Here is a 55,289-nt window from a genome sequence, read left to right as displayed (position 1 = left end):
TGTACATCGTGTAGAACGTCGCGACCGCGCTGACCTCGGCCTCGCTCAGGTCGAGCTGTCCGGCGCAGAACCGGATGCCGTCCTGGGAGACGTAGCCCTCGACCGACTGCACGAGGTGCAGCATCGGGAGCAGCGCACTGCGGGCCTGCGGGTAGCGGGCGATGATCGCCTGCGCCCTGTCCACAGTGGACTGGTCGAACGTCGTGGTCTCTGGGGCCTGAGTCATCGGTCGCAACCACCCATCACCGGGTCGATCGAGGCGACGGACGCGATCACGTCGGCGACCATGCCGCCCTCGCACATCGCGGGCATCGACTGGAGGTTCACGAAGCTTGGTTCGCGCAGGTGCACGCGCATCGGCCTGGTGCCGCCGTCGGAGACGACGTGGTAGCCGAGCTCGCCGCGCGGCGACTCGACCGGCACGTAGACCTGGCCCGCCGGAACCTTGAAGCCCTCGGTCACCAGCTTGAAGTGGTGGATCAGGGACTCCATGGACTGGCCCATGATCTTGCGGACGTGCTCGAGCGAGTTGCCCATGCCGTCGCTGCCGATCGTGAGCTGCGCCGGCCACGCGATCTTCGCGTCCTCGACCATGACCGGACCGGTCGGCAGGCTCTTCACGACCTGCTTGATGATCCGCAGCGACTGGTGCATCTCCTCGAGACGCAGCAGGTACCGCGCGAAGCAGTCCGCCGCGTTCGAGGTCGGCACGTCGAACTGGTAGTTCTCGTAGCCGCAGTACGGCTCGATCTTGCGCAGGTCCCAGGCGAGGCCGGCGGAGCGCAGGATCGGGCCGGTGATGCCGAGCGCGAGGCACGCGTCGACGGGCAGGTAACCCACGCCCGCCATGCGGTTGCGCCAGATCGGCTGGCCGGTGAGCAGCTTGTCGTAGTCCGGCAGCCGCTTTTCCATGATCTTGACGAACGAGGTGATCTTCTCGACCGCGTCGTCCGGCAGGTCCTGCGCGAGACCGCCGGGACGGATGAACGCGTGGTTCATCCGCAGGCCGGTGAGGTGCTCCAGCAAGTGCAGAGCCTCTTCGCGCTCACGGAAGCCGGAGGTCATGCCGGTGAGGGCACCGAGCTCCATGCCGCCGGTGGCGAGCGCGACGAGGTGCGAGCTGATGCGGTTGATCTCCATCAGCAGCACGCGGATCGCCTGCGCCTTGTCCGGCACCGTGACGCCGAGCAGCTTCTCGACGCTCATGCAGTACGCGGCCTCGTGGTGCAGCGGCGCGAGGTAGTCGGTGCGCGTGATGAAGGTGACGCCCTGGACCCAGTTCCGGTACTCGAGGTTCTTCTCGATGCCGGTGTGCAGGTAGCCGATGACGCTGCGCGCGTGCGTGACCGTCTCGCCCTCGAGCTCCAGGACCAGGCGGAGCACGCCGTGGGTCGAGGGGTGCTGCGGGCCGAGGTTCATGACGATGCGCTCGTCGTGGACGGCGTCCGCGAGCACCTCGTCCCAGTCGCCGCCGGTCACCGTGTAGACGGTGCCCTCGGTGGTCTTCCGGGAGTCCGCGATCTCGGGGGTCTCCGGGGTCGCCTTGGTCTCGACGCTGTCACGCCCGGTACCGCTCGTGTCGGTGCCCGTGGTGACGTCGGAAAGCCGCTCGGTCATGAGTAGGACCGCCTCTGGTCCGGCGGAGGAATCTCCGCGCCCTTGTACTCCACCGGGATGCCACCCAGCGGGTAGTCCTTGCGCTGGGGGTGTCCGTCCCAGTCGTCCGGCATGAGGATGCGGGTCAGTCCGGGGTGACCGTCGTAGATGATCCCGAACATGTCCCAGGTCTCGCGCTCCTGCCAGTCCGCCGTCGGGTAGACCTCGACGAGGCTCGGCACGTGCGGGTTCTCGACGTCGACCGCGACCTCCAGCCGCACGCGGCGGCGGTACGTCATCGACGTGAGGTGCGTGACCGAGTGCAGGCGCTGCGGCACGTCGGCGCCGTAGTCCACACCGGACACCGAGCTGCAGAGCTCGAAGCGCAGCGCCGGGGTGTCGCGGAAGATCCGCGCGACCTCCAGCAGCGTCTCCGGCTTGAGGTAGAAGGTGATCTCGCCGCGGTCGACCGTCACCTGCTGCACCGTGTCGGCGGGCAGGCCCTTGTCCGCGATCGACGCGAACAGCTCGTCGGCGACCTCGTCGAACCAGCCACCGAACGGGCGCTCGGCGGGCGCGGAGACGTGGGCGGGCAGGCGCAGACCGCCGAAGCCCGACGTGTCACCGGAGCCGGTGACGCCGAAGAGGCCCTGGCGCTCGTGGCCGGCGAACAGCGGCGCCTTCGCCTTCGCGTCTGTCGGGTTGGTCTTCTCGAGGTCCTCTCCCGCGCGGTTGACGCTGGAGTGCTCTCCCCCTGGCTCGGTCACTTCTTCCTCGCAAAACGCTCGGACGACGGGATGAGATCGGTGCGGTAGCCCGAGTCGGCGAGCGCCTTGGCGCGCACGGCGCCCAGCGGCTCGTCCATGATCTTGGCGTGGATCTTGAGGATCGCGTCGATCAGCATCTCCGGCCGCGGCGGGCAGCCCGGCAGGTACATGTCGACGGGCACCACGTGGTCGACGCCCTGCACCACCGCGTAGTTGTTGAACATGCCGCCACTGCTGGCGCACACGCCCATGGCCAGCACCCAGCGCGGCTCGGGCATCTGGTCGTAGATCTGCCGCAGCACCGGCGCCATCTTGTTGGTGACGCGGCCGGCCACGATCATCAGGTCCGCCTGGCGCGGTGAGGCCCGGAAGACCTCCATGCCGAAGCGGGCCAGGTCGTACCGCGGCGCACCCGTCGTCATCATCTCGATGGCGCAGCAGGCCAGGCCGAAGGTGGCAGGCCAGAGCGAGGACTTGCGGGTCCAGTTGACCAGCTTCTCGACGCTGACCAGCAGGATGCCGTTCGGGAGCTTCTCCTCGAGACCCATGACTTCCTCAGTTCCAGTCGAGGCCGCCGCGACGCCACACGTAGACGTACGCGAAGCCGACCGTGGCGACGAACAGGACGATCTCCACCAGCCCGAACAGGCCGAGCTTGTCGGCCGCTACGGCGAACGGGTAGAGGAAGACCATTTCGATGTCGAACAAGATGAACAGCATCGCCGTCAGGTAGTAGGCGACGGGCATGCGCCCACCACCCACGACCGGCTGCGGGCTCGGCTCGATGCCGCACTCGTACGCGTCGAGCTTCGCCTTGTTGTAGCGGCGCGGTCCGATGTAGGGAGCCGCGGTCACCGAGAACAGTGCGAACGCCCCGGCGAGCGCGAACATCAATACGAGGGGGAGGTAAGGGTCAAGCACGCTCCGTCGTCCTTTCCTCGCGGTCGCCCGCACCCTAAGGGTGATGTTCTCCAGCGCGTTTGTTAGGCGAACCTAACAAACGCTTGTGAAACAGTTCACAAGCTTGTTCAGACTGTTGTGAAGTGATTCACAAGGTCGCCCGCCAGTGTAGAACGCCTGTAAATGACCTAGATCACAGGGTCTGACCTGGGGCTTTAACGTGGTGGACACATGCGAAACGGCACCGGCTCGTATTGAGCCGGTGCCGTCACCTAATCGGAGTAATTTACGCGCTGGGAGCGAGCTTCGTGGCGGCCACGATGAGGCGGTCCATTGAGTCGCCGTCCTTGGGGTCGTAGAGGCCCGCGAGGAGCTTGAGCACCAGTTTCATCAGGCGTTTCCGCGGCATTCCGTACTTCGTTGCGGTCCGCATGATCGCCGGGTTTCCGATGAGCTTCGAGAAGACGTTCCCGAGCCGGTAGTAACTGCCGAGCGCCTCTTCGATCCGGACCGGGTAGCCGTGCAGCGCCCGTTCACGGTTGACGCCGGTCCGCGCGAGTGCCTGAACGATCGACTCGGAGGCGATCCTGGCCGACTCCATGGCGTAGCCGATGCCCTCGCCGTTGAAGGGGTTGACCATGCCGCCGGCGTCGCCGACGAGCAGCAGGCCCGCCCGGTAGTGCGGCTTGCGGTTGAGGCCCATGGGGAGCGCGGCGCCGCCGATGCGGCTCGTCGCGTTCTCCTCGCGGAAGCCCCACTCCTCCGGGGTGCCGTCGAGCCAGGAGCGCAGGAGCTGGCGGTAGTCGGTGGTGCCGTAGGCCTTTGACGTGCTGAGAATGCCCAGGCCGACGTTCACGGTGCCGTCACCCATGCCGAAGATCCAGCCGTAGCCGGGGAGCAGCTTGCCGTCCGGCGCCCAGAGTTCGAGATGCGACTCGAGGTAGTCGTCCTTGGTGCGCGGGCTGTTGTAGTAGCGGCGAACCGCGACGCCCATGGGCTTGGCGTCGTCCTTCTGCAGGCCGATGCTCAGGGCCAGGCGCGCTGACACACCGTCACAACCGACGACGATCGGGGCTCGGTAGGTGACCGGGTTCTTTTCCGGTCCCTGCTTGGCTTCGACGCCGACGACCCGGCCGTTCTCGATGATGGCCTTGGTGACCGTGGTGTGCTCGTGCATGCGCGCACCGGCTGCCTTGGCCGCGTTCGCGAGCATCTCGTCGAAGTCCATGCGCGGACGCACGACGCCGTAGTTCGGGAACGTGGCCAGATCCGGCCAGTCCAGCTCCATCGTCACGCCGCCGCCGACCACGCGCAGGCCCTTGTTGTGCAGCCAGCCGTTGCTCTCGCGGGTGTCGATGCCCAGGTCGATGAGTTGCTTGACGCCTCGCGGGGTCAGGCCGTCGCCGCAGACCTTCTCCCTCGGGAAGGTGCTCTTCTCCAGGAGGAGGACGTCGAGGCCTGCCCTGGCCAGGTAGGTCGCCGCGGTCGAGCCCGCCGGTCCCGCCCCCACCACGATGACGTCGGCGTCCTCGTTGATCCCGCGCCTGCTCATCCAGACTCCCTGCGTGTACCGGTCACAGCTTCTGCTGGCGACTCTAACCGGACATTGCTGAGGGTCTTGGGGGCTGGGGGCGTGCGGGGCCTGGTTGCGTTGGCGGGCGGGGGCCGTGCGGGTTCCGTTGCGTGCGGGTCGTCGCGTTCCAGCGGGGTTGGTCGCGTTCCTGACGTTCCGTCGCCTTGCGAGGGTGCTTCCGCGGGTAGTGACGAAGTGCGGGGTTGCGATTGGGGCGCACCGCTACCCGGCGCCCTAGGTTCAGACGGCTCGCTTCGCGTCGCCACGCCAGGCCTCGTACGAGGTTGCCTTGCGTTGGCGGGCACCGGTTGGCACCGCGCGGGGCAGGTTGCGGTGGCTAGGTCCTGTTCCAGCGGAGGGGTCGCCGTGCGTGCGTGAGGTCACCTTGCGGGGGCGGACCTCAGGCCGTCGGCTCGGCTGCCTCGACTGCGTCTTCGGCCTTCGGCTTGGGCTTCGTCGCGCGGTGCAGGGCGACCATGCCGCCGGTCAGGTTGAACCAGGCCACGTCCTCCCAGCCCGCCTGCGAGATGAGCTCGCCGAGCGTGCGCTGGTCCGGCCACGTGGCCATGGATTCGGCCAGGTAGGAGTAGGCGACCGGGTTGCTCGACACGAACTTCGCGATGAGCGGGAGGAGTTTGAGCAGGTAGCGCATGTAGACGAAGCGGAACGGCTTCCAGACCGGGGTGGAGACCTCGCAGATCACCATGCGGCCGCCTGGCTTGGTGACCCTGGCCATCTCCTCGAGGGCTACGACCGTGTCGTTGAAGTTGCGGATGCCGAAGGAGACCGTGACCGCGTCGAACGAGTTGTCCTTGAAGGGCAGGCGGAGGGCGTCCGCGGCCACCTTCGGGACTGGGCGGTGGGCTCCTGAGGCGAGCATGCCCACGGAGAAGTCCGCCGCCACGCACCAGGCGCCTGACGCGGCGTACTCGACGGTCGAGACCGCGGTGCCCGCGGCGAGGTCCAACACCTTCTCGTTCGGGCGGGCGTCGAGGACTCGCCTGCTCCAGTCCCGCCAGCGGCGGTCGAAGCCCAGCGTCATGACCGAGTTCGTGCGGTCGTAGCCCTTGGCCACGCCGTCGAACATCTCGGCTACCTCGCGGGGGTTCTTGTCCAGGCCGGCTCGCGACATGACTAGAGACTAAGTCAGGCTCGCTGAGATCATCGTCAGGGCACCTTCAGGGCCGTCAGCATGCCGTCCACCGCCGCGTGCCACGGGTACTCCTCGGCTCTGGCTCGGGCAGCTTCCCGGGAGCCTGATGTGAGTAGGCGTTGGGCCGCGGAGGCGAAGGCCGGGGCGTCGTCGGAGACCGCGGCGCCGCAGGACGGTTGGACGATCTCCTTCAGAGCGCTGCTCTGGCTGACCACCACCGGGGTGCCGCTGGCCAGGGCTTCCAGTGCGGCCAGTCCGAACGTCTCGTGTGGACCCGGAGCCAGGGACAGGTCTGCTGAAGCCAGCAGGGAGGCCACGTCCAGGCGGGACTTCACGAAGCCGAGGAACGTCACGGGCAGGCCCGCCGCTCGCTTTTCCAGGGACGAGCGTCTCGGGCCTTCGCCGGCGATCACCAGGCGGGTGGAGTGGCCCTGTTCGTGCAGTTCGGCGAGGGTGTCGACCGAGCGTTCGACGTGTTTCTCCGGCGACAACCGTCCACAGTGGATCAGCAGGTTCTCCTTGTCCTGCAGGAGGTCTCGGCGGAGGTCTGCCGAGTGGCGGCTTGGGGTGAACGTCGCCAGGTCCACGCCCAGCGGGACCTGGGTCACGTTCGATGCGCCGATGCGTTCGAACTCCTCGCGGGCGAAACCTGTCGTGCAGACGACGGTGTCGTAGGAGGCGGCCATGCGGCGGTTCGCCCAGTCCGCGCCTCGTTCCGCCGGGGTTGTGGGCAGCACGAACTGGAGGAGGCGGTCCAGGCGTTCGTGGGAGATGACCACGTTCGGGATGTCTCGCTCGCTCGCCCACGCGCCCATGCCGCGCAGGGTCAGGCGGTCGGAGACCTCCAGGCGGTCTGGGCGCAGGTGTTCCATGAGGGTTTTGACGCGCCACGGGTCCACCACGCGGTAGCCGCCGGTGTACGGGATCTTCAGTGCCGGGAGGGTGATTCGGCGGACTCCGCCCGGCAGTTCCTCGTCGGCGTGGTGGGGGCCCGGCACGACGAGCACCACCTCGTGGCCCAGCTGCGCGTAGCCGGTGCCCAGGTGGTGCAGTGCCGTGCGGAGGCCGCCCGACTTGGGGCCGTAGAAGTTGGCGAGCTGCACGATTCTCAAGCGGCCGCCTGGTGAGTCAGTCCGATCACCGCGGCGTAGTGACCCATCAGCTCGTCGCAGATCGCCGGCCAGGTGCGGCTGAGCACCGACTTGCGGGCTGCGAGACCGAAGCGCTTGCGCCGCATCGGGTCGCGGAGCAGGTCCACGTACTGCGCGATGTCTTCTTCGAAGAGGTATCCGGTGCGGCCGTGGCGGACCAGGTCGCGCGGGCCGCCCGCGTTCGGCGCCAGCACCGGCAGGCCGGTCGCGAGGGCTTCCTGCACGGCCTGGCAGAACGTCTCGTGCGGGCCCGTGTGGATGAAGACGTCCAACGACGCGTAGGCCTCGGCCAGTTCGTGGCCGGTGCGGAAGCCCAGGAACTCGGCGTTCGGCATGTCCTTCTCGAGTTGCTCGCGGTCCGGGCCGTCGCCGACGATCCGCAGCTTCACGCCCGGCAGGTCGTGGAGTTCCTTCAGCCTCTGGACCTGCTTCTCCGGTGCCAGGCGGCCGACGTAGCCGATGGTGAGCTCGTCGTTGTGCCTGGGGCGCGGGTGGAAGAGGTCGAGGTCGACGCCGCGGGCCCACCGGTGCACGCGCGGCACGCCGTGCTGTTCCAGCGCTTCGACCGCCGAGCTCGACGGTGCCAGCGTGCGGTCCGCCAGCGTGTGCAGGCGTTTCGTCCACCGCCATGCCGCGCGCTTGGTGAGTCCGAGGCCGTAGTTGCCGGCGAACCCGGCGACGTCGGTCTGGTAGACCGCGACGGTCGGCACGTCGAGCTTGCGCGCGGCTCTGAGGCCGTACGCGCCCAGCACGAACGGCGACGCGAGGTGCACGACGTCGGGCTGGAAGTCGGCGAGCGCGTGCAGCACTCTCGGGCTGGGCACGCCGATGGGCAGACTGGTCACCATGGGCACGTCGACCGCCGACACTCTGACGACGGGCGTGCCGTGGTGCTCTTCCGCGCCGGCACCGGGCGCCACGACGAGCGCCTGATGGCCGTTGCGGCGCAGGTGCTCCAGCACGCGGAGCACGGAGTTGGTGACGCCGTTCACCTGAGGCAGGAAGCTCTCGGTCACGATCGCTACTCGCACAGGGACACCATGAGGTGCCCGCATGAAGTCCGCGTGACCTCAGATTTGACGTGGACGGAACACCTCACGTCGTGGCCAGGTGATCGTCATTTCGTCATCTGTGCTTAGGTTCCCGGACATCCGACGCGGTGAAACTAGGCCAGCATGACCGTCTTGTCGTCCCGTCCCGCCCAGCCGGTCGACCCCGGCCTGGTGTCCATCGCGCTGGAAGTGGCCGGTCGCCTGGCGAACGACGCTTCGGACGTCATCATGGCCACCGCAGGCCGAGGCGTGCGTCCCGACTCCGGCGAGTCACCGTTCGACTGGGTCACCGACACCGACCGCACCCTGGAACGCCACACCCGGCGCGTGCTCACCAAGGAGTTCCCCTCGATCCCGGTGTTCTGCGAGAACTCCGACGACGGGAACGCACCCACCGACTCGGAGTTCCGCTGGGTCGTCGACCCGGTCGACGGCACCGCGAACTACACGGCGGGCATGCCCTGGTGTGCCTACAGCCTGGCGTTGGTGGACCGCTGGGGCCCGGTGGTCGGGGTCGTCGCCGACCCGTACCGCTCGCAGATCTACGCCGCCGCCCGCGGCCGTGGCATGCGTGCGAACGGCACACCGATCCGCCTGACCGAACGCCAAGGCGACTCTCTTGTCGTGTGCACCGAGATGACGCGCACCGGTCCGTGGGCCGGCATGGGCGAGTTCATCTCCACAGCCGCGACAGCGGGCACGGGCGTGCGCGTTCTCGGCTCGAAATGCCTGGCCGTCGCACAAGTGGCGCTGGGACACGTCGCAGCGGCCGTGCTGCACGGCTACCACGAGTGGGACGTCGCCGGTGCGGTGTCATTGGCCGTGGAGTCGGGTGCGGTCGTGCTCGACAGACGCGGCGAGGGCGCCCAACTGCCCGTCGACGGACTACTGGTCGCCGCTCCCGAGGCAGCCGACGAGGTGCTGGGCTGGTGGCAGTCCGCGCTTCAGGTCGACAGCTGAGGAAGCTGCTTCTCGAGCATCTCGAGATGCGTGCGCGCCTCGTCCAGTTCGGGGTGGTCGAACATCTGCAACGCCACCCGCCCGACCTCGTTCTCGAACTGGTGGAAGTCGTGCGAAGCCCTGAGCAACCGCTGGTAGATCGGGTGCTGCCGGTCCACAGAGCCGAGCGCCCGCCCGAGCTGCGCGATGCCCCGCACGTCGTCGAGTTCCCTGGTCAGCTGCTCGCTGATCCGCTCCAGCCAGTCCTTGGCCGCCGACTTCGGCACGGTCTGGACCGCCGCGGCGACCCTGCGCGTGGACGCGGCGCAGCGTTCGACCAGATCGGACCACATGTCGTAGGGCTGCTGCGGGACCGGCGGGTGCATCGGCCTGGGCATCTGTCTGGGCATCTGCCGCGGCTGCTGGACGGAGCGGCGGATGAAGCCGATACCGGTGCCGACGACCGCGCCGGGGATGGCGCCGATCATGAAGGAGACGACCATGACCGCGAGGATCGTGATGATGGTCGAGGACGGCGGTTTGTCGCTGGGGACCGTCATGTCGATGAACGTGACGAGGGCGCCCATCAGCAGGGTGCCGATTGCGGCACCCCAGAGAGCTGAGCGGACGACGATCCCCATGACACTGATCGTGCCATGTTCATCGCCCGTTCGTGGTCCGTCTGAGACCGCAAGCTGCGTTTTGTCCGTGCTACTGTTCTTCTTGTCGGTTCCAATAGGAGCCGGAAGTGGACCCGGTTCACCGTCCGGACGGTCGGTTGCCGGGTTTCGCGCTTTCTGGGCACTGGTCAAGTTTCACCACCGCGTCGAGCATCGGTTGGACGCGCTGCCGCCAGTCACCTCCCGCTCCGAAGCACCACGCGAGCGCGTCGCTCGCCCACAGGACAGGATCCTCGGCCGGCCTCAAGTGCTCGTAGGCGAACGGTTCGTCCACCTTCTCCAGCGTTACCGCGAGCGTCTGCCGATCCCGGACGTCCTGGTGCGCACAGCTCTCGATCGCCAGCCGAGCGACTCCGAGCTCCTGAAGCCAAGTCGCCGCAGCGGACAGGCAAAGCTGGCGAGCACGAATGTCATCCGAATCGCGAACAGTCCACACCGCTGCGCGCAGACCCATCTCACGCAGCCGGGAGACGAGTTCCCGCCTTCGGGAGTCGCTTTCCTTCTTGAAGTGGACGCGACGCTGGCCGGGCCTGACCAACCGGCGTAGCGCGGAACGGACCGCATCCAGTTCACGCGGCCGAACAACGACCGCGACCACGAGATACGTCGCACCTCGACGCGACTCGTCCAAAAATCCATGCCACATGGACCATATGGTCTCAAAGGAGTAACGAGCTGCTCCGTTCAGGCGTCGAAGTCGACCGTTACGCACTCACTGGTCGGCAACGCCTGACAGGTCAGCACGAACCCGGCGGCCACCTCGGACTCGTCGAGCGCGTAGTTGCGGCGCATCTCGACGCTGCCCTCGGTCACCAGCGCCCGGCACGTGCCGCACACCCCGCCCTTGCAGGCGAACGGCAGGTCGGCGCGGACGCGTTGGGCCGCGTCCAGGATCGCCTCGTCTGCCGGTAGCGGCAGCGTGGTCGACTTGCCGTCCAGCACGACCGTGACCGAGGCCGCGGCGTCCACGACGGCTTCCGTGCGGCGTGGTGGGGGCGGTGGCTCGTCCACGTAGAAGAGTTCGTGGTGCATGCGGTCGGGAGCAACGCCGCGATCGCGCAGCACGGCCGTGGCGTCCTGCACCATCTCGTAGGGGCCGCACAGCCACCACTCGTCAATGGCGTCGAACGGGACGACGCTGCCGAACAGGGCCGTCAGCTTCGTGGCGGTCAGGCGGCCGGTGAACAGTTCCACGTCTCGCGGTTCGCGGGACAGGACGTGGATCAGCTGGAACGTGGCCGGGTAGCGGTCCTTCAGGTCGGCCAGCTCGTCGGCGAACATCACCGTGTTCGTGCTGCGGTTGCCGTACATCAGGGTCACTCGGGCGCCGGTGGCCAGGACGGTCGCGGCGATCGACAGGGCCGGGGTGATGCCGGAGCCCGCGACGACCAGGCCGTGGTGGGTGCCGACGCCGGTCGGGGTGAACTTGCCCAGCGGGGGCAGGACCTCGATCACGTCACCTGGGACGAGCCGGTCCACGAGCCACGTCGAGAACTGGCCGCCATCCACTCGGCGCACGCCGATGCGCGGGGCGGCGCCGGTGGGGGCGCAGATCGAGTACGAGCGGCGTTCGTCGCCCTGGCGCAGGGTCAGGTACTGGCCCGCGGCGAAGGCGAACTCGTCCGCGAGGTCCCCTGGCACGTCGAACGTGACGGCCACGGCGTCGTCGCAGAGGCGGTCGACCTGGGCGACCGTGAGCTTGTGGAAGGCGGCCGCCCGCCTTCCGTTCTTGGGCGCCAACTCAGATCTCCTTGACGTGCTCGAACGGTTCGGCGCAGGCGTGGCAGCGGCGCAGGGCCTTGCACGCGGTGGAGCCGAACCGTGAAATCTCCGAGGTGTTCAGCGAGCCGCACTGCGGGCACGCGACCTGCCGTGACGGTGGCACGAGGTTGAGCGGGATCGGGCCCGCCACTGTGGGACCGATTCGGGACGGTGGCGCGATGCCGGCCTGAGAAAGCTTCTCCCGGCCCTCGTCACTGATCCAGTCCGTGGTCCAGGCCGGAGAGAGCGAAAGACGTACCTCGACCTCGGCGTAGCCGGCGCCGACGAGCGATCGACGCAGGTCAGCGCCCATCTCGTCGATCGCGGGACAGCCTGAGTAGGTCGGGGTGATGGTGACGACGACGCGACCGTCCTGTTCGGAGACCTCGCGGAGCACGCCGAGGTCCGCGAGCGTGAGGACCGGGAGTTCCGGGTCCCGCACGGCCGACGCGACCTCCAGTGCCGTCGTCACCAGACCGCTCCCGGCAGCGAACGGTGCAGGTGCTGCATCTCGGCCAGCAGGAAGCCCATGGCCTCGGTGTGCACGCCGTCGCGGCCCGCCATACCCGCGACACGGGCGGCACGGGTGTCCTTGGGACGCGTGAGGCCTGCGGCGCTGAGCACCGCTTCCAGTACACCGTCCACTTCGGACCGCAGCGAGGCCGGGTCGACGGCGACGCCCTGAAGCGCGGCTTCGACCGAGTGCGTCGCGAACAGCTCGTCGACGAACGGCCACACGCGTTCCAGGCCCACCTGCATGCGGCGGTGCGACTCGTCGGTGCCGTCGCCGAGGCGAACGGTCCACTGGGCGGCGTGGTCGCGGTGGTAGGCCAGCTCCTTGAGGCCCTTCTCTGCGATCGCGGCGAGCACCGGGTCGGCCGAGCCTCGCAGGCGGGAGAAGAGCGCGAGACGCCACGACGAGAACACCAGCAGGCGCGCGATGGTCGTCGCGAAGTCGCCGCCGGGACCTGGGCCGCAGTCGATCTCGGCCAGGTGCACGTTGCGGAACTCGCGTTCGTCGCGCAGGTAGGCCAGGGCGTCCTCGTCCCGGCCGAGCACCTCGCCGGCGCGCGTGAGCAGCATGCGGGCCTGGCCGAGCAGGTCCAGCGCGATGTTGGCGAGCGCGATGTCCTCTTCCAGCTCAGGAGCGCGCGAGCACCACTCCGAGAGACGCTGCGAGAAGATCAACGCGTCGTCGCCGAGCATCAGGCAGTAGGCGGCGAGAGCGTCCTTGTCGACCCCGGCGGGGAACTCGCGGTTGACGCCGGACAGGGCCTCCGAGAAGCCCGTTCCGAACGCCCAGTGCGCATCTTCGTGCCCCAGCAAAGACTCGTACGCGTTGTCGAAGCTCATAGGTGCGGCACGTCCTCGGGAATCGCGTAGAACGTCGGGTGCCGGTAGACCTTGTCCCCCGCGGGCGCGAAGAACGGGTCCTTCTCGTCCGGCGAGGACGCGGTGATCTCCGTCGCGGGCACCACCCAGATCGACACACCCTCGTTGCGGCGCGTGTAGACGTCACGGGCGTTGCGCAGCGCCATCTCCGCGTCCGGCGCGTGCAGCGAACCGACGTGCACGTGGTTCAGCCCGCGCTTGCCGCGCACGAACACTTCCCACAGCGGCCAAGACGTGCTCACGCGGCACCTTCCTTACGTGCGTGCTTCTGGGCGTGCGCGGCCGCGGCTTCACGGACCCACGCACCGTCCTCGTGGGCCTTGCGGCGGTGGGCGATGCGCTGCTCGTTGCAGACGCCTCCACCCTTGACGACCTGCCAGAACTCGTCCCAGTCCGGCTGACCGAAGTCGTACTCGCCGCGCTCTTCGTTCCACTTGAGCTCGGGGTCCGGGAAGGTCACGCCGAGCTTCTCGGCCTGCGGCATGCTCATGTTCACGAACTTCTGCCGCAGCTCGTCGTTGGTGTCGCGCTTGATCCGCCACGCCATGGACTGCTCGGTGTTCGTCGACTCGGCGTCCGGCGGGCCGAACATCATCAGCGCGGGCCACCACCAGCGGTTCACCGAGTCCTGCACCATGTCGCGCTGCTGCTGGGTGCCGCTCATCATCGTCATCAGCAGCTCGTAGCCCTGACGCTGGTGGAACGACTCTTCCTTGCAGATGCGGATCATGGCGCGCGCGTACGGCCCGTAGGAAGTGCGGCACAACGGCACCTGGTTGCAGATCGCGGCGCCGTCCACCAGCCAGCCGATCACGCCGACGTCGGCGAACGTGAGCGTCGGGTAGTTGAAGATCGAGGAGTACTTCTGGCGGCCCTCGATGAGCTTGGTCGTCAGGTCCTCGCGGTCGGCGCCGAGCGTCTCCGTCGCCGAGTACAGGTACAGGCCGTGACCCGCCTCGTCCTGCACCTTCGCGAGCAGGATCGCCTTGCGGCGCAGCGAGGGCGCGCGGCTGATCCAGTTGCCCTCCGGCTGCATCCCGATGATCTCGGAGTGCGCGTGCTGGGCGATCTGCCTGATCAGGGTCTTGCGGTAGCCGTCGGGCATCCAGTCGCGCGGTTCGATGCGCGATTCGGACCGCACGGTGCGCTCGAAGCGCAGCTCCAGGTCATCCGCCATGCCCCGATGTTACACCCGGACGCCGAATCTGCGTAGAACTGTCACAACGGCGGCGATGACGATCCAGATGGACACGAGGAAGGTTCCAACGGGAAGCAGGCTCAGCGTCGCGGTCCGGCCGGCGACGCGCGTGAGTTCGGGGTTCGTCTGGTCGTACTCGACCCGCACGTTGTCCCCGACCTTCAGCCCGTCCGGGTACAGCACGCCCTGGGACGGGATGATCACGCGCCCGTCGGGTGTGGCGTAGCGCACAACGGTCCGGTTGAAGGACACGGAGTCGACCTGCGCGACCGCCTGCCCCATCGACCGCTCGATGGCCACGTCATCACGCCAGCACGCGATCGGCAGAAGCACGCAAACGAGCGTGATCACGCCACCGACGACGAACAAAGCCCTGCAAACCGCACGGCGGACGCGTACACCGCGGGGCGACTTGGTCACTGCGTCCTCCACCACAACTGAGAAGTCTAGAGCCGGGCGGATGCCGCGCTTTCAGGTTGAGGTCCATACAGTCAAAGAGTGACCTCAGCACCGACATCGCGAGCACGGCAGCGAATCCGCGTCCGGTCGAAGCGGGACACCGCCGGTGACCTGCTCGGAATGCTGCCCGACCCGGAGCGCGCGCTCGCGTGGGTGCGCGACGGGTCCGGTCTGGTCGGCTGGGGCGAGGCGGCACGGCTGGAGGTCAGCGGCCCGGACAGGTTCGCGCAGGCCGACAAGTGGTGGCAGGAGTTCGTGTCGCACCTCGACGTGGACGACGAACTGGGCGTACCGGGCAGCGGCCCCGTGGCGTTCGTCTCGATGGCCTTCGCCGACTCGCCCGGCGACTCGGTGCTGATCGTGCCCGAGGTGGTCGTCGGCCGCCGCAACGGCGAGCAGTGGGTCACCACGATCGGCGCCTCGGACCCCGCGCCGCTGGTCACGCCGCTGTCGCGACCTTCCACCGTGCGGTACTCCAACGGACAGCTGCCGGTCACGCAGTACCGCGAGGCCGTTCGTGAAGCCGTGCACCGGATGCGCGGCGGCGAGCTGGACAAGGTGGTGCTGGCCCACGACCTGGTAGCTCGCACCGACCGGCGCCTGGACCAGCGGTTCGTGCTGCAGGGCCTGGCCCGCCGCTATCCCGAGTGCTGGGCCTACGCCGTGGACGGCCTGGTCGGCGCCACGCCCGAACTGCTGCTGCGCCGGACCGGATCGGTCGTGGACTCGCGGGTGCTGGCCGGGACCACCTGGCCGCACGACGGGGTGTCGGACGAAGAGCTCGCTTCGGCGTTGATGTCGTCGGAGAAGAACCTCGAGGAACACGACTACGCGATCACCTCTCTCGCGGAGACGTTGCGGCCCTTTTGCACGACCATGTCCGTCGAAGGACCCTCGGTTCTGCGGCTACCCAACGTGTCGCACCTGTCTTCGGACGTCATCGGGACGTTGGAGTCGTCCGTGTCGTTGCTGCACCTCGGCGAGGCCGTGCATCCAACTGCCGCCGTGGGTGGGACGCCTCGGCTGGACGCGACTCAGCTGATCTCGCAGCTGGAGGGGATGGATCGCGGCCGGTACGCCGGGCCCGTGGGGTGGATCGACGGGAACGGGGACGGGGAGCTCGGAATCGCTCTGCGTTGCGCGCAGATCTCGGGGTCGACGGCTCGGTTGTTCGCCGGATGTGGGCTGGTGGCCGACTCGGATCCCGACATCGAGGTGCAGGAGGCGCACGCCAAGATGCGGCCTATGCGTGAGGCCCTTGAAGGGCTTTAGCAACGAAGGCCGCTTTGCCGTTCGTGTACGCCTCACGGTCGTGACCGCTTTGTTGACTTAGTCGGCGTTTCAGGTCTTCGTAGGCTTGCGCTCGTTCTTTGTCGTTTCTCAGCGCGTCTCGAAAGCGGATCTGGTCGGTCCACCTCGGGTGACCTGCCTGGATCAGGTGCAGGTGCGCTTCTCGCCGTTGGTTGGTGGCGTCCGGTTTGACGAAGAAGCGGCGCCACGGGCGGTTGTCGAGTTCCTTGGGCACGTAGGACCAGCCGGCTGCGGCCAGGAGATCGGACGCGTTGGCCGTGACGGTGTCCAGGTCGGTCACCGAGGCCATTCACCGAAGCTATGACTTGGACCTATTCCACGATACGGGCTCGTTCGGGTGAAAACGGTGACCACGCGCCGAACCACTGCTCGGCGCCGTACTCCTCGAACCGGTCCACCTCGATGAACCCCAGCTTCGCCACGAGGCGAAGCGAGGCTCGGTTGGCGAGTTGGGTCGACAGCACCACCGGCTCGCCAGGGTGCGCGGCGGTGAACCAGTCGAGTGCCGCCGCACACGCCTCGGCCGCGTACCCGTGGCCCCACGAGTGCGGCAGGAACATGTAGCCGAGCTCGGCCTCCCCCGCGTCCGGCCAGACTCGGCCCTTGCGACCGGGGTCGCGCCGGTCGAACGTGATCATGCCGATCATCGTGCCGTCGAGTTCGACCACGAAGAAGCCGAAGCGCCGTCCTGGCACCTCGGGCGCGGTGCGTTCCAGCTCGTCGCGCGGTTGGGCGCCGCCGATGTAGGTGCCGACCTCCGGTGAGGCGAACAGGTCGACGAACGCCGGTCGGTCGCGAGCCTCCGACTGGCGGAGCACGAGCCGCTCGGTCTTGATCGGCTCGGGTGGCCAGGCCACGGGTCCAGGTCGGTCACGGTCTGCGGTCAAGGCCCCTCCACATGCTGACGCAGGGGTCCCCCTGAGTTGGGAACCCCTGCGTCATAACGTACTCAGCCGGTCTGACAGTCCGGCATCACTTGTGCGCGAACTACTTGTGCGCGTCCAGCAGTTCGTGGGTCAGCTGGATCTTGGCGCGCGACTTCGGCTCCGCGGCCTTGTCCGAAGCAACGGACAAGGACTTCGAGGCGGCGTCCGCCGGACGTCCGGGCGCCTCGGCCGGCTTGCCCTTCGTGAACAGCCACGTCTGGAACAGCTGGTCGAGCTGCTGGCCGGAGACCCGCTCCGCCAGCGCGATGAACTCCTCGATCGTGGCGTCCGAGTACTTCTTCTCCGCGGTCCAGGTCTTCAGGATCTCGAAGAACTTCTCGTCGCCCACGGCCACGCGCAGGGCGTGCACGGCCAGCGCGCCGCGGTCGTAGACGGCGCCGTCGAACACCGCGCCGGCACCGGGGTCGCCGGGCAGGACGTTCCAGAACTCGCTGTCGGCCGGGTACAGGTCGTAGGTGAAGTCGGCGTTCTCCTGCGCCGTGCCCTCACCGACGTGCTCGGACCAGAGGAACTCCGCGTAGGAGGCGAAGCCCTCGTTCAGCCAGATGTCCCGCCAGTGGTGGACCGAGACCGCATCGCCGAACCACTGGTGGCCCAGTTCGTGCGCGACGACGTAGGTGTTGGCGCCGCGGCGGAAGAAGCCCGTGTCGTAGGTCGGGCGGGTCTGGTTCTCCAGCGCGTAGCCGAGGTTCGGGGTGGCGACGCCGCCCTGCGCCTCGAACGGGTACGGGCCGAAGTTCTCCGACAGGAACTCGATGACCTCTGGCGTGCGCTCGATGCTCGCCTTGGCCGCGTCGGCGTTCTCGCCGAGGCGCTCGGAGTAGGCGTTGACGTACGGCTGGCCGGAGGGCGTGGTGCCCTGGCGGAGCTCGAACTGGCCGATGGTCAGGAACGTCAGGTACGTCGCCTGCGGCTTGGTGCTGCGCCAGTTCCAGCGGGTGTAGCCGTTGATCTGGCGGGTCTGGCCGATGAAGGTGCCGTTCGAGATCGCCTCGACGCCGTTCGGGACGGCGACGTTGACGTCGAAGGTGGCCTTGTCGGTGGGGTGGTCGTTGGACGGGAACCACCAGGAGGCGATCTCCGGCTCACCGATGGCCAGGGCGCCGTCGGGGGTCTTCGTCCACGCCGTGAAGCCGTTGCGGTCCTTCACCGTCGACGGGCTGTCGGCGTAGGTGACGACGATCGTGAGGTCCTGGCCCTTGCGGACGCCGCCGCGCGGGGTGAGCGTGAGCTCGCCCTCGTCGGAGACGAACGAGGCCGGCACGTTGTTCACGCGGACCGACTTCACCTTGAGCAGGAAGTCGAGGTTGAACTGCGTGAGGTCCTGGGTGGCCTTGGCCAGGATCGTCGTGGTGCCCGAGAGCTGGTCGCCCGTCGGGTTGTAGTTGAGCCTGATGTCGTAGTGGGAGACGTCGTACCCGCCGTTGCCGTACGTCGGGAAGTACGGGTCGCCGGCTCCGGGAGCACCCGGAGACGCCGCGAGGGCCGTCCCCGCGAAGAACGTAATCGCGGCCGCGGACGCCACCGCGGCCGTCGTCTTTGATCTGATCGACATGCGGCGGACGCTATCCACACGATCATGGACGAACTACCGACTTACGTATGTTTCCTACCTGGTGAAAACGATTGACACCGTCGACTTGAGACGTTGGTGCAACGCGCGCAGTTCGTCACGTTTTGCCTGCACTTCGACCACTTGGAGGCCCTTCGGTGACGCAATCGCGCTACGGAACTCCTCCTGGCCGTCCACTGTGGAGTGCGGAATTCGGTAGCCCGCGCACAAAGCGGTCAGATCAGTCCCGTGCGGGGTGCCGAAAATCCTTTCGAAACTTCCGCCGTACTCAGGTGCGCCTTGTTCCAGCAATGAAAAGATCCCGCCCCCGTCGTCGTTGAGCACGACGATCGTCAGGTCCGGCACCCGGTCGGCCAGCAGGCCGTTGCTGTCGTGCAGGAACGTCAGGTCGCCCATCAGCGCGAACGCCGGCCCGTCGTGGTTCAGGGCGAGCCCGATGGCCGTGGACACGCTTCCATCGATACCCGCGGCACCCCGGTTGGCGTGCACGGCGATGTCCGAACGCCGTTCGCCCGCGAAGTCGACGTCGCGGATCGGGTTGGACGAGCCCACGAACAGCAGCGAACCCGGCGGCATCGCCTGCGTCAGGTCACGCGCGACGTGCAGACCGGTCGGCCACGGCTCGGCGTCCAGGAGGTCGTCGACGGCCGCGCTGACGTTCTTCACCGTGCTCTGCCACGACTGCGACCACTCGTCGTCGAGCGCGGCGGGCTCCGGCAGCCAGGTCGACGCGCGCGTGGCGGTGAACTGGACGTCCGGCCACTGCGCCTGGTCACCGACGGCGTGCACGATTGGAGTGCTTCCCAGCAGCGCCTGCTGCCCCCTCGAAAGAGTGACGCGACCCACGACGAGCACAGCATCGGGCTTCAGATGCTCCGGCAGGCCCGCGTTGAGCAGCAACGACCCGTGCCGCAGGCCACCGGGCGCGGTCGGCTCCGCGATCACCGGCCACCCCAGCGCAGAGGCCTTCAACAGCCGTTCCGGACGGTCGTCGCCGAGCAGCACCAGAGTGCGGGCCGGCAGCGAGGACGGCCTGGTCTCGACGGTGAACGTGCGGTCCGTCTCCGTCCACGGGCCGCGGTCCGACGAGGGCCAGAGATCGTCGGACGGTGTGAGCGGCGGCCGGAAAGGCACGTTGACGTGCGACGGGCCGTCCGCGGCGATCGCACGGCAGATCAACGACCGCGTGGTGGGCTCGTCGGCGCCCTCCGGCATGTGCAGCGTCGGGATGCCGAGGACGTCGTACTGGTTGATCGTCTGGCTGGAGCCGGTGCGGTAGAGGTCGACCGGGCGGTCGGCCGTCAGCGCGATCAGCGGCACGTTCGTGAGCTGCGCCTCGATGACGGCCGGGTGCAGGTTCGCGACAGCGGTGCCGCTGGTGCACGTCACCACGGCCGGTTCGCCGGTCTTGGCGAGGCCCAGGGCGAGAAAGCCGCCACTGCGCTCGTCGATGCGCACGTGCACCGTGAGCAGGCCTTTGTGCTCGGCCTGGTGCAGCGCGAACGACAGCGGGGCGTTGCGCGAACCGGGGCACAGCACGACGTGACGCACGCCGTTGCGCACCAGTTCGTCGACGATCACCCTCGCCTGCGTCGTGGACGGGTTCATCCCTCAATTGTCACCGGGACACCTGAGAGGTCGCCCGCTGGTCTCGGTCCTGGGCGCTTAGAGTCTCTCGCGTGGCAGATCAGGAGCTCTTCGACCCGTCGTTGTGGAAGCCGATCGAGGGCTTCGACTTCACCGACATCACCTACCACCGGGCGCTCGACCAGGGCACGGTCCGCATCGCGTTCAACCGGCCGGAGGTGCGCAACGCGTTCCGGCCGCACACGGTGGACGAGCTGTACCGGGCACTGGACCACGCGCGGATGTCGTCGGACGTCGGGTGTGTGCTGCTGACCGGCAACGGCCCCAGCGCCAAGGACGGCGGCTGGGCCTTCTGCAGTGGTGGTGACCAGCGGATTCGTGGTCGCAGCGGCTACCAGTACGCCTCCGGTGAGACGGCGGAGAGCGTGGATCCGGCACGTGCGGGGCGGTTGCACATCCTGGAGTGCCAGCGGCTGATCAGGTTCATGCCGAAGGTCGTCATCGCGGTCGTTCCCGGCTGGGCGGCAGGTGGCGGGCACAGCCTGCACGTCGTGTGCGACCTCACGATCGCGAGCGCGGAGCACGCGAAGTTCAAGCAGACCGACGCGGACGTCGGCTCGTTCGACGGCGGCTACGGGTCGGCCTATCTCGCCCGGCAGGTCGGGCAGAAGTTCGCCCGCGAGATCTTCTTCCTCGGCCGCACGTACTCCGCCGAGGACATGTTCAAGATGGGCGCGGTCAACGAGGTCGTGCCGCACGCCGAGCTGGAGACCACGGCGCTGCAGTGGGCGCGCGAGATCAACGGCAAGTCGCCGACCGCCCAGCGGATGCTCAAGTACGCGTTCAACCTGATCGACGACGGTCTGGTGGGACAGCAGATCTTCGCGGGCGAGACGACCAGGCTCGCCTACATGACCGACGAGGCCGTCGAGGGACGGGACTCGTTCCTGGAGAAGCGCGACCCCGACTGGTCCAACTACCCGTACTACTTCTGAGCAGGTAGAACATGCTCGACGAACTGCGCGCGGCCCTGCAGGGCGGCGACCCGCTGGTGGACGGACCGCTCGACGGCTGGGAGAAGCGGGCCGTGCTCGGCGTGCCGACCTCCGGGTCGACGGGCGAGCCGAAGACGGTGCTGCTCGACGCGGACGCGCTGACGACGTCCGCCCAGGCCACGCACGAACGCCTCGGCGGGCCCGGAACGTGGCTGCTGGCGCTGCCCACCGACCACATCGCCGGGGTGCAGGTGCTGGTGCGGTCGATCGTCGCCGGCACGGATCCCGGTGTGCTCGACATGTCGAAGGGCTTCCGCGCCATGGGTTTCGCGCACGCCGCGCGGCCGGTGCTGGACGAGCCGGGACGCCACTACACCGCTTTGGTGCCCACGCAGCTCTCGCGGCTCGTCGTGGGCGAGGGGCCGGGGCTGGAGGCGCTGCGGCAGTTCGACGGCGTGCTGATCGGCGGGGCCGCCACCCCGCCGAAGCTGCTGGAGCAGGCGCGCGCGCTCGGCGTGCAGGTCGTGACGACGTACGGCATGAGCGAGACGGCCGGCGGGTGCGTGTACGACGGCGAACCGTTGCGGGACGTCTCGTTGCGCACCGACGACGTGATCGAGATCAGCGGTCCGGTGCTGGCGCTGGGGTACCGAGGCAGCGCGGAACCGTTCGGCGAGTGGTTCCGCACCGGCGATCTCGGGCGGCTGCGCGAGGGACGGCTGGAGGTGCTGGGCCGCGCGGACGACGTCATCGTCACGGGTGGCGAGAAGGTGCCTCCGGTGCTGGTCGAACGGGCCCTGGCGACCGTCGAGGGCGTGCTGGAGGCGTGTGTCGTCGGCATTCCGGACGACGAATGGGGTCAGGTCGTGGCCGCCGTGGTCGTCGCACGCGGCGAGGAGCCTTCGGTCGACGATCTGAAGGCCGCCGTGACGCGGGACGTGAGCCGGGCGGCGGCGCCGAAGCTGGTGCGGTTCGTGTCCGAGCTGCCGTTGCGCGGGCCGGGCAAGGTCGACAGGACAGCCGTCGCGAACGCTTTTAGGTCATGAGCTCGTCCCCCGAGATGCAGGCGATTGCCGGCTGATTCTCAGGTTCCGGGGGTGCCGACAGGCTTGCTGCTGCCGCCCTGGCCGGCTGCCAGGGTGGGCGCTGCGTGCGGACGCATGACTTCGCCCCAGCCCGCGACACCGCGTGTTGCGATGTTTCGAGCCGCGTTGTGATCGGCGTGCCCAACGAAGCCACACCGGCCACAGACGTACGACGCTTGCGAGCGCCGGTTCTTCTTGTCGATCACGCCGCAGTCGCTGCAACGTTGCGAGGTGTAAGCGGGATCGACCTGTACGAAAGCGAGGCCTGCTTGCTCGGCCTTGTACGCGAGGAACCGGCCCAACTGGGCGAACGCCCAGGAGGACAGCGTGGCCCGTTGGGGCTTGCGAAGCCGTACCCGGTCACGGATTCCCGTCAACTGCTCGACGGCGATGCCACGTCCGGTGCGTTCAGCCTCGGCCACGATGCGCTTGCTGATCTGATGGTTCACGTCAGCGGCGAACCGATTCTCCTTTCGGCGGCGTTTCTTCAACAACCGCCGTGCGGAGGAGGTCTTCTTGGCCTGCAACCGCTTGCGGAGGCGCTGCTGCCGCCTGCGGTAGCGGTTCAGGCGAGCCCCGGACATCCGATCGCCGTCGGAGGTCGTTGCGAGGTTCACGATCCCCATGTCAATCCCGAGGAACCCGTTCACGGGCTCCCTCTGGGGAGCCCCAGGCCTGTCGACGACAGCATGTAGCACCCATACTCCGTCGCGGCAGATGAGATCGGTTTCTCTGATCTGGCCAGATCGCAGCAGCGCGAGATGGCCTGGGTGCCCCATGATCCGCACGTTGCGGAGCCGACCGGCGGTGCTCCAGACCGACACGGTGCCCTCGCGGCCGGAGTCTCCGAGTTGCCAGGACAAGCAGCGGGCATCGAACGGTTGCGCCGCATCTGGACGAAACACGATCGGGGTGTCCACGACTTTCCGGCGCCGTGTCGAACCCGGTGGTCCGTAGTTCCCGGCTGTGAGGTTGCCGCGCAACGCCGTATAGGCGTCGGTGGTCTTGCCGATCACCCGGATAGCTGGCTGCGCTGCCAGCCCGAATCGCTCCCGCAGTTCGGTGTAGAAGCGTTTCTGCACGTCGAACTTCCGGAACTCACCGGCGGCGTGCATGCGCCCAGCCAGCCATGACGCAGCGGCATTGCAAGCGCGCAAAGTCACGAGCAGTGCTGACGCCTGCTCCGGCGTCGGCAGCAACCGCACCTGCACCACCTGCTTCATGCCGATCAGCATGGCATTGCTCGACACGACCAAAAGGGCGGCCGATGCTTCTGCCGCTCGTGAGATTTAGGTGAACCTTTACCGCTGAGGACAACTCTCCCCGCGAAGCGCGCGGAACCCTAGCCGCGTGCGTTAGCGATGGGGGTTTCTTCATGCGCTACCTGTTACCGCTGGTCGCCGGCGCCACGCTGGTGGTCGGTCTGGCATCGCCCGCCCAGGCGGCGGCTGCCTCGAACGAGTGGACCGCTGACGTCAGCGGCCGCACCGTCACGTGGGGCGGTTCCCCGCGCACGGGCCTGATCGAGCTCGGCTCGCACAGACTCGCTCAGCCCGCCAACGCGGTCACGGCGGCGGTGACCGGCGATGGTGTCGTCGACGTGCGCGGCCTGCGTGCCGACGGCCAGTGGACCGAGTGGCTGGAGGCGCCGGCGACGTTGCCGGTGACCACGTCCACCATCGAGACCCGCGTGGTTTTGAGCAGTGGCAAGGCATCGCGCGTGAAGCTGACCGCCGGGCAGGCGCCCGCGACCGTGGCCGCTGACGACGTTTCCGTTGCTGCCGCTGGACGTTCGTACCGGGTCTACGCGACGCGTGAGGGTCTCGTGGGTGGCACCACGGCGAACGGCCACACGATCGTTTCGCGTGACCACTTCGTCGCGCTGCCGTCGCGGCGTGGCCTGGCGAACAAGAACTCCGGCAACTACAGCGTGCAGGTGTGCGCGTCGAACGGCCGTTGCGAATGGGCGCCCGTGTGGGACGTCGGCCCGTGGAACACCAAGGACGACTACTGGAACCCGTCCGCGACCCGTGAGAACTGGAAGGACCTGCCGCAGGGCAAGCCGGAAGCGCAGGCGGCGTACGAGAACAACTACAACGGCGGCAAGGACCAGTACGGGCGTGAGGTCGCGAACCCGGCGGGCATCGACCTGGCGGACGGCACGTTCTGGGACGGCCTGAAGCTGACCACGAACTCGTGGGTGACCGTGACCTACCTGTGGACGGGCTCCGGTCCTGTCGGGACGGTCCGCACGTCCGCGGCCAACGGCACGGTGAACGTCCGCAGCGGCGCGAACTCCTCGTCGTCGCAGGTGGGTCTGGCCGGCAACTACGCCCAGGTCAGGGTGACCTGCCAGCTCACGGGCGAGTCGGTGTCGGGCACGCAGGGCACGTCGAACGTCTGGTACCGCATCGCGTCGGGCAAGCACATCGCCAAGGCGTACGTCGCGGGTGTGAGCGGCGCTACTGCCTGCTGATACACCCCTTCGGCGGGTCCTCAGGAGCCATACCGGAGGATGGAGGCATGGCCTCAGTCGTCCAGTGGATCCAGGGGACCCGCCCGCGCACGCTGCCGAACTCGATCGCCCCCGTGGTCGTGGGAGCTGCTGCGGCGCACCACATCGACGAGTTCAACGTGCTCTACACGGTGCTCGCTCTCGTCGTCTCGGTGGCGTTCCAGGTCGGCGTGAACTTCGCGAACGACTACTCCGACGGCATCCGCGGCACCGACGACGACCGGGTGGGACCGTTCCGGCTGACCGGGTCCGGTGCCGCCGAGCCCGCCAAGGTGCGGCTGGCGGCGTTCATCTCGCTCGGTGTCGGTGCGCTGGCCGGCGTGGCGCTGGTGGCGTTGTCGGGGTACTGGTGGCTGCTCGGGTTCGGCGCGGTGTGCATTGCCGGGGCGTGGTTCTACACGGGCGGCAAGCGTCCGTACGGCTACGCGGGCCTCGGCGAGATCGCGGTGTTCCTCTTCTTCGGCCCGGCCGCGGTGCTGGGCACGCTGTACGTGCAGACCGGCGAGATCACCGGCATCGGCATCGGGGCGTCCATCGCGATGGGGTCGATCTCGGCCGCGGTGCTGGTGGCGAACAACCTGCGCGACATCCCGACGGACGCCGTGTCGGGCAAGCGGACTCTGGCCGTGGTGCTGGGCGACAAGGACACCCGCAGGCTGTACCTGGCGCTGGTCGCGGTGCCGTTCCTGATCGCGCTCGGGATGGTCGTGCGCGTGCCGTACGCGTTGCTGGGCTTCCTCGCGGCGCCGGTGCTGCTGCCCGCCGTGCGCCGGGTGGCCGCCGGGCGTGGCGGCCGTGACCTGATCCCGGTGCTGCAGTTCACCGGGATCGCGATGCTGGCGTGGGCCGTGCTGGTCAGCGCCGGCCTGGTCCTGGACTGAGGCTCTACCAGGCGTCCTCGGTGAACTGGGTCGGCTCGTCGTCGTCCGTTCGCACGGGCCTGCGCGGCGGTGGTGGCGGGGCCGTCTCGCCCTTGATCAGCTCGTTCAGCCTGGCGCGGTCGGCGTCGAGTGCCTGGCGCACCAGCGGATCGTGGCCCGCCTCGCCGGTGAGGACCTGACGCCAGCTCAGGCCGGCGCCGCGCGCGATCCGGTCGGCGAGCTGACGCATCGCCGGTGAGGCGTCGCTGGACTTCGCGAACTGCATCACCCTGCGGATGTCCTCAGTGGACGGTTCCTTGCCCTTGAGGTTCTGCTGGGCGGAGCGCATCGCGCGGTCCGCCTCGGCGACAGCGCCCGTCAGGAAGTCCTCCGCCGCGAGGATGTCCGGTGTCCGCCAGGCCGTCATCACCACTTGTCCTCCGTGAAGATGTCGGGAGCGTTCTCGTCGCCGTCGTCACCCCGGTTCCTGCGCGGATCCTGGGCGGCCATGATCTCTTCGGCGGTCAGGCCCTCCTGCAGCATCTGGAACGCCTGCTTCATCTTGTTGACGTTCTCCTGCTGCATGGCCTGCACGTCGGGGTCCTGCGCCGCCTTGCCGGAGACGACGTCCTCCCAGGTGAACTCGCCCGCGTCCACCTTGCGCTTCAACGCTTTGAGCTGTTCTGGCGCGTCCCGCTCCTGCGCTGCCCGCTCGACCTGCTGGGCGATCGCCTTGAAGTCGACCGGCGGAACGGGCGGCAGCGGCGTGTCCTTGAGGCGGTTCGCGAGGTCCTGCGCCTCCTTGAAGCGCGCGTCGACCTGCGCCTCGGCCGCCCGCAGCTCCGCGGACTTCCAGCTGTCCTTCGGGGTGGTCATCAGTTCTCCCTCGCGAAGAGCCCGCGCTGAATCGGCCTGGCCTCACCGCGGATGTCGCCCACCTCGGCGCGCTGCGCGAGGGTGCGCCACTGCCGGAAGTCTACTTCGGACAGACCGAGCTGCAGGGCCGTTTCGTAGTTCTCGCCGAGGAAGTGGAGCACGGCCTGGTCGCCCAGGACGCCGATGATCTCGAACTCCGCACCCCGGTACGTGCAGAGCGTGCGGACCAGCTGGAGGTCCTCGACGACCGCGTCCGGCACCTCGAGGAACTGGACGCCGTTCTCCTCGGTGAAGTCCGGCGGCGCGGGCTGACCGGCCAGCGGGTGCAGCAGAACGGAGCCGGGCGCCGGACCGAAGTCGATGTCGAAGTCCCGTCCCTGGAACTTCCCGATCAGTCCACGACGGACGGTCGGGCGGTGCGGAACCGGGGCCTGCCAGTACCTTCCGGGACCGAAGCTCACGTCCGCGGTGGGGATCCAGCCGGTCTGGCGGTTGAGGTACTTGCCGACGCTGCGTCCGGTGCCGTCCGGTTCGAAGCGCCAGAGTTCCGTGCCCGCGGGGAGTTCGGCGAGCTCCATGACGTACTCGGGGATGGGGTTCGCGCTCGGCGTGTAGCCGGTGCCGGTGAACGGGACCGGGTAGACGCGGGTCGTGCCCATCTTCTGCGCGCCGTCGAGCGTCGGCCCGCCGAAGCTCGTGTCGAAGAGCTCGGTGGTGTGGGCCAGGAAGCGCAGCAGGTACTGGGTGCCCTTCGGCCAGTCCGCGACCTTGTCGACGCCGAACGCCTCGGCGAACTGGTCGGACGTGCCCTGCGGGAAGTCCTGCCCGCGCGTCACGAACCCGGCCGCCCGGTGCGGTTCGAACTTGCCGGGCACCACGACGTTGCCCAGGTAGAGCTGCGCGATCGCGGGGTGCACGATCTTCTGCAGGATCGTCTCCGGCCCGATGCCGGCCGCCTTGCGCACGGCCTGTGGGGTGCTCATCCCGGGTTCTTCTCCTTCCACCGCGCCAGGAAGTCGGTGCGGTCGACCCGCACGTCCTGAAGCTCGTCGACGTCGAGCGTGGCCCGGTAGCCGTTGTACTGGTCGCCTTCGAGCCCGTTCTGCGCGGCCCACACGTACTCGCCGCCCGCGTACCCGGCCTCGGCCTTGCCGTTCTCCGTCCTGACGACGTTGAACGGCTGCCCGCGCCAGGTGGCCGTGCACGTTTCCAGGTACCAGGCCTGGAGTTCTTTCACAGCCACCGTTTTGAGCTCACGGTTCCCGTAGGTCTGGAACCCTTCGCTGGTCGCGTAGGACACGCCGGGGATCTTGCGGATCCACACGTCGTTCCCTTCCGCGCCCGCGAAGTAGGTCTCGCCGCGGTACTCGGCCATCTCCTGGGAGTACTGGGTCATCAGAGCTTCGTCCAGCCGAACTTGCGGTCGTACACGGCGTGCAGTTTCTCAGTTCCGTCCGCGTTCACCTGCCAGATCTCGGCACGATCAGGCAACGGTGTGCCGCCGTCGACGCGCCACTCCGGCATCCCGCCCATCGTCGACCCGGTACCGGTGAACGGGTCGTAGCCGTCGTACGGCTTCGCCGCACCACCTGCCGCCGCCATCTGCTGCTGCGACGACTCGTAGTGCGCCTTCTCCTGCGGTGACTGGTACTGGTCCGCCGGGTACGGCCCTGGCTGGGTGAAGTCCGGCGTGTCCTTCTTCGGCCCGCCGAACGGCACGTTGTGCGCGCCGGCGTTCTGGTCGGTGATCTCGTACCGGAGCTGCATCGCGTTCGGCGCGCCCGCAGGGATGGGCGTCCAGCCCTTGCCCTTGTCGTCGAGCGCGAGGCCGTCCCTGAGCCCTTGCGGCGTGTTGACGTCGACCACGTCCTGGCCGCGGGCGATCGAGCCGCCCATCTGGTTCTGCCAGGTCTCCTGCTTGGTGCCGGCGGCGTGCGGCTGGTCGGGCAGGTAGGTGCTGAGCGCCCCTTGGTTGAGGGCCTTGGTGACGATGTCGCCGGAGTCGACCTTGATCTGGTTGCGGACGTCGGCCACGTGCTGGGCCTCGGCCGGGCTGAGGTCGGTGGACAGCTTCTGGCTCAGCTCGACGTACCGGTCGCGGTCGGCCTGGTTGGGCAGCATCTGCTCGAGCTGGTGCTGGTAGCCCTGACCCTGCGCCGCCATGGCGGCCGCGTCGAAGTGGCCCTTGAGGTCCGGGCCGGTGGGCGGCGGAGGGGTGCTGCCGTCGCCGTTGTCGTTGTGGCCGGGGGTGGTGGCGTCGTCGTGGCCGGGCTTGGGGTCGGTGTCGTGGGTGGCCGGGGTGTCGTGGTCCGGCTGGGTGTCGTGGGGCCTGACGTCCTCGGCACCGCTCGCGTCGGTGTCGTGCGGCTTGCCGTCGTCGGGCCGGGCGTCGCCGTCGTGAGGCTTGGTGTCGGCGTCGTGCGGCTTCGCGTCGCTGTCGTGAGGCTTCGCGTCAGCGTCGTGAGGCTTCGCGTCAGCGTCGTGGGGCTTGGTGTCGCTGTCGTGAGGCTTCGCGTCAGCGTCGTGAGGCTTCGGGTCGGTGTCGTGCGGCTTCGGGTCGGTGTCGTGCGGCTTCGGATCAGCGTCGTGCGGCCGGGTGTCGGCGTCGTGAGGCTTGGTGCCGTCCGGGGTGTCGTGAGGCTTGGTGTCCGTGGACCCGTTGGGCGTGGTGTCGTGGGGACGCGGGCTCGACGGGTCGTGCGGGGCGGTGCCGGAAGGAGTCGTGTCGTGGGGACGCGTGCCGCCGTCGTGCGGTGCCGAGCCTCCCGAGCCGCTGGGGGCCGGGTGGTCCGTGCTGGGGCTCGGGTGGCCGGGAGGGGAGGGCAGACCGCCGCCCGCGCTCGGGGACGCGTGTCCGGGAGGCGACGGGAGACCGCCACCGGAACTCGGTGCCGGGTGGTCCGTGCCGGGAGTCGGGTGTCCGGGAGGCGACGGGAGACCGCCGTCCGTGTGGGACGGGGCCGGCGCGGTCGCCGTGCCCGAGCTGGCGGTCGGGTGGTCAGGGTGCGTGGGCAGGCCGGAGCCGCCTGGCGTCGGGTGAGCACCCGAGTTCGGCGGAGTCGGCAGGCCGCTGCCCGAACCCGGCGTCGCGTGCGCGCCGGAATCGGGCGGGGTCGGCAAGCCGCTGCCCGAGCCAGGCGTTGCGTGACTGCCCGAGTTCGGCGGGGTCGGCAGGCCGCTGCCTGAGCCGGGTGTCGGGTGGGTGCCTGCGGAACCTAGCGTCTGGTGCGTGCCGGGGTGGCTGCCCGACGTGCCGGTGCCCGACGGGGGCGTGGGCAGTCCGGAGCCACCGGGGCGAGTGCCGGACGCCGGGGTCGCGGGCGGGGTGGGAAGGCCTGAGGCGTGACCGGGAGGGGTCGGCAGGCCCGTGGGGGCCTTGGACCCGGTCGGGGCGCCCGCGCTCGGGAAGGACGGGACGCCGCCCGCGCCCGGACGGGAGCCGGAGCTCCTGGTCTGGTCGCCGCCGCCCGCGCCGGGGGCCATGGGGGCGCCCATCGGCATCGCGCCGCCCATGACGGGCTGGTGGGAGGTCGGCGGGGCCGCGGCGGGGGCTGCGCTGGCCGCGTGGGTGGTGTTGATGCTGGGTGGCACGACAGGGCCGTGGCCGCCGGACGAAGGCACGCCGCCTGCGCTGGAGTGACCGCCGGTGGGAACGCCGCCGGTCGGCATGCCGCCACCTCCGCCGCCGCCCGTCGAAGGCGGCGCGGACACGGCTGGGCCGGTGGCTGCCGCGGCGTGGGTGGCAGGAGCGTCGGGTCCGGCGTGCAGGGTGGGCGGGGGCGCTACCGAAGCCCCGCCGGGCGCCACAGAGGAGACGGCGGCCGGTTTGGTGTCCTCCGAACCGCCTGGCGGGGTGTAGATCTCGCGGACCTTCGAGCCGACGTCGCGGCCCCGGTCGGCGATCTCGGTGGCCGAGTCCTTGATGGACGCGGCGTCGTCGCTGATGTCCCTGACGGCGTTGCGGACGTCGCGGCCCGCCTCCGCCACCTCCTGGGTGGCGTTCATGGCCTCGGCGAGGGAGTCGGCGTCCTTGAGCTTGCCGATGGCGGAGAAGACGCGGCCGACGGCGTCGAAGAGCGCCTTCACGTCGGCGATGAGCTTCTGGACCGTGTCGATGATGTCCATCACGCGCCGGTAGATCTGGTACGCGTTCCAGACCATCTCGGCTGCCTTGATCCAGCCGGCGACCGGGATCCAGACGGTGGCGGCGGCTTCGAGGAGCTTGTTGACGAGGTAGTCGAGCAGGCGCGCGGCCTGCTTGCCCAGGGCCTCGGCGCCGGAAGCGACCGTGTCGAAGCCCTTCGCGATCAGCTGGGCGACACCCATCTCGGCGAGCAGGCCCGCCTTCCAGCCGAGAGCGATGTACTTCTCGTGGGCGCGAGCCGCGTCGCCGTCCCAGTGGCCGCGCACCTTGCCCACGGCGTCGGTGAGGTTGTACGAGACGTCGTTCATGGCGTTGCCGACCATGCGCCAGGCGTCGCCGTCCGCACGGATCTTCGACCAGTCGCCGGTGATCGGCGTGATGATCGTGGAGACCAGGCTCTCGCCGGTCACGGCCTCGAACACCCAGTTGACCGCCTGCACGCCCCAGCCCTGGTCGCGCAGGACGTCGTTCAACGACGCCGTGTCGACGTCAGGCTGTTTGAGCGAGGCCGCGACCGGGCGCGGGGAACTGTAGGACGCGGTGGTCACTTCAGCAGCCCCTCGAAGATCCGCCGCTGCAGGGCGTCGATGTCCTCGTAGCCCTTCGCCGTCGCGTCCACCGCCGAAGCCGTGCTTTCGAGCTTCGACTTGCCGAAGTCGAGCGTCTCGTCGAACAGCGCCCGCACGATGTCCACGCCCGGCTGCAGCAACGTCAGCAGGCCGGTGAAGCCCGCCTTGTCGCACGCCGTGGCGTGGACGTACTTGCGGATCGTGTCGAACTCTTGGGCCTCGGTGCGCAGGTACTCGGCGTACGCGCGCATCTCGGCCGCGTCGGTGAACAGCGACGACACAGCGTCCCCCCTGCGGACTCAGGTGCTCAGGTCACGCTGTGACGCAGAACTCTCGTCACCAGTTCCCCGTGCGGTGGAAGTTGTCGAGACGTTCAAGGCACGGGTCGAGATGCATGCCCTGAGCGGATACCCATGTGTCGTCGTAGTAGGTGTTCGCGTAACGCTCGCCGCCGTCGCACAACAAAGTCACCACGCTTCCGCGGGTGCGCGACTGCCTCATCTCGGCCACGATCTGGAACGCTCCCCAGAGATTCGTCCCGGTCGACCCGCCGACCCGCCGTCCGAGCAGGTCCTCCACGTACCGGATCGTCGCGACGGACGACGCGTCCGGCACCTTGATCATCCGGTCGATGACCTCGCCGATGAACGACGGCTCCACCCGCGGCCGCCCGATGCCCTCGATGCCGGACCCGCGCGTCGCGACCAGGTCGCGGTTGCCGTCGCGCCACGCGTCGAAGAAGACCGAGTGCTCGGGGTCGACGACGGCGAGCCGCGTGTTCAGCTTCTGGTAGTGGATGTACCGGCCGATCGTGGCCGACGTGCCGCCCGTGCCCGCGCCCACGACGATCCAGTCGGGGGTGGGCGACGGCTCCAGCTTCATCTGCTCGAAGATCGACTCGGCGATGTTGTTGTTGCCCCGCCAGTCCGTGGCGCGCTCGGCGTGCGTGAACTGGTCCATGAAGTGGCCGCCGAGTTCGGACGCCAGCCGCCGCGACTCGTCGTAGAGCGCCGACGGCTCGTCGATGAAGTGGCACCTGCCGCCCTGACGCTCGATCAGCGCGACCTTCTCCGCCGAGGTGGAGCGGGGCATCACCGCGATGAACGGCAGCCCGAGCAGCCGGGCGAAGTACGCCTCGGACACCGCCGTCGAACCGGAGGAGGCCTCGATGACGGGCGTGCCACCGGTGATCCAGCCGTTGCAGATCGCGTAGAGGAACAACGAGCGCGCCAGGCGGTGCTTCAACGAACCTGTGGGGTGCGTCGACTCGTCCTTCAGGTAGAGGTCGATGCCCCATTCGAGCGGCAACGGGTAGCGCAGCAGATGCGTGTCCGCGCTGCGGTTCGCGTCCGCCTCGATGATCCCGACGGCCTCGCACACCCAGTGCCTGGTCCTGCTGCAAACGCGGTCAACGGAGGTACTCACAGCCCGCACGATAACCGGGCAAACGTCCTACGCCTGGGTGAGAGGACCTTCGTCACCACGCAGTTCGGAACGCAGCTTCTCGCGCTCGGCCCTGCGCACGGCCTGGTGGGCGTCGAGGCCGGTCGCGACCCGCTCCCGCAACCCCTTGAAGATGAACAGCGAGGCCGGCAGCGCCACGACCACGGCCACGGCGAGGGCGGGCAGCAAAGGAACCTTGAACAACATGAGCGCGCCCATCACCACGGCCACGAGGCCGAGGCGGGCGAGGACGTAGAGCGTCACATCACGAGCGAGCACCCGTTCAGGTTACGTCGCCTTCCTCGTCACCGGTGTTCGGGCGTCCCTCGAAGCGCGTGGAAAGCACCACCGTCGTGCGCGTGCGGGCCACACCGTGGATGCGCCGCAACCGCCCGAGCGCGCGCTCCAGATCGTCAACCGTCGAGACCCTGACCTTCACGATGAACGACTCGTCGCCCGCCACCCGGTAGCAGGACTCGACCTCGTTGAGCTCGGCCAAGGCGACCGCGACCTCGTTGTCGTCCGCGATGTCGGTGGGGTGGATGCCGATCAGGGCCGTCACGCCCAGGCCGACCGCGCTGGGGTCGACGACCGCGTGATACCCGACGATCACGCCGCTGGACTCGAGCTTGCCGACTCGCTCGTGCACGGCGGAGGCGGACAGGCCGACCTGCCTGCCGAGGTCGGCGTACGTGGCCCGGCCGTTGGCACGAAGTGCGGCGATGATCTGTCGATCAAGAGCATCCACCCCAAACACCCTAAGCCCACGCGTGCACTCGCGTAGCGGCGGTCACACATGCGCGCTGATCGTGGCGATCACACGGGTCGCGAGTTCGCGTCGGCCGACTTCCCGGCGAACTCGCCGCGCGAGCGGAGCGAGCGCAGTGTGAACTGTCCGAATCGCCCTGGTCGTCCCTTACTACCTCTTTACCAAAAAACAAGCGTTCGAGTACCTGATGGGTCAGATGCCACGATCAGACCGGAACGTCTGATCTGAGGAGGACGAGTGACTGCAGCCACCGAGCGGCTCTTGACGCCTGGGGAAGTCGCCAATCTGTTCCGGGTCGACCCGAAGACCGTGACCCGATGGGCCACCGCAGGTCGCATCGGCTCGATCCGCACCCCTGGAGGACATCGCAGGTTCCGTGAGACCGAGGTGAAGGCTCTGCTTTCGGAGCTGACCACCGAGGCGACTGAACCCGTCCGCCACTGAAACCGTAGTTATCCCTGTGCCGCGGGTAATCTCGTGGCAAAGGGAGGTGGCGACACGATGATCTACCTGCTGGCGGTGATCGGTGCGCTCACCGTGGCTGTGCTCGTGTGGCGAGCGTTCGCCCCGCAGCACTCGGAGTACACCCCAGGCCGCAAGGTGATCGCGCCCGACGACGACCCGGAGTTCCTGCGCAAGCTCGATGAGCAGCGCAAGCGCGACGAGTGACGGAAAAGGGGCCCTGATCAACAGGACCCCTTTCCGCTAGTTTTCAGACCGGCTCAGGAGTGCGGGAAGTCGTCCGCCACCACGGCGGCAAGTTCCAGCAGCGCGAGCCGGGTCTCCGGCGCGAGCTGGTCCAGTGCGATCTCCGCGCCTTCTTCGAGGTGCTCGTCGAACGGCAGGCGGACCACGGCGCGGCATCGCTGCTGGAAGTGCGCGGCGAGCTTGTCGAGGTCGACCTTGCCCGACTTCGGGCGCACCGAGTTGATCACGCAGACGGACTTCGCGACCAGGTCGCGGTAGCCGTGCGCCTCCAGCCAGTCGAGCGTCGCCGCTGACGTCTGCGCGCCGTCGACCGAGCCGGACGACACCAGGACGAGCGAGTCCGCCTCGTCCAGGACGCCCTTCATCGCGGAGTGCATCAGGCCGGTGCCGCAGTCGGTGAGCACGATGTTGTAGAAGAGCTCCAGCAGGTCCACCGTGCGCCGGTAGTCGTCCTCGCTGAACGCCTCCGAGACGGACGGGTCCTGCTCGGACGCCAGCACTTCGAGGCGCGCCGGCGACTGCGAGGTGTACGCGCGCACGTCGCTGTACTTCTTGATCTTCGGGGCGTCGCGCAGCAGGTGACGCACGGTCGCCGTGGTCTCGCGCGGGATCTTCAACGCCAGCGTGCCGCGGTCGGGGTTCGCGTCGACCGCGACCACCCTGTCGCCGCGCAGCGACGAGAACGTCGAACCCAGCGTCGTGGTCGTCGTGGTCTTGCCGACGCCGCCCTTGAGGGACAGCATCGCGATCTTGTAGCACCCGCGCAGCGGCTGGTTGATCCGGGCGATCAGCTCGCGTCGCCGCACGTCGGCGGGGCTCTCGCCGAGGTTGATGGCGCCACCGGTCAGCGAGTGCAGGGACTTGCGCCAGCCAGAGGTCGGCGGACGCTTCTCCTTCTTGATCAGCTGCTGCGACGACACTTCCTGTGCCTGCGAGCGGTACTCCTGCTGCGGGAAGTTGTTCGGGTACTGAGCGCCGGCGAACTGGCCGTACTGCGCGGTGTTCGGGGTGTTGTGGGGACCCGACTGGCCGCCACCCACCTGGTAGGGGCCTGACTGCGCACCCGGCACCGGGTAGGAACCCGACGCGTTGCCCGGCACCTGGTACGGGCCGGAGGCGTTGCCCGGCACCTGATAGGGGCCGGAGGCGTTGCCTGGCACCTGGTACGGGCCGGAGGCGTTGCCGGGCACCTGGTAGGACCCCGACTGGTTGCCCAAGTTGTACGGGCCGGACTGGCCGCCGCTGACGTGCTGCGGACCGGACTGCTGCGGGTCGAGGTAGGCCGCCGCCTGCGGGTCGACGTACTGCGGGCCGGAGCCCTGTTCCTCACCCGGTGGTTGCCATGTCACCGCTGTGGCCCTCCCTGAGCAAGAGGGACCGAGACTTCCCCGACCCCCAGGTTGCGACGGTACGCAACCGGCAACGGTTCCATCGACCTGGGGGCTAACTCGTTAGAGACCCGCGTACGAATGCAACCCGCTGGTGACCAAGTTGATGAAGAACAGGTTGAACACGTTCAGGGCAAAGCCCGCGATGTTGATCCAAGCGGCTCCACGGCCACGCCATCCGGCCGTAGCTCGCGCGTGCAGATACGCCGCGTAGACCACCCACGAGACGAACGCGACCGTCTCCTTCGGGTCCCAGCCCCAGAACCGGCCCCACGCGGCCTCCGCCCAGATCGCGCCGAGGATGATCCCGGCCGTGAACAGCGGGAACGCCAGCACGGTGGTCCGGTACGACATCCGGTCGAGCACGTCGGCGGACGGCAGCTTCGGGAAGCGGTCCGACCTGGAGTCCTTGAGCAGGTAGAGGATCGACGTCACGCCGGGGATCAGCAGCACACCGGACGAGATCGAGATCACCGAGACGTGGATCACCAGCCAGTACGACCGCAGCGCCGGCTGGACGGGCGCGGCCTCGGCGTACAGGACGGTGCCGCCGAGGAACAGCAGGACCAGGATCGGCGGCAGCACGAACACGCCGAGACGGCGGATCGGGAACTTCGCCATCAGCACGATCCACGTCACCACGGCCGCGAGGCACAGCAGCGACATGTACTCGTACATGTTGCCCCACGGCGCACGCCCGGCTGAGAGTCCGCGCATGACCAACGATCCGAGGTGCAGCACCGCGCCGAGGACCGTCATCGCGGCGCCCATGCGGCCGATGCGCTCGGCCCTGGTCAGCTCGGCTTTCGGCTCGTCGACGAGGACGTCCGGCCCGCCGGCGCCCACCAGCGCCTTGCGCGGGGCACGGGCGAAGGCCTGCTCGACCGCGTAGAGCAGGATCGCGAAGAGGTAGACCCCGAGTGCGCTGCGGTACAGCCAGTCGCTGTAGGTCGCGAGGGTCTCGTTGACCGGCATCAGGACTTCTCCTCGTTCAGCACCGCGCGGGCGAGCCGCGTGAACTCCTCGCCGTATCCTGCCTGGTCAGTGCGGGCGAGCCCACCGACCTCGACCAAAGTACGCCCGTCGTCCAGACGAGTCGCACGGACCCACACCCTGCGGCGCTTGACGGTCAGCGAGACCCCCAGGCCGAGGATGATCAGGATGGCGAACATCAGCACGTAACCCTGGGTCGGGTCGTGCGAGACCTGCAACGACACCCAGTCGCTCACGGAGTCGAAGCGCACCTTCGTGCCGTCGTCGAGCGCGATCTCCTCGCCCAGCGCGAGGTTCTTGCGCGCGACCTTCTGCAACCGGCCCTGGTCGACCATCTTCTGGTCGATCGAGAAGATCGACTGGCCGCGGCCGTCGTCCACGCCCAGGTCGCCGCGGTACACGTCGACGGCGACCATCGGGTCGTTCAGCGCCGGGAACTTCGAGTTCAGGATGTTGCCGTGCAGCAACGGCGTCGGCGCCAGCAGGCCCGTCACCGCGATCTGGTTCTTGCGCCGCGTCTCGGAGTCCGTGACTCCGGGCGGGTCGAACTTCGTCGCGCCCTCCGAGGCCAGCGTGAGCTGGTCGGTCGGCAGCCACTGGATGCCCTGCGTGCGCTTCTCGCCGTTGGGGAACGTCACCGTGAACGTCGGCGTGTAACCGTGGCCGAGCAGGTAGAGCCGGTCGCCTTCGGTGCGCAGCGGGTGGTTGACCTGCAGCGTGTACGGATTCCAGGTGTTCGAGGCGAGGCTCTCGCCCGACTGGTAGCGGATGTCCGCCTTGAAGCCGACGGGCTGGCCGTTGTCGAGGTACTCGGCGGAGAACTTGCCGATCTCGACGCAGAACGGCGTGAGGTCCGTGCCGTCGACCCGCAGGCCCGGCCGGAACTGGTCGTAGTTGAAGATGCCGCCGTTGCAGAACTGGCCGCCGTCGGCCTGGACGATGATCTGGCCCTCGTAGTTGAACATCTTGCCCAGCGCGAACGACACCAGCAGGCCGAGCAGCGCGAAGTGGAAGATCAGGTTGCCGGTCTCGCGCAGGAACCCGCGTTCGGCGCTGACCGTGTCCTCACCGGTCTCCATCCGCCAGCCGCGCAGGACCTTCTTGGCTCGTGCGACGGCCTCGTCCGGCGTCACGTCGAGCTCGGCCTGGGCGTGGTGCGGCATCCGCGAGAGATTGCGCGGCGTGAGCACCGGCTTCGCGCGCATCTGCTTGAAGTACTCCCACGTGCGGGGAAGCAGACACCCGACGAGGGACGTGAACAGCAGCAGGTAGATCGCGGCGAACCACGGCGTGGCGTACACCTCGAAGAACCCGAGCTTGAGCAGCAGCTGGCCCCACCAGCCGCGCTGGGCGACGTAGTCGTCGACCTTCGCGGCGTTGAGCGAGAGCTGTGGCAGCAACGCGCCGGGCATCGCCGCGAGCGCGAGCAGGAACAGCAGGGTCAGCGCGGTCCTCATCGAGGTGAGCCCGCGCCACGTGTTGCGGAGGAAGGCGATCACTAGAGCGGCAGCCTCACGACGTCGACGAACGAGTAGCGCAGCCACCCGACGAACTCACCCCAGAGCCCGGTGACCAGCGCGATCCCGACCAGGATCAGCAGCACGCCACCGAAGATCTGCACCTGCCGGGCGTGCGTGCGCAGCCACTTCGTGACGCCCAGCGCCCACCGAGCGCCGAGCGCGAGCACCACGAACGGCAACCCGAGCCCCAGGCAGTAGGCCAGGACCAGCACCGCACCGCGCGCCGTCGACGACCCGACCTCGGTGCTGCGCGCGACGGCGAGCACGCCGGCCAGCGTCGGCCCGAGACACGGCGTCCACCCGAGCGCGAACACGGCCCCGAGCACCGGAGCGCCGAACAACCCGGCGTTGGGCTTGGTGTGGAACCGCACGTCCTTCTGCAACGCCGGCACGAGTCCGAGGAACACCAGTCCCATCAGGATCGTGACGACACCACCGATGCGCTGGAACAGATCGGCGTTGAGGAACAACGCGTCCGACGCACCGAGGATGGCCATCGAGGCCAACGCGAAGACGACCGTGAACCCGAGCACGAACAGCAACGAGGCCCCGGCGACGCGCCACCGGCCCTGCTTCGCCGGCTCGTTCGCCTCCACCCGAGGCGCCTCGGCACCGACCAGACCGGCGAGGTACGCGAGGTAGCCGGGCACGAGCGGCACCACGCACGGTGACGCGAACGAGATGAACCCAGCGAGCAAGGCAACCCCGGTGGCCAGCAGCAACGGCCCGGAGATCGCCAGATCGGTGGGGTTCACAGACCTCAGAGTAGGTAGTTGCCCAGATCACGCGACCACCGGCATCGGTTTGACCCAACACAAGGCTTGGGCCAAAAGTGCCAACAATTGCCGCTTGTGGGTGACATCACGGTTGCTTAGCGTCAGCTCATGCATCGTTCCCGGCTGCTACTCCCCGCGTTCACCGTCGCGGCGCTGGCACTGTTCGCGCAGGTACCGGCCGGTGGCGCTGCCCCGGCGATGGAATGGCGCGAGGTCTTCAACGAGGACGGCTCCATCACCCAGGCCCTGACCCCGAAAGCACCAGCCGAGAAATCGACGAACTTCCGCGCCCTGGTCGCGGCCGACGTGGTCCCCGTCCAGGTCACCGGTGACTCGGCAGACCGCTTCGACCTCGTCTTCGTGGGCGACGGCTACACGGCCGACGACCTGGAGACCTACACCGGCAACGTGAAGAGCAAGTGGCAGGAGCTCTCCGCCGTGGAGCCCTTCGCCTCCTACAAGGACTACTTCAACGTCTGGCAGGTCAACGTCGTCTCCGCCGAGTCCGGTGTGGACCACGACCCGACCAAGGGCCTGCTCAAGAACACCGCGCTGGACATGGGCTTCTGGTGCCAGGGCCGCGACGCGAACACCGAGCGCCTGCTCTGCGTCAACGAGACCAAGGCCAAGGAGTTCGCGGCCCTCGCCCCGCAGGCCGACCAGGTGATCGCCCTCGGCAACACCGCGAAGTACGGCGGCGCGGGCGGTTCGGTGGCCACCGCCTCCGGCTCGAACGCCCAGGCAGGCCAGATCGCGATCCACGAACTCGGCCACTCGATCGGCGGCCTGGCCGACGAGTACGACTACCCGTACGTGAACTACGTGGGCTCCGAACCGCGCGAGATCAACGTGACCAACGACCCGACCGGCGCGAAGTGGGGCGAGTACCTGGGCAAGCCCTCTCCGGACGGCGGCGTGGTCGCCCCGGTCGAGGGTGCGCGGTACTACAAGACGGGCCTCTACCGGCCGACCGGCAACTCGATCATGCGCACGCTGGGCAAGCAGTTCAACTCGATCGGCCGTGACGCGATGGTCAAGGCCTTCAAGGCCAAGATCCCGTCGCTGAACGCCCCGGTGGAACCGCCCGCCCAGTAAGCGAGCGACACGAAGAAGGGGGCCTCACGGCCCCCTTTCTCATTCCTTGGCCAGCTCGTCCAGAACGGTCTGGAGGTCGGAGGCCAGCACCGGCACCAGGAACGCCGCCGCCACCTTGTGGTCCTTGTCCACGATGAACGTGGAGGGCACGGTGTTGGCCGGAACGCCCCGGAACACGTTGATGAAGCTCCGGGCCGAAGCGTCGTAAATGGACGGATAGGTCAGCGACCGGTCCTTCATGAAGTCCCGGGGATGGTCCTTCGAGGTCTCCTTGACGTCGACCCCGAGCACCTGGGTCCCGGCGTCGAAGATCTTCTGCATCTCGGGCGCCTCGGTCCGGCAGGGCCCGCACCAGGCACCCCAGATGTTGATCACGACGGGCTTGCCCGCGTAGTCGGAGAGCTTGACGACCTTGCCCTCTTCGAGCAGGGACTCGCCTTCGAGCCCCTTCAACTCCTTGCGCTCGCTCGGCGCGTACCGGATCTTGACCTGCCCACCGGGCGCCACGAGGTAGAAGTCCCCCGCCCCGACCTGGGCGGCGTCCTTCCCTGTGGCGCACCCGGTGAGCAGCAGAAGCAGGACCAGGAACCGCTTCATGCCCCGGTCACCCGAGGGTTCGTGGCACCTACCGGTTCGGAGTAGGCGATCCGGACCAGCTGCTCACCGTCGAAGATCAACGAGGTGAGCGAGGCGAGCGAGCACTCCCGTTTGCGCGGGTCGTGCCACATCCGCTTGCCCTCCAGGAACCGTCGCACGGTCCAAATGGGCAGCTGATGCGAAACGCACACGGCCTCATGCCCTTCGGCGGCGGCACGGGCCTTCTGCACCGCCCCCATCATCCGGTGGGCGATCTCGATGTACGGCTCACCCCACGAGGGCTTGAACGGGTTGACCAGCTTCGGCCAGTGCTGCGGCGACCGCAGAGCACCGTCGCCGACAGCGACCTTCAGCCCCTCGAACTGGTTGTCGGCCTCGATCAACCGGTCGTCGGTGGCCAGTTCCAGCCGATGCGAGTCGGCGATGGGCGAGGCGGTCTGCTGTGCACGGTCCAAAGGGGACGCGACGACGTGCACGATGTCGTGGTCCGCCAGGTGCTCGGCCACGGTCAGCGCCTGCTTCTGGCCCCGCTCGGACAGCTTGAAGCCGGGAAGGCGGCCGTAGAGGACGCCGGTCGGGTTGTGCACCTCGCCGTGGCGGAGCAGGTGGACGACGGTGCGGGTCACTTGCGGGCCTCCTTGGCGGCACGGGCCGCGTGCGGCAGTGCGTCGGCGATCACTGCGAACTCCTCTTCACCCATGGCGGCGTTGACGAACCACGCCTCGAACGCCGACGGCGGGGCGTAGACGCCTCGCTCCAGCAGGGCGTGGAAGAACGGCGGGAAGCGCCACGTCTCGCACGCCTGCGCGCCCGCGTAGTCCTTCACCTCGGTGGCACCGAAGAACACGCTCACCAGGTTCCCAGCGAACTGCACCCGGTGCTCGACACCGGTCTCGGCCAACGCGGCCGCGAACAGCGCGCCGAGGCGCGTGGCGTTGCGGTCGAGGGCCCGGTAGACGTCCTCGTCGGCGGCCTTCAGCGTGGCCAGGCCGGCGGCGACGGCCACGGGGTTACCGGACAGCGTTCCCGCCTGGTAGACGGGGCCGGAGGGCGCCAGCCGCGCCATGACGTCCGCGCGGCCGCCGAACGCCGCCGCGGGCAGGCCGCCGGACATGACCTTGCCGAACGTGTAGAGGTCGCCGCGCACGCGCTCCAGGCCGAACCAGCCGGCGCGCGAGACGCGGAAGCCCGTCATGACCTCGTCCATGATCAACAACGCGCCGTCGGCGTCGCAGATCTCCCGCAGGCCCGCGTTGAAGTCCTGGCCGGGCGCGACCGCGCCCATGTTGCCCGCGGCAGCCTCCGTGATGACACAGGCGATCTCACCGGGGTTCTCCGCGAACGCCGCTCGCACGGCCTCGATGTCGTTGTACGGCAGGACGATCGTGTCCTCGGCCTGCGCGCCCGTGACACCCGGCGACGAAGGCAGGCCCAGGGTCGCGACGCCGGAGCCCGCCTGGGCGAGCAGCGCGTCGACGTGGCCGTGGTAGCAACCGGCGAACTTGATGATCTTGCGGCGCTCGGTGAAGCCGCGCGCGAGGCGGATCGCGCTCATCGTGGCCTCGGTGCCCGAGTTGACCAGGCGGACCTGGCGGACCGGCTCGACCCGGTCGATGATCTCGGCCGCGAGGTCGATCTCGCCCTCGGTCGGCGTGCCGAACGACAGACCGTTCACCGCCGCCTTCTGCACGGCCTCGACCACGGCAGGGTGGGCGTGCCCGAGGATCATCGGGCCCCACGAGGACACCAGGTCGACGTACCGGTTGCCGTCCGCGTCCCACAGGTGCGGGCCCTCGCCGCGAACCATGAATCGCGGGGTGCCGCCGACGGAGTGGAACGCCCGCACCGGAGAGTTGACCCCGCCGGGGGTCAGCGTCGACGCGCGCTCGAACAGGGCCTGGGATCGACTCGCAGTCACGTACCCCAGTCTCACATGTCGGAGTCGGCGGATTTCTGCGGCCGGGTGCGCACGGCCAGCAGGACCTGCCGTGCCACGTCGAGAGCGAGGACCACGGCCAGCGTGAGCGCGCCTGCGGCGGTGCCCAGCCAGTTGCCGTGATAGCGCGTGGAGATCAACGGCTCGCGGCCCTCGATCGGGTACTCCAGGCGCACGACGCCGCGGTTCCACGCCCACACGGCGACGATCACCAGCACGACGATCACCACGACCTCGCCCGCGGCGATGAGCCACCGCTGGGGCTGGTGCAGGCTCGGACCGGCCGGCGGGGCCTGCTCAGGCTCCTCCACCACGGTGTCCGACTCCGGCTCAGTCACGGCCTCTGTCACGTCGCTCACCCTCTCACGACCCGCCGCAGCGCCGCGAGGAAGGCTTCCGGATCGCGCGCCCATCCCAGCACCACCGTGCCGTCGACCAGCCGCAACGGCATCGCGGTCGTCCCCTTGGGCACCGACCAGCCGCCACCGAGCACCTTGGCGCCCGTGGGAGCGCCGACGTCGGTGAAGGCCTGGATCATCGCGACCGGCAGCTTCTCCCGCCCGAACTGGGCCTCTTCGGTCGTCAGCGCGACGCTGCCGGTCTTCACCCTGAGGTTCACCCACAACACCGCGCAGAGCGTCAGCACGAGCCCCACGATCGCCCACAGCGCCGCGGACGCGGGCCCGGTGATGAGCTCGATCAGGTACCCGGCGACCGCGAACCCCGGTCCCCACACCAACGGCCACCAGCTGCTGCCGGACTCCCGGTAGAGCACTAGCGCACGAACTTGTTCGAGGCGGGCAGGAACTGCAGCACCACGGCCGCGATCGTCAGCCCGATCACGACGACGCTGATCACCACGCTCGGCTGCCACACCCGCGCGTTCAGCGAGACGAGCGTGATCGCGATCATCGACAGGAACCCGATGACGCCGAGGATCGTGAGCAGGATGCGCGCCCAGTTCTGGCCGTTGCGCAGCACGACGGCGAACGCGACGTACGGCGCGGCGGCGACGAGCATGGCGAACCCGAACATCACGGCCAAGGTCTTCACCCCGAGCTCGTTCGCCTGCCGAGCCTCCTCCGTGTTGGTGCTGTCCTGGTTGAAGAAGTAGTCGACGTTGGTGAGCAGCAGCACCGGGATCACGGCCACGGAGAGCACGGCGCCCGCGATCCAGATCCACATCGCGGCGGTGATCGTCGCGGGCCGCGGCGGCGCCATCTCGTGGGGCAGCACGGGCGAGAGCGGCGCCATCGAGAAGCTCGCCTGCCCGACGTGGTTCACCTGGTACTGCCCGGTGGGCGCCGGGGTCACGGGATAGGCGCCCGCGGGGTTCTGCCACTGGACGTCGTCGGGGTTCTGCCGCTGCCACGGGTCTTGCGGATAGGTCACTGCTCACGCACCTCCGCGAGCCACTGTGCCGTACGCGCCTGCCACGTGAAGACGATTGCGACGCTGATGAGCAGCAACGTGACCAAGCTCGACGCGCTGATCCCGACGAACAGGATCCAGATCATGTGGACGATCGCGACGAACGACAACGCGATCCGAGCCCAGTTCCTGCGCTTGAGGAACAGCCAGGTCAGCCACGCGTAGGCCGCCACGAAGAGCAGCGCGACCACGGACAGCGTGGCCAGGAAGCTCGTGACCTGACCCGACGTCCAGCCGGTCAGGTCCTGCACCTCACCGCGCTGGAACCACAGCCCGGCGGTGGTGAACAACACGAAGACGGCGATCGCGAGCCAGAGCCCGACCGCGATGCGGACCGGCCGGGGAGCGTCGTTCACGTCAGCTGCTCGCGCTCGGTCAGGTAGTCGGTCGACTGCCGGAAGTAGAACAGCACCAGACCGGAGACGGCGATCAGCACCGTCACGATCCCCAGCGTGTTCGTGATCATCTGGAAGAACAGCCCGATCAGCAACGTGATCATCAGGCCGGTGCGGCTCTTCTTGATCCCTGCCCTGACCTTGCCCGCGAGCCACGCCGCGAGGCCGGCCAGCACGAGCGTCACGACCAGCGAGACGATCACCAGGGTGTTCACCGTCGAGGTGATCATGTCCCGCGTGATCTTCGGGTCCTTGTTGCCTTGCAGGGCGGCCTCGACCAGCACCTGCTTGTTCAGCAGCACGTACAGCGAGGCCAGCACGCTGAGGACCACACCTGCCACGACGAGCCAGTAGCCCGCGGTGATGGTGCGAGGGGTGCCCGATTCCTTCGGAGACGTCACGCTCGAAACCTAGGTCCGCGGGAAGGCGCTGTCCACCGTGGCGCGCTTTCTGAAGTGCGCGGACACCCGGTACATCAGCACGATCGCGGTCGCGTCCAGCACGGTGGTGACCAGCGTTACGGCCAGATCGACCGTCCGCATCTCCACGCCGAGCTCCGCGGCGACCCCGCTGCCCCAGGCGCCGAGCCGGAACAGTCCGAACGCGACGGACGCCCCGCCCAGCACGGTCAGCACGATCCGGGCCCAGTTGCGGCCGCGCGCCATCCTGTTGGCCAGCCGTGTGTACGCGACGAGCACGGCGACGGCTATCACCAGTCCGAAGAGGACACCGCCGTTCACACCGGCGTCGATCTGATCCTGCCCCAGCGAGGGATTCTGGCGGCGCGCCTCGGCCACGAGCGTCTCGCGGTCGAAGAGCTGTGCCAGAAAACGCAGCATGCCGACGCACGCACTGGCGATCCACAGCCAGCGCGCGACGTCGACCAGCTTCGGGACAGGAGCGGGAGCTACCGGTCCAGCCATCGGGCGGCTTCGGTTGCCCAGTACGTGAGCACGATGTCCGCGCCGGCACGGCGGATGGACGTGAGCGACTCCAGGATCGAGCGCTCGCGGTCGATCCAGCCGTTCTGAGCCGCGGCCTCGATCATCGAGTACTCGCCGGAGATCTGGTACGCCGCAACGGGAACGTCCGAGATCTCGGCGACCGAGCGCAGCACGTCCAGGTACAGCAGGGCGGGCTTGACCATGACCATGTCCGCGCCCTCGGCGAGGTCCAGCTGCACCTCGCGAATCGCCTCACGGGCGTTCGCGGGGTCCTGCTGGTAGGTCTTGCGGTCGCCCGCGAGCTGCGACTCGACGGCGTCGCGGAACGGGCCGTAGAACGCCGACGCGTACTTGGCCGAGTAGGCCAGGATGCCGGTGTCGGGCAGGCCCGCCTGGTCCAAGGCGTTGCGGATGAAGGCGATCTGGCCGTCCATCATGCCGCTGGGGCCGACGACGTGGGCACCGGCGCGCGCCTGGGCCACGGCCATCTCGCCGTAGACCTCAAGGGTCGCGTCGTTGTCCACGGTGCCGTCGGCGGCGAGAACGCCGCAGTGGCCGTGGTCGGTGAACTCGTCGAGGCAGCAGTCCGACATGAGCACGGTGCTGTCGCCCAGTTCCGCGCGCAGGTCGCCCAGCGCGGCGTTGAGGATGCCGTCCGGGTCGGTGCCGCCGGAACCGACGGCGTCGCGCTCGGCGGGGACGCCGAACAGCATGATGCCGCCGACACCTGCCTGCACGGCCTCGACCGCGGCCTTGCGCAACGAGTCACGGGAGTGCTGCAGGACGCCCGGCATGCTGCTGATCTCAGCAGGCTCGGCCAGGCCTTCCTTGACGAACATGGGCAGCACCAGCTGCCTGGGGCGCACCTCGGTCTCGGACACGAGGCGGCGCATGGCGGGCGTCGTGCGCAGACGCCGGGGCCGATGAAGTGGGTACATCTCTGACTCCCTGACGGAGAGAGTCGAAGGGGCCACTCAAAGGATCTTGAGTGGCCCCGACGGCTTCACTGAACTAGCTGCGGCGCAGACGCTTGGTCTTGCGCGGGGGAGGCAGCGCTCCTTCGGCGCGCAACCGGGCTGCGTGCGCGGCCAGCGCGTCTACCAGCGCCGGCACGTTCGCCTCCTCTGGCTGCACGTCGACCCGGAGGCCGAACTCCCGCGCCGTCTCGGCGGTCTGCGGGCCGATGCACGCGACGAGCGTGCGGGCGTGCGGCTTGCCCGCGATGCCGACCAGGTTCCGCACGGTCGACGACGAGGTGAAGCACACCGCGTCGAAGCCACCGGACTTGATCATCTCGCGGGTGTCGGCGGGCGGCGGCGCGGCACGCACGGTGCGGTACGCCGTCACGTCGTCGATCTCCCAGCCACGTTCGCGCAGGCCCGCGGCCAGCGTCTCGGTGGCGATGTCGGCCCGCGGCAGCAGCACGCGGTCGACCGGGTCGAGGATGTCGTCGTAGGGCGGGAAGTCGTTCAGCAGGCCCTCGGACGACTGGTCACCCGACGGCACGAGCTCCGGGATGATGCCGAACGAGCGCACCTTCGCGGCCGTGGCCTCGCCGACGCACGCGATCTTCACGCCGGAGAACGCACGGGCGTCCAGGCCGAACTCGCGGAACTTCTCCCACACCGCGCGGACGGCGTTGGTCGAGGTGAAGACGACCCACTGGTAGCGGCCGTCGACGAGACCCTTGACCGAACGTTCCATCTGCGCGGGGCTGCGGGGCGGCTCGACCGAGATCGTCGGCACCTCGACGGCAATGGCGCCGTGCGAGTGCAGACGCTCGGACATCGCGCCGGCCTGCTCCTTGGTCCTCGGAACCAGCACTCGCCAGCCGTACAGCGCCCGCGACTCCCACCAGGAGAGCTTCGAGCGGTTGGCGGCGGCGGCACCGACGGTGACGACCAGCGGGCCGCCCATCTCACCGGCGTCGGCCGCGACGGCGGCCAGCGTGGTGTCGATGGTGCGCTGCTGGAAGCCCGTTCCCTCGGCGGTCACGGCGACCGGTGTCTGCGGCGCGAGGCCGTTCTCCACCAGGTTCGACGCGGCCTCTGCCAGGTGCGAGCCGGTCGCGTGCAGCACGAGCGTGCCGGGCGCGGCGGCGAGGCCGGCCCAGTCCGTCACGGCGCGCACGTCGACCTCGGTGTGCACGCCACCGAGAGCGACACCCGCGTACGCCGGAACCGCGGTGCCCGAGGGCACACCGGGAACGACGTCGAACGGGATCGTCGACTTCGCGACGGCCTGTGCTTCCTTGACGACCGAGTCGAGCGTCAGCGGGTCACCGGCGACGAGACGAACTACCGTCGCGCCGTTGCGCGCCTCGTTCACCAGGTCCTTGGCCACGTCGGCGGACTCACCGACAGCGGGGCGGACCTCGACTCCCTCCGGCACGGTCGCGAGGACGTCCGCAGGAACGTCCGGGTCCGTGACCACGAGTTCAGCCCTGGTGAGCAAGTCGTGGGCCCGGACCGTGAGCAGCCCGGTGTCGCCGGGGCCGGAGCCCACGAAGGCGATGCGTCCGGGGGTCTTGCGTGCGCGGGTCATCAGGGCACTCCCCATCGATTACGCCTCTGGACCGCTGAGAACCGCGGCCCCGAGGTCGAGCAACTCGGCGGCCAGCGCCCGGCCAAGTCCCTCAGCTTCGGTCAAGTCACCGGTGGCGGACGCACGGAGGAGATCGTTCTCCGGCGTCGCAGCGACCCCGCGCAGGGAAAGTCGGTACACGACCTTCCCGTCGTCATCGAGGTCTTCCACCACATCGGCCAGCGCGCCGACCGGCGCGCTGCAGCCCGCTTCGAGCGCGGCCAGCATGGCGCGCTCAGCGGTCACAGCGGCCCGGCTGGCCGAATCGTCCAAAGTGGACTGGATCAGGTGCTCGGCGTCGACGTCGTCGACCCGGCACTCGACTGCCAACGCACCCTGCGCGGGTGCGGGAAGCATCTGGATGGGCTCCAGGTTCTCGGTGATCTCGCTCGTGCGGCCGAGCCGCGCGATGCCGGCGCGAGCCAGCACCACCGCGTCGAGCTCGCCGTTGCGGACCTTGCCGATCCGAGTGTCCACGTTGCCGCGCAACGGAACGATGTCCAGCCCGAGGCCGAGGGCCTCCAGCTGGGCCGCGCGGCGCGGCGAACCGGTGCCCACAGTGGAGCCCACGGGCAGCTCGCCGAGCGTGAGACCGTCGCGCGCCACCAGGGCGTCGCGCGGGTCCTCTCGCAGGGGCACTGCCGCGAGCGTCAACCGGGGGTCCGGCGCGGTCGGGAGGTCCTTGTAGGAATGGACGGCGACGTCGATCTCGTCGTTCGCGAGCGCGTCACGAAGAGCCGACGTGAAGACGCCGATGCCGATCTGGGCGATCGGAGCGTCGGAGAGGTCGCCCGGCGTCTTGATGACGACGATCTCGACCTGAGCTCCGGCAGCCTTCAGCGCCTCGGCCACGGTCCCCGTCTGCGCGAGCGCCAGAGCGCTGCCTCGGGTACCGATCCGTAGGGTGCGGGTCACCGCGTTTCACCATCCACAGAAGCTTGCTTGGTCTGACTGACAACCCCAGGAGCCTGGGGGTCGAGCCCGAACAGTTCGCGGAGAGCCTCCGCGTAGCCGGTACCACCAGGGGCGGAGGCGAGCTCCTTCACCCTGACGGTCGGCGTGTGCAGGAGCTTGTCTACAACGCGACGCACCGTCTTGGCCAATTCACCGCGTGTCGCGGCGTCCAGTTCGGGAAGTCGCGAATCAAGACGGAGCAGTTCGGCGTCGACCACCTCGGCTGCCCGCTTGCGCAGGGCCGTGACGGTCGGCGTGACCTCGGCGGACCGCTGACCCGCGAGGTAGGCCTTCACCTCACCAGCGACCAGTTGGACCGCCAGGCGGGTGTCCTGGCCGGCGGGCGCGTCGGAGAGACGGCGCTGCAGCGTTTCCAGGTCCACCACACGAACGTTCGGCAGATCGGCCGCGGCCGGGTCGACGTCCTTGGGCAGGCCCAGGTCGCACACGACCAACGGCCGCGAGCGCTTGCTGATCATGTCCGCGCGGACGACCGTGTCGACCGACCCGGTGCACGCGAAGACGATGTCCGCGAGGTCGATCTCGACGCCCAGCGCGGCCAGGTCGACGGCCGTCGCGGGGACGCCCTCGGCCTTGAGCGACGTGGCGAGACGCACACCGTTGGCCTGCGTCCGGTTCGCGATGACGACCTCGCCGATGCCCGCCCTGCGCAGGTGCGCGGCGGCCAGGCCACCCATGGCGCCCGCGCCGACGAGCAGCGCGCGCTTGCCGACGAGGGTGCCCAGCTGGGCCTCCGCGTCACCGAGGGCCTCCGACACGACCGACGCGCCCGCGTGGTCGATACCGGTCTCGGAGTGCACGCGCTTGCCGACGCGCAACGCGTTCTGGGTGAGTTCGTGGACGGTCCTGCCGACGGTGCCCGCCTCGTCCGCCGCCGCGTACGCACCGCGCAGCTGGCCGAGGATCTGGGACTCGCCGACGACCATCGAGTCGAGACCGGCCGCGACGGAGAACAGGTGCTCGACGGCAGCGGCGGCGTAGTGCACGTAAAAGTGCTCGTAGAGCGAGTTCGCGTCGACCTGGGCGTGCTGCGCGAGGACCTCGACGACCTCGGACATGCCGCCGTGGAACGACTCGACGACGGCGTAGACCTCGACCCTGTTGCAGGTCGACAGGACCATCGCCTCGGAGACGCTGGGCGCGGCGAGCAGCTGACCGAGGACCTTGGGCAGGTCGGGCTCGGCCACGGTGACGCGTTCCAGGACCGGAACGGGGGCGGTGCGGTGCGACAGACCGACTACGAGCAAGCTCATGTGGTCACCACGTCTGCCGGAGCCGTCTGGCTCACGCTCACGGGCGAATCACCATCCCGTCCACACCGAGTCCGTTGTTGCCGACCGAGACGCTGGCAGCCTCGTCCGCACGTCGAGCGACGTGGAACGACAGGATCTGCATCTCGACCGCCAAGTCAACCTTGCGCACCTCGACGTTGTCTGGAACCTGAAGGACAACTGGTGCAAAGTTCAGAATGCACTGGACGCCCGCAGATACCAAACGGTCGCAAACCGACTGAGCGGCGGGCGGCGGCGTCGCGATGACGCCGATCGACACCTCGCGCTCCATGCAGACCGACGTGATCTCGTCGATGTGGTTGACGGGGATGCCCCCAACAGGGATTCCGACGAGATCGTCGTCCACGTCGAAGAGGGCGGTGACCGGGAACCCACGGCCGGGGAACCCGCCGTAGTTGGCGAGAGCGTGACCAAGGTTACCGATGCCGACGACGGCCACGGAGTGGTTGCGGGTGAGGCCGAGGATGCGCTCGATGTGGCTCACGAGGACCTCGACGTCGTACCCGACGCCCCTCGTGCCGTAGCTGCCGATGTAGCTCAGGTCCTTGCGGAGCTTCGCCGCGTTGACGCCGGCGGCCTGGCTCAGTTCCTCGCTCGAGACCGCCGTCACGCCCTGGTCGGCCATGCCGGACAGCACGCGCAGGTACACGGCGAGGCGGGCCACGGCCGCCTCGGGGATCGCGCGAGCGCGTTCCTTGTCGGCAGCCTCCAGAGGGGTGGTGGTCGTCTCACCTTCGCCCCGCTGTGATGCCACGCTCTCCGACCTCCGGGTGTGCTTCACCGCAGGGACCCGCGGCGTTGGTGATGCTCACACCGTACCGCTTGTGAACGCATGCACAAAGTCGGTGATCGGGTGTCACAGCACTGGTGACAGGGCGTGACCAGCACTTCAGCGGTTCATGATCACTACGGGGTGAGCGCCTACTCGACGGTGAAGGTGACCGAATGCCATCCCGTCGCGCCGTCGGGAACCGGGTCCAGGCGCGCCTGGTCCTGGGTGAAGCCGGATTTGTCGGTGGCCCGGCACTCGACGGTGTGACTGCCCTGGGAGAGGTCCGTCTCGATCTTCCACATCCGCCAGGTGCTGTCGCTGACGTCGGCCGCGAGCTCGGTCTCCTGCCACGGCCCGCCGTCGACGCGGACCTCGACCTTGGCCACGCCCTTGGGCTGCGCCCACGCCGTTCCGGCGATGACGGCCTTCCCCTTGACCTTGCCCATCCGCCCGGGCCGGTCGATCCGCGAGGACGCCTTGATCGGCGCCCTGGTCGCCCACCCGCGCGGAATCCAGTAGCCCTGGTCCTTGGCGAACGTGGTGACGTTGAGGTCGGTGACCCACTTGGTCGCGGAGACGTAGCCGTAGAGCCCCGGCACCACGAGCCGCGCGGGGAAGCCGTGCTCGGCGGGCAGCGGTTCGCCGTTCATGCCGATCGCGATCAGCCCGTTCTCCAGCACGTAGTCGAGCGGGCTGCCCGCAGTGAACCCGTCGTCGCTGGTGCTGAACAGCTGGTCGGCGCCCGCCTTCACGCCTGCCTCCCGCAGCACGTCGCCGATCTTGACGCCGATGAAGTTGGCCGTGGAGATGTACGGCCCGCCGACCTCGTTGGAGACGCAGGTCAGCGTGACCGTCTCCTCCACGAGGTCCTTGCTGCGGATCTCCTCGAACGTGAGCACCATCGGCCGCTCGACCATGCCGTGCACCCGCAACGCCCACTCCTCCGCCCGGATCCGCGGCACGCTCAGCGCGGTGTCGATCCGGTAGAAGTCCTTGCCGCTGGTGATGAAGCTCGGGGTGCCGTCCTTGACGAAGTCGGCGTTGAACGGGATCTCCGGCGCCTTCGTCTTCGGCGTGAGGTCCCCGATGGCCTGCCTCGAGCCCTCGACGTCCGTCCGGTTGCCGAACAGCTGCCCCGCGACCCCCGCGAAGACCGTCAGCCCGGCGGTGATCAGGAAGCCGCGCCTGCTGTCACTCTCCTCGGCCTCTTTGTGCAGGTAGCGGAACACGTAAACGCCCGCGGCCGTGCTGGCGACGGGCGCGAGGACCGCGAGCTGCCCGACGTCCGGCCTCGTGACGACCGCCACGACCCCCACGAACCCGAGCAGCACGGCCACCAGCGACCCCGGCGCGGCACTGTTCCTGCTGGCCAGGCCCGCACCGATGCCGATGCCCGCCAGGACCAGGGCCATGCCGGTGAGCAGCACGAGCTTGTCGGCCGTGCCGAACGTGGTGACCGCGAAGTCCTTCAGCCAGGACGGCGTGAGGTCGATGGCGGCGTTGCCCACCGCGAGGTACGGGGAGGCGCTGATGCCCACGAAGGCCGCCACCAGGTGCCCCGCCGCTAGGGCGGCCACGAGGGCGAGCAGTCCGGTGAGTGCGGCCTTGGCGGGCTTCATGCCTCTCATTCGACACCCGAGCGGCCCTGGTTCGCTCAGGTCGTAAGCCCTCGGTAATCAACTCCTAGGACAAGGCCGCCCGCAGGCGGTCCTCCTCCACCTTCCAGTACCCGTGCTCGGACCCGTCCACCAGGAACACCGGCACCCGGTCCCCGTACTCGGCCCGCAACTCCGAGTCGGAGTCCACGTCCTCGACGGACCAGGTCGCGCCCAGGTCGGCGCAGATCCGCTCGATCTCGGCCGCCGCCTCCTCGCAGGCGTGGCAGTCGACCCGGCTCATCAGCGTCACGTGGTGGCTCATGCCGGTCATGCTCCCAGCGGCTTGCGCAGGACGGCGCGCGCCAGCTTGCCGGTCGGCGAGTGCGGCAGGGCCGGGGCGAACTCGACCGACGTCGGCACCTTGAACTTGGCCAGGCGCGCGGCGCAGTGCGCGACGACGTCCTCGACCGACGCGGTGGCGCCGTCGCGCAGCACCACGACGACCTTCACCGACTCGCCGGTCTTCTCGTTCGGCACACCGACGGCGGCGGCCTCCAGGACGGCCGGCATCTCGCCGACGACCTGCTCCACCTCGTGCGGGTAGACGTTGAAGCCGTTGACGATGATCAGGTCGCCCGCGCGGTCCACCAGGTGCAGGTCGCCGTCGGCGTCGATGAAGCCGACGTCGCCGGTGCGGAACCAGCCGGAGCCGTCCGGGCCGTACGCGCCGTCCGGCCAGTAGCCGCTGAAGAGGTTGTCGCCCTTCGCGGACACCAGGCCCGTGCCGGGCTCGTCCTCGTCGATGTCGAGCACCGAGCCGTCGGTGTCGACCAGGCGGATCTCGACGCCCGGCAGTGCCTGGCCCACCGAACCCGGCTTCGGCACGCCGCCGACCAGCGTGGACGTCAGCACCGGGCCCGTCTCGGTCAGGCCGTAGCCCTCGTAGATCGGGATGCCGATGGCGCCGCGCATCTCCGCGATGACGCTCGCCGGGAGCGGGGCCGCGCCGGAGGTGAAGAGGCGGATGGTGGCGAGCTTCTCGCGCAGCACCTCGGCCGGGTGCGCGAGCAGCGCCCGGTACATGGGCGGCACGCCGACCATCGTGGTGACGCGGTGCTCCTCGATGACGTCCAGCACCGCCGCCGGGTCGAAGCGCTCCAGCAGGATCGCCGTGGCACCGGCGCCCGCCACCTGCAGCAGGCCGGGGCCGAGGCCGTAGACGTGGAACAACGGCAGCGCGAGCAGCACCCGGTCGCCCGCCGTCACGGGAGCGGGGCGCAGGGAGGCGCACTGCGAGACGTTCGCGAGCAACGCGCGGTGCGACAGCATCGCTCCGCGCGGCACGCCGGACGTGCCCGAGGTGTAGCCGAGAACCGCCAGGTCCTCACCGCCGCGGACGGCCTCGAACGGCTCGGCGGTGGCGGTGACGTCCGGAACGTCGAGAACCTGGGCATCGGAGCCCTCGCCGTCGCCGACCAGCAGCGCGGCGCCGGAGTCGGCGAGGATCCGCTGGAGCTCGCGCGGCGGGATGCCGGGGCCGGTGGGCACCACGACGCCACCCGCACGCAGAATTCCGAAGACGGCGACCACGAACTCGGGGCTCGTGGGCAGTCGTACCGCCACTCGGTCGCCCGATTCGAGTCCTGAATCAGCCAAATGGCGGGCGAAAGCATCGGTCGCGCCGTCGATGGTTTCCCACGTGAGGCTCTTACCGCTCGCTACGTCGACCAAGGCGACGTGGCTGGGTCCCCGCTGTGCCGAAGCACGGACCAGATCTGACACATTGCGAGCGGAAGTCAACATGGCCTCCTCATGAACAACTGGACGCTTCGAGCAGTCTTCCACGCGTGACGGGCGTCATGAAGTCACGGTTGGCTCGTCTACACCACAGAACCGTCCGCTACCTACTACGGAGTAACAACACGTATGCTGCCGCCACGGCGACTCTGTGGAGGTGCCGCGAGCCGATGACCGCGCGGGCACGACCGAACACGATCAGGACCACCCGGACCATGACGGGGGGTCAGCACGACAACGCCGCCGACGAGCCGTGGCAGCTCGTCAAGGCCGCCCAAGCGGGTGACACCGAGGCGTTCGGAGTGCTGTACGACAACTACGTCGACATGGTGTTCCGCTATGTCCTCTTCCGGGTGGGCGGCGATCGCGCGTTCGCCGAGGACGTGACGAGCGAGACGTTCCTCAGGGCACTGCGGAGCATCGGTTCGGTCAGCTACCAGGGCCGCGACGTCGGGGCCTGGTTCGTCACGATCGCCCGCAACATCGTGTTCGACCACGTGAAGTCGAGCCGCTACCGGCTCGAGATCACCACGGCTGAGCTGCAGGACAACCGCGAGGAGACGAGCGGACCTGAACAGGAGGTCATGACCGAGGCGACCAACGCGGAGCTGCTCCGGTGCGTCTCCCAGTTGGGTGACGACCAGCGCGACTGCATCGTGCTGAGGTTCATCGAGGGCAAGTCCGTGTCCGAGGTCGCGCAGATCATGGACCGCAACGAGGGCGCCGTGAAGGCGCTGCAACACAGGGCCGTGAGGCGGCTCGCACAGATTCTTCCGTCGTGGTTGCGGTGATTGCGATCGCAGACGCGTAACCCAAACTAGATCAACTTCGTTACTCGGGCTGAGATGGACGGCAAGGGAAGAACATCGCGGTGGCGGCACACGGAGCACGAGCGCTTCGCTCGTGCCGTTGAAGGCGGCCCACAGCCGGTAGGCAACGACGACCTCGCTGAGGACCTCGCGATCGTCGAACTCCTCCGGCGGATGGACGTCGGCCCGGACGCCGAGGCGCGCGAACGGATGAGACAGCGCGTCCTCACCGCGCCCCCGCCCGAGAAGCCACTGGAGCTCTCGTCGGTAAGACGGGTGGGAGCGCGCGCACGATTAGCGGTCGCAGCGGCCGCGGTCCTCTGCTTGCTGTTGTCACTCGCCGGCATGAGTGTGCTGCTCAGCCGTGACGCGCTCCCGGGAGACC

63 protein-coding genes (2 of these 63 running past the window's edge) are annotated in these 55,289 nt (G+C 68.8%); 11 read left to right on the top strand and 52 right to left on the bottom strand.

What is annotated here, in order from left to right; all coding sequences use genetic code 11:
- From nuoE to OG205_RS35395, 9 genes are all read right to left on the bottom strand, one after another.
- Positions 1–226, bottom strand: the beginning of a protein-coding gene (gene nuoE / locus OG205_RS35435; protein ID WP_330272253.1) for an NADH-quinone oxidoreductase subunit NuoE. It extends 494 nt beyond the left edge of the window; 226 of the gene's 720 nt are visible here — the first part of the coding sequence; its start codon is at positions 224–226; the stop codon falls past the left edge of the window.
- Entirely contained in the window at positions 223–1,617 is a 1,395-nt protein-coding gene (locus OG205_RS35430; protein ID WP_330272252.1) for an NADH-quinone oxidoreductase subunit D, read from the bottom strand. Before OG205_RS35430 ends, nuoE begins: the two co-directional genes overlap by 4 nt.
- Positions 1,614–2,363, bottom strand: coding sequence for an NADH-quinone oxidoreductase subunit C (locus OG205_RS35425; RefSeq protein ID WP_330272251.1), 750 nt, complete (start codon positions 2,361–2,363; stop codon positions 1,614–1,616). The genes OG205_RS35430 and OG205_RS35425 overlap by 4 nt, the downstream gene beginning before the upstream one ends.
- Positions 2,360–2,911, bottom strand: coding sequence for a NuoB/complex I 20 kDa subunit family protein (locus OG205_RS35420; protein ID WP_330272250.1), 552 nt, complete (start codon positions 2,909–2,911; stop codon positions 2,360–2,362). Before OG205_RS35420 ends, OG205_RS35425 begins: the two co-directional genes overlap by 4 nt.
- Positions 2,912–2,918: 7 nt before the next feature.
- Positions 2,919–3,284: an NADH-quinone oxidoreductase subunit A gene (locus OG205_RS35415; RefSeq protein ID WP_030478224.1), complete on the bottom strand. Its 366-nt coding sequence runs from the start codon at positions 3,282–3,284 to the stop codon at positions 2,919–2,921.
- Between the two features lie 265 nt (positions 3,285–3,549).
- Positions 3,550–4,815, bottom strand: a complete 1,266-nt coding sequence (locus OG205_RS35410; protein WP_330272249.1) for a geranylgeranyl reductase family protein — start codon at positions 4,813–4,815, stop codon at positions 3,550–3,552.
- A gap of 421 nt (positions 4,816–5,236) precedes the next feature.
- Positions 5,237–5,968, bottom strand: a complete 732-nt coding sequence (locus tag OG205_RS35405) for a demethylmenaquinone methyltransferase (protein WP_330272248.1) — start codon at positions 5,966–5,968, stop codon at positions 5,237–5,239.
- 35 nt (positions 5,969–6,003) lie between these two features.
- Entirely contained in the window at positions 6,004–7,101 is a 1,098-nt protein-coding gene (locus OG205_RS35400; RefSeq protein WP_330272247.1) for a glycosyltransferase, read from the bottom strand.
- Positions 7,098–8,171: a glycosyltransferase family 4 protein gene (locus OG205_RS35395; RefSeq protein ID WP_330272246.1), complete on the bottom strand. Its 1,074-nt coding sequence runs from the start codon at positions 8,169–8,171 to the stop codon at positions 7,098–7,100. Before OG205_RS35395 ends, OG205_RS35400 begins: the two co-directional genes overlap by 4 nt.
- A gap of 144 nt (positions 8,172–8,315) precedes the next feature.
- Between OG205_RS35395 and OG205_RS35390 the strand changes: the two genes are divergently transcribed.
- Positions 8,316–9,152 carry an inositol monophosphatase family protein gene (locus OG205_RS35390; protein ID WP_330272245.1) on the top strand — a complete coding sequence of 279 codons (837 nt, stop codon included), beginning with the start codon at positions 8,316–8,318 and terminating at the stop codon, positions 9,150–9,152.
- Here OG205_RS35390 and OG205_RS35385 read toward each other — a convergent pair.
- The 8 genes from OG205_RS35385 to OG205_RS35350 form a co-directional block, all read right to left on the bottom strand.
- Complete coding sequence (locus OG205_RS35385; RefSeq protein WP_330272244.1) at positions 9,137–9,772, bottom strand: hypothetical protein; 636 nt, start codon at positions 9,770–9,772, stop codon at positions 9,137–9,139. The two genes, OG205_RS35390 and OG205_RS35385, sit on opposite strands and share 16 nt — an antisense overlap.
- 118 nt (positions 9,773–9,890) lie before the next feature.
- On the bottom strand, positions 9,891–10,409 hold the full coding sequence (locus OG205_RS35380) for a hypothetical protein (protein WP_330272243.1): 519 nt from the start codon (positions 10,407–10,409) through the stop codon (positions 9,891–9,893).
- A gap of 86 nt (positions 10,410–10,495) precedes the next feature.
- Entirely contained in the window at positions 10,496–11,551 is a 1,056-nt protein-coding gene (gene paaE, locus OG205_RS35375) for a 1,2-phenylacetyl-CoA epoxidase subunit PaaE (RefSeq protein ID WP_330272242.1), read from the bottom strand.
- Between the two features lies 1 nt (position 11,552).
- Entirely contained in the window at positions 11,553–12,044 is a 492-nt protein-coding gene (gene paaD / locus OG205_RS35370; protein ID WP_330272241.1) for a 1,2-phenylacetyl-CoA epoxidase subunit PaaD, read from the bottom strand.
- Positions 12,041–12,925, bottom strand: a complete 885-nt coding sequence (paaC, locus tag OG205_RS35365; protein WP_330272240.1) for a 1,2-phenylacetyl-CoA epoxidase subunit PaaC — start codon at positions 12,923–12,925, stop codon at positions 12,041–12,043. The genes paaD and paaC overlap by 4 nt, the downstream gene beginning before the upstream one ends.
- Positions 12,922–13,206, bottom strand: a complete 285-nt coding sequence (gene paaB / locus OG205_RS35360) for a 1,2-phenylacetyl-CoA epoxidase subunit PaaB (RefSeq protein ID WP_090065945.1) — start codon at positions 13,204–13,206, stop codon at positions 12,922–12,924. The genes paaC and paaB overlap by 4 nt, the downstream gene beginning before the upstream one ends.
- Positions 13,203–14,141, bottom strand: coding sequence for a 1,2-phenylacetyl-CoA epoxidase subunit PaaA (gene paaA, locus OG205_RS35355; protein ID WP_330272239.1), 939 nt, complete (start codon positions 14,139–14,141; stop codon positions 13,203–13,205). The genes paaB and paaA overlap by 4 nt, the downstream gene beginning before the upstream one ends.
- Before the next feature lie 9 nt (positions 14,142–14,150).
- On the bottom strand, positions 14,151–14,495 hold the full coding sequence (locus OG205_RS35350; protein ID WP_442916628.1) for a DUF3592 domain-containing protein: 345 nt from the start codon (positions 14,493–14,495) through the stop codon (positions 14,151–14,153).
- A 165-nt stretch (positions 14,496–14,660) separates the two neighbouring features.
- On the opposite strand from OG205_RS35350, the gene OG205_RS35345 reads away from it, so the two are divergent.
- Positions 14,661–15,893, top strand: coding sequence for an isochorismate synthase (locus tag OG205_RS35345; protein WP_330272237.1), 1,233 nt, complete (start codon positions 14,661–14,663; stop codon positions 15,891–15,893).
- Here OG205_RS35345 and OG205_RS35340 read toward each other — a convergent pair.
- The 4 genes from OG205_RS35340 to menD form a co-directional block, all read right to left on the bottom strand.
- Positions 15,865–16,221: a GrpB family protein gene (locus OG205_RS35340; protein ID WP_330272236.1), complete on the bottom strand. Its 357-nt coding sequence runs from the start codon at positions 16,219–16,221 to the stop codon at positions 15,865–15,867. The genes OG205_RS35345 and OG205_RS35340 overlap by 29 nt on opposite strands.
- A gap of 22 nt (positions 16,222–16,243) precedes the next feature.
- Positions 16,244–16,789 carry a GNAT family N-acetyltransferase gene (locus tag OG205_RS35335; protein ID WP_330272235.1) on the bottom strand — a complete coding sequence of 182 codons (546 nt, stop codon included), beginning with the start codon at positions 16,787–16,789 and terminating at the stop codon, positions 16,244–16,246.
- Positions 16,790–16,919: 130 nt separating this feature from the next.
- Positions 16,920–18,434, bottom strand: coding sequence for a M1 family metallopeptidase (locus OG205_RS35330; RefSeq protein WP_330272234.1), 1,515 nt, complete (start codon positions 18,432–18,434; stop codon positions 16,920–16,922).
- A gap of 54 nt (positions 18,435–18,488) precedes the next feature.
- Positions 18,489–20,060, bottom strand: coding sequence for a 2-succinyl-5-enolpyruvyl-6-hydroxy-3-cyclohexene-1-carboxylic-acid synthase (gene menD / locus OG205_RS35325; RefSeq protein ID WP_330272233.1), 1,572 nt, complete (start codon positions 20,058–20,060; stop codon positions 18,489–18,491).
- 71 nt (positions 20,061–20,131) lie between these two features.
- Between menD and OG205_RS35320 the strand changes: the two genes are divergently transcribed.
- Complete coding sequence (locus OG205_RS35320; RefSeq protein ID WP_330272232.1) at positions 20,132–21,034, top strand: 1,4-dihydroxy-2-naphthoyl-CoA synthase; 903 nt, start codon at positions 20,132–20,134, stop codon at positions 21,032–21,034.
- Positions 21,035–21,045: 11 nt separating this feature from the next.
- Complete coding sequence (menE, locus tag OG205_RS35315) at positions 21,046–22,080, top strand: o-succinylbenzoate--CoA ligase (RefSeq protein ID WP_330272231.1); 1,035 nt, start codon at positions 21,046–21,048, stop codon at positions 22,078–22,080.
- A gap of 38 nt (positions 22,081–22,118) precedes the next feature.
- On the opposite strand, the gene OG205_RS35310 is transcribed toward menE, so the two are convergent.
- Positions 22,119–23,354 carry an RNA-guided endonuclease InsQ/TnpB family protein gene (locus OG205_RS35310; protein WP_330272230.1) on the bottom strand — a complete coding sequence of 412 codons (1,236 nt, stop codon included), beginning with the start codon at positions 23,352–23,354 and terminating at the stop codon, positions 22,119–22,121.
- 140 nt (positions 23,355–23,494) lie between these two features.
- Between OG205_RS35310 and OG205_RS35305 the strand changes: the two genes are divergently transcribed.
- Complete coding sequence (locus OG205_RS35305) at positions 23,495–24,595, top strand: hypothetical protein (RefSeq protein ID WP_330272229.1); 1,101 nt, start codon at positions 23,495–23,497, stop codon at positions 24,593–24,595.
- Positions 24,596–24,642: 47 nt separating this feature from the next.
- Positions 24,643–25,515: a 1,4-dihydroxy-2-naphthoate polyprenyltransferase gene (locus OG205_RS35300; protein WP_330272228.1), complete on the top strand. Its 873-nt coding sequence runs from the start codon at positions 24,643–24,645 to the stop codon at positions 25,513–25,515.
- Between the two features lie 4 nt (positions 25,516–25,519).
- Here the strand turns inward: OG205_RS35300 and OG205_RS35295 are convergent, their stop codons facing one another.
- Genes OG205_RS35295 through OG205_RS35255 form a run of 9 tightly spaced genes read right to left on the bottom strand, consistent with a single transcriptional unit; the run spans position 25,520 to position 33,274 of the window.
- Positions 25,520–25,921, bottom strand: coding sequence for a hypothetical protein (locus tag OG205_RS35295; RefSeq protein WP_330272227.1), 402 nt, complete (start codon positions 25,919–25,921; stop codon positions 25,520–25,522).
- Positions 25,921–26,370: a hypothetical protein gene (locus OG205_RS35290; RefSeq protein ID WP_330272226.1), complete on the bottom strand. Its 450-nt coding sequence runs from the start codon at positions 26,368–26,370 to the stop codon at positions 25,921–25,923. The genes OG205_RS35295 and OG205_RS35290 overlap by 1 nt, the downstream gene beginning before the upstream one ends.
- Positions 26,370–27,353 (bottom strand): hypothetical protein, encoded by a 984-nt coding sequence (locus OG205_RS35285; RefSeq protein WP_330272225.1) that lies wholly within the window; start codon positions 27,351–27,353, stop codon positions 26,370–26,372. The genes OG205_RS35290 and OG205_RS35285 overlap by 1 nt, the downstream gene beginning before the upstream one ends.
- On the bottom strand, positions 27,350–27,766 hold the full coding sequence (locus tag OG205_RS35280; RefSeq protein WP_330272224.1) for a hypothetical protein: 417 nt from the start codon (positions 27,764–27,766) through the stop codon (positions 27,350–27,352). Before OG205_RS35280 ends, OG205_RS35285 begins: the two co-directional genes overlap by 4 nt.
- Positions 27,766–31,062, bottom strand: a complete 3,297-nt coding sequence (locus OG205_RS35275; RefSeq protein ID WP_330272223.1) for a hypothetical protein — start codon at positions 31,060–31,062, stop codon at positions 27,766–27,768. The genes OG205_RS35280 and OG205_RS35275 overlap by 1 nt, the downstream gene beginning before the upstream one ends.
- Positions 31,059–31,364, bottom strand: coding sequence for a hypothetical protein (locus tag OG205_RS35270; RefSeq protein ID WP_330272222.1), 306 nt, complete (start codon positions 31,362–31,364; stop codon positions 31,059–31,061). Before OG205_RS35270 ends, OG205_RS35275 begins: the two co-directional genes overlap by 4 nt.
- A gap of 55 nt (positions 31,365–31,419) precedes the next feature.
- Positions 31,420–32,508, bottom strand: coding sequence for a PLP-dependent cysteine synthase family protein (locus tag OG205_RS35265; protein WP_319976803.1), 1,089 nt, complete (start codon positions 32,506–32,508; stop codon positions 31,420–31,422).
- A gap of 27 nt (positions 32,509–32,535) precedes the next feature.
- On the bottom strand, positions 32,536–32,805 hold the full coding sequence (locus tag OG205_RS35260; RefSeq protein WP_330272221.1) for a DUF4229 domain-containing protein: 270 nt from the start codon (positions 32,803–32,805) through the stop codon (positions 32,536–32,538).
- A 4-nt stretch (positions 32,806–32,809) separates the two neighbouring features.
- Complete coding sequence (locus tag OG205_RS35255) at positions 32,810–33,274, bottom strand: Lrp/AsnC family transcriptional regulator (RefSeq protein WP_330272220.1); 465 nt, start codon at positions 33,272–33,274, stop codon at positions 32,810–32,812.
- A gap of 258 nt (positions 33,275–33,532) precedes the next feature.
- Here OG205_RS35255 and OG205_RS35250 point away from each other — a divergent pair, with 258 nt between their 5' ends.
- Both OG205_RS35250 and OG205_RS35245 read left to right on the top strand, forming a co-directional pair.
- Positions 33,533–33,739 (top strand): BldC family transcriptional regulator, encoded by a 207-nt coding sequence (locus OG205_RS35250; RefSeq protein WP_030473853.1) that lies wholly within the window; start codon positions 33,533–33,535, stop codon positions 33,737–33,739.
- A gap of 57 nt (positions 33,740–33,796) precedes the next feature.
- Positions 33,797–33,964 carry a hypothetical protein gene (locus OG205_RS35245; RefSeq protein ID WP_086667950.1) on the top strand — a complete coding sequence of 56 codons (168 nt, stop codon included), beginning with the start codon at positions 33,797–33,799 and terminating at the stop codon, positions 33,962–33,964.
- 53 nt (positions 33,965–34,017) lie between these two features.
- On the opposite strand, the gene OG205_RS35240 is transcribed toward OG205_RS35245, so the two are convergent.
- The 4 genes from OG205_RS35240 to OG205_RS35225 form a co-directional block, all read right to left on the bottom strand.
- Positions 34,018–35,352: a MinD/ParA family ATP-binding protein gene (locus tag OG205_RS35240; RefSeq protein WP_330272219.1), complete on the bottom strand. Its 1,335-nt coding sequence runs from the start codon at positions 35,350–35,352 to the stop codon at positions 34,018–34,020.
- 102 nt (positions 35,353–35,454) lie between these two features.
- The gene (gene ccsB, locus OG205_RS35235) at positions 35,455–36,366 is read right to left on the bottom strand and encodes a c-type cytochrome biogenesis protein CcsB (RefSeq protein WP_330272218.1); all 912 of its coding nucleotides are present in this window, start codon (positions 36,364–36,366) and stop codon (positions 35,455–35,457) included.
- Complete coding sequence (gene resB, locus OG205_RS35230; RefSeq protein WP_330278296.1) at positions 36,366–37,841, bottom strand: cytochrome c biogenesis protein ResB; 1,476 nt, start codon at positions 37,839–37,841, stop codon at positions 36,366–36,368. The genes ccsB and resB overlap by 1 nt, the downstream gene beginning before the upstream one ends.
- 41 nt (positions 37,842–37,882) lie before the next feature.
- Positions 37,883–38,668: a cytochrome c biogenesis CcdA family protein gene (locus OG205_RS35225; protein WP_319976956.1), complete on the bottom strand. Its 786-nt coding sequence runs from the start codon at positions 38,666–38,668 to the stop codon at positions 37,883–37,885.
- Between the two features lie 120 nt (positions 38,669–38,788).
- Here OG205_RS35225 and OG205_RS35220 point away from each other — a divergent pair, with 120 nt between their 5' ends.
- Entirely contained in the window at positions 38,789–39,775 is a 987-nt protein-coding gene (locus OG205_RS35220; protein WP_330272217.1) for a M64 family metallopeptidase, read from the top strand.
- Positions 39,776–39,814: 39 nt separating this feature from the next.
- On the opposite strand, the gene OG205_RS35215 is transcribed toward OG205_RS35220, so the two are convergent.
- The 17 genes from OG205_RS35215 to OG205_RS35135 form a co-directional block, all read right to left on the bottom strand.
- Positions 39,815–40,372, bottom strand: coding sequence for a TlpA family protein disulfide reductase (locus OG205_RS35215; RefSeq protein WP_330272216.1), 558 nt, complete (start codon positions 40,370–40,372; stop codon positions 39,815–39,817).
- Positions 40,369–40,998, bottom strand: a complete 630-nt coding sequence (locus OG205_RS35210) for a histidine phosphatase family protein (protein ID WP_330272215.1) — start codon at positions 40,996–40,998, stop codon at positions 40,369–40,371. The genes OG205_RS35215 and OG205_RS35210 overlap by 4 nt, the downstream gene beginning before the upstream one ends.
- Positions 40,995–42,290 carry a glutamate-1-semialdehyde 2,1-aminomutase gene (gene hemL, locus OG205_RS35205; protein ID WP_330272214.1) on the bottom strand — a complete coding sequence of 432 codons (1,296 nt, stop codon included), beginning with the start codon at positions 42,288–42,290 and terminating at the stop codon, positions 40,995–40,997. Before hemL ends, OG205_RS35210 begins: the two co-directional genes overlap by 4 nt.
- An 11-nt stretch (positions 42,291–42,301) precedes the next feature.
- Positions 42,302–42,658: a hypothetical protein gene (locus tag OG205_RS35200; RefSeq protein ID WP_330272213.1), complete on the bottom strand. Its 357-nt coding sequence runs from the start codon at positions 42,656–42,658 to the stop codon at positions 42,302–42,304.
- A gap of 5 nt (positions 42,659–42,663) precedes the next feature.
- The gene (locus OG205_RS35195) at positions 42,664–43,083 is read right to left on the bottom strand and encodes a DUF3093 family protein (protein ID WP_330272212.1); all 420 of its coding nucleotides are present in this window, start codon (positions 43,081–43,083) and stop codon (positions 42,664–42,666) included.
- Entirely contained in the window at positions 43,083–43,700 is a 618-nt protein-coding gene (locus tag OG205_RS35190; protein ID WP_330272211.1) for a hypothetical protein, read from the bottom strand. Before OG205_RS35190 ends, OG205_RS35195 begins: the two co-directional genes overlap by 1 nt.
- A complete protein-coding gene (locus OG205_RS35185) occupies positions 43,697–44,095 on the bottom strand; it encodes a hypothetical protein (protein ID WP_330272210.1) in 399 nt (132 codons plus the stop codon). The genes OG205_RS35190 and OG205_RS35185 overlap by 4 nt, the downstream gene beginning before the upstream one ends.
- Positions 44,092–44,535 (bottom strand): hypothetical protein, encoded by a 444-nt coding sequence (locus tag OG205_RS35180; protein WP_330272209.1) that lies wholly within the window; start codon positions 44,533–44,535, stop codon positions 44,092–44,094. Before OG205_RS35180 ends, OG205_RS35185 begins: the two co-directional genes overlap by 4 nt.
- Before the next feature lie 9 nt (positions 44,536–44,544).
- Positions 44,545–45,057, bottom strand: coding sequence for a hypothetical protein (locus tag OG205_RS35175; RefSeq protein ID WP_330272208.1), 513 nt, complete (start codon positions 45,055–45,057; stop codon positions 44,545–44,547).
- A complete protein-coding gene (hemB, locus tag OG205_RS35170; protein ID WP_330272207.1) occupies positions 45,042–46,016 on the bottom strand; it encodes a porphobilinogen synthase in 975 nt (324 codons plus the stop codon). Before hemB ends, OG205_RS35175 begins: the two co-directional genes overlap by 16 nt.
- A 73-nt stretch (positions 46,017–46,089) precedes the next feature.
- Positions 46,090–47,622, bottom strand: coding sequence for a bifunctional uroporphyrinogen-III C-methyltransferase/uroporphyrinogen-III synthase (locus tag OG205_RS35165; RefSeq protein ID WP_330272206.1), 1,533 nt, complete (start codon positions 47,620–47,622; stop codon positions 46,090–46,092).
- 18 nt (positions 47,623–47,640) lie between these two features.
- The gene (gene hemC, locus OG205_RS35160) at positions 47,641–48,576 is read right to left on the bottom strand and encodes a hydroxymethylbilane synthase (RefSeq protein WP_330272205.1); all 936 of its coding nucleotides are present in this window, start codon (positions 48,574–48,576) and stop codon (positions 47,641–47,643) included.
- Positions 48,573–49,889: a glutamyl-tRNA reductase gene (locus OG205_RS35155; RefSeq protein ID WP_330272204.1), complete on the bottom strand. Its 1,317-nt coding sequence runs from the start codon at positions 49,887–49,889 to the stop codon at positions 48,573–48,575. Before OG205_RS35155 ends, hemC begins: the two co-directional genes overlap by 4 nt.
- Positions 49,890–49,926: 37 nt before the next feature.
- The gene (locus tag OG205_RS35150; protein WP_442916626.1) at positions 49,927–50,682 is read right to left on the bottom strand and encodes a redox-sensing transcriptional repressor Rex; all 756 of its coding nucleotides are present in this window, start codon (positions 50,680–50,682) and stop codon (positions 49,927–49,929) included.
- A 167-nt stretch (positions 50,683–50,849) separates the two neighbouring features.
- Positions 50,850–52,319 (bottom strand): molybdopterin-dependent oxidoreductase, encoded by a 1,470-nt coding sequence (locus tag OG205_RS35145; RefSeq protein WP_330272203.1) that lies wholly within the window; start codon positions 52,317–52,319, stop codon positions 50,850–50,852.
- A gap of 64 nt (positions 52,320–52,383) precedes the next feature.
- Positions 52,384–52,620, bottom strand: coding sequence for a glutaredoxin family protein (locus OG205_RS35140; protein ID WP_330272202.1), 237 nt, complete (start codon positions 52,618–52,620; stop codon positions 52,384–52,386).
- A 5-nt stretch (positions 52,621–52,625) separates the two neighbouring features.
- The gene (locus tag OG205_RS35135) at positions 52,626–54,101 is read right to left on the bottom strand and encodes an AMP-binding protein (RefSeq protein WP_330272201.1); all 1,476 of its coding nucleotides are present in this window, start codon (positions 54,099–54,101) and stop codon (positions 52,626–52,628) included.
- A 164-nt stretch (positions 54,102–54,265) separates the two neighbouring features.
- Between OG205_RS35135 and OG205_RS35130 the strand changes: the two genes are divergently transcribed.
- Both OG205_RS35130 and OG205_RS35125 read left to right on the top strand, forming a co-directional pair.
- Entirely contained in the window at positions 54,266–54,886 is a 621-nt protein-coding gene (locus OG205_RS35130; RefSeq protein WP_402904827.1) for a sigma-70 family RNA polymerase sigma factor, read from the top strand.
- Between the two features lie 54 nt (positions 54,887–54,940).
- Positions 54,941–55,289, top strand: the beginning of a protein-coding gene (locus OG205_RS35125) for a DUF5667 domain-containing protein (RefSeq protein WP_330272200.1). 728 nt of this gene lie beyond the right edge of the window; only the first 349 of its 1,077 coding nucleotides appear in the window; the start codon lies at positions 54,941–54,943; the stop codon falls past the right edge of the window.

This window comes from Lentzea sp. NBC_00516 (assembly GCF_036346835.1).
In the GTDB taxonomy this organism is placed as follows: Bacteria; Actinomycetota; Actinomycetes; order Mycobacteriales; family Pseudonocardiaceae; genus Lentzea; species Lentzea sokolovensis.
The sequence above is the reverse complement of the archived record's forward strand: the minus strand, read 5'-3'. Positions and strand labels throughout refer to the sequence as shown.

What these genes read in the sequence shown, in the direction of transcription:
- OG205_RS35430 (WP_330272252.1), bottom strand. Translation starts at nt 1,617, where the DNA reads ATGACCGAGCGGCTTTCCGACGTCACCACGGGCACCGACACGAGCGGT.
- OG205_RS35420 (WP_330272250.1), bottom strand. Translation starts at nt 2,911, where the DNA reads ATGGGTCTCGAGGAGAAGCTCCCGAACGGCATCCTGCTGGTCAGCGTC.
- OG205_RS35410 (WP_330272249.1), bottom strand. Translation starts at nt 4,815, where the DNA reads ATGAGCAGGCGCGGGATCAACGAGGACGCCGACGTCATCGTGGTGGGG.
- OG205_RS35405 (WP_330272248.1), bottom strand. Translation starts at nt 5,968, where the DNA reads ATGTCGCGAGCCGGCCTGGACAAGAACCCCCGCGAGGTAGCCGAGATG.
- OG205_RS35390 (WP_330272245.1), top strand. Translation starts at nt 8,316, where the DNA reads ATGACCGTCTTGTCGTCCCGTCCCGCCCAGCCGGTCGACCCCGGCCTG.
- OG205_RS35385 (WP_330272244.1), bottom strand. Translation starts at nt 9,772, where the DNA reads ATGGGGATCGTCGTCCGCTCAGCTCTCTGGGGTGCCGCAATCGGCACC.
- paaC (WP_330272240.1), bottom strand. Translation starts at nt 12,925, where the DNA reads ATGAGCTTCGACAACGCGTACGAGTCTTTGCTGGGGCACGAAGATGCG.
- paaA (WP_330272239.1), bottom strand. Translation starts at nt 14,141, where the DNA reads ATGGCGGATGACCTGGAGCTGCGCTTCGAGCGCACCGTGCGGTCCGAA.
- OG205_RS35340 (WP_330272236.1), bottom strand. Translation starts at nt 16,221, where the DNA reads ATGGCCTCGGTGACCGACCTGGACACCGTCACGGCCAACGCGTCCGAT.
- OG205_RS35330 (WP_330272234.1), bottom strand. Translation starts at nt 18,434, where the DNA reads ATGTCGATCAGATCAAAGACGACGGCCGCGGTGGCGTCCGCGGCCGCG.
- menD (WP_330272233.1), bottom strand. Translation starts at nt 20,060, where the DNA reads ATGAACCCGTCCACGACGCAGGCGAGGGTGATCGTCGACGAACTGGTG.
- menE (WP_330272231.1), top strand. Translation starts at nt 21,046, where the DNA reads ATGCTCGACGAACTGCGCGCGGCCCTGCAGGGCGGCGACCCGCTGGTG.
- OG205_RS35310 (WP_330272230.1), bottom strand. Translation starts at nt 23,354, where the DNA reads ATGCTGATCGGCATGAAGCAGGTGGTGCAGGTGCGGTTGCTGCCGACG.
- OG205_RS35305 (WP_330272229.1), top strand. Translation starts at nt 23,495, where the DNA reads ATGCGCTACCTGTTACCGCTGGTCGCCGGCGCCACGCTGGTGGTCGGT.
- OG205_RS35300 (WP_330272228.1), top strand. Translation starts at nt 24,643, where the DNA reads ATGGCCTCAGTCGTCCAGTGGATCCAGGGGACCCGCCCGCGCACGCTG.
- OG205_RS35295 (WP_330272227.1), bottom strand. Translation starts at nt 25,921, where the DNA reads ATGACGGCCTGGCGGACACCGGACATCCTCGCGGCGGAGGACTTCCTG.
- OG205_RS35290 (WP_330272226.1), bottom strand. Translation starts at nt 26,370, where the DNA reads ATGACCACCCCGAAGGACAGCTGGAAGTCCGCGGAGCTGCGGGCGGCC.
- OG205_RS35285 (WP_330272225.1), bottom strand. Translation starts at nt 27,353, where the DNA reads ATGAGCACCCCACAGGCCGTGCGCAAGGCGGCCGGCATCGGGCCGGAG.
- OG205_RS35280 (WP_330272224.1), bottom strand. Translation starts at nt 27,766, where the DNA reads ATGACCCAGTACTCCCAGGAGATGGCCGAGTACCGCGGCGAGACCTAC.
- OG205_RS35245 (WP_086667950.1), top strand. Translation starts at nt 33,797, where the DNA reads ATGATCTACCTGCTGGCGGTGATCGGTGCGCTCACCGTGGCTGTGCTC.
- ccsB (WP_330272218.1), bottom strand. Translation starts at nt 36,366, where the DNA reads ATGCCGGTCAACGAGACCCTCGCGACCTACAGCGACTGGCTGTACCGC.
- resB (WP_330278296.1), bottom strand. Translation starts at nt 37,841, where the DNA reads ATGAGGACCGCGCTGACCCTGCTGTTCCTGCTCGCGCTCGCGGCGATG.
- OG205_RS35220 (WP_330272217.1), top strand. Translation starts at nt 38,789, where the DNA reads ATGCATCGTTCCCGGCTGCTACTCCCCGCGTTCACCGTCGCGGCGCTG.
- OG205_RS35215 (WP_330272216.1), bottom strand. Translation starts at nt 40,372, where the DNA reads ATGAAGCGGTTCCTGGTCCTGCTTCTGCTGCTCACCGGGTGCGCCACA.
- OG205_RS35175 (WP_330272208.1), bottom strand. Translation starts at nt 45,057, where the DNA reads ATGGCTGGACCGGTAGCTCCCGCTCCTGTCCCGAAGCTGGTCGACGTC.
- hemB (WP_330272207.1), bottom strand. Translation starts at nt 46,016, where the DNA reads ATGTACCCACTTCATCGGCCCCGGCGTCTGCGCACGACGCCCGCCATG.
- OG205_RS35165 (WP_330272206.1), bottom strand. Translation starts at nt 47,622, where the DNA reads ATGACCCGCGCACGCAAGACCCCCGGACGCATCGCCTTCGTGGGCTCC.
- OG205_RS35155 (WP_330272204.1), bottom strand. Translation starts at nt 49,889, where the DNA reads ATGAGCTTGCTCGTAGTCGGTCTGTCGCACCGCACCGCCCCCGTTCCG.
- OG205_RS35145 (WP_330272203.1), bottom strand. Translation starts at nt 52,319, where the DNA reads ATGAAGCCCGCCAAGGCCGCACTCACCGGACTGCTCGCCCTCGTGGCC.
- OG205_RS35140 (WP_330272202.1), bottom strand. Translation starts at nt 52,620, where the DNA reads ATGAGCCACCACGTGACGCTGATGAGCCGGGTCGACTGCCACGCCTGC.
- OG205_RS35135 (WP_330272201.1), bottom strand. Translation starts at nt 54,101, where the DNA reads ATGTTGACTTCCGCTCGCAATGTGTCAGATCTGGTCCGTGCTTCGGCA.
- OG205_RS35130 (WP_402904827.1), top strand. Translation starts at nt 54,266, where the DNA reads ATGACCGCGCGGGCACGACCGAACACGATCAGGACCACCCGGACCATG.